The organism is Asaia platycodi JCM 25414, from assembly GCF_000614545.1.
GTDB classification, from domain to species: Bacteria; Pseudomonadota; Alphaproteobacteria; order Acetobacterales; family Acetobacteraceae; genus Asaia; species Asaia platycodi.
This window is the reverse complement of record NZ_BAKW01000007.1, coordinates 57,672-115,342: the sequence shown is the minus strand read 5'-3', so window position 1 is coordinate 115,342 and position 57,671 is coordinate 57,672. Positions and strand designations below refer to the sequence as shown.

The 57,671-nt window shown below is 60.2% G+C and carries 43 protein-coding genes, 1 tRNA gene and 15 pseudogenes (2 of these 59 cut by a window edge); 19 read left to right on the top strand and 40 right to left on the bottom strand.

Annotated features, from left to right (window positions below; genetic code table 11):
• The 3 genes and pseudogenes from JCM25414_RS18305 to JCM25414_RS18300 all read right to left on the bottom strand — a co-directional run.
• Positions 1 to 305, bottom strand: a pseudogene (locus JCM25414_RS18305) (ABC1 kinase family protein) (it extends 1,062 nt beyond the left edge of the window).
• A gap of 3 nt (positions 306 to 308) precedes the next feature.
• Positions 309 to 2,120: a M3 family oligoendopeptidase gene (locus JCM25414_RS07800; protein WP_025841268.1), complete on the bottom strand. Its 1,812-nt coding sequence runs from the start codon at positions 2,118 to 2,120 to the stop codon at positions 309 to 311.
• A 108-nt stretch (positions 2,121 to 2,228) separates the two neighbouring features.
• Positions 2,229 to 3,671: pseudogene (locus tag JCM25414_RS18300) on the bottom strand (AMP nucleosidase).
• Between the two features lie 93 nt (positions 3,672 to 3,764).
• On the opposite strand from JCM25414_RS18300, the gene JCM25414_RS07790 reads away from it, so the two are divergent.
• The 5 genes from JCM25414_RS07790 (at position 3,765) to JCM25414_RS07765 (ending at position 8,446) form a co-directional block, all read left to right on the top strand.
• Complete coding sequence (locus JCM25414_RS07790; protein WP_051535756.1) at positions 3,765 to 4,127, top strand: DUF6525 family protein; 363 nt, start codon at positions 3,765 to 3,767, stop codon at positions 4,125 to 4,127.
• 272 nt (positions 4,128 to 4,399) lie between these two features.
• Positions 4,400 to 4,582 (top strand): hypothetical protein, encoded by a 183-nt coding sequence (locus JCM25414_RS22950; RefSeq protein WP_148300994.1) that lies wholly within the window; start codon positions 4,400 to 4,402, stop codon positions 4,580 to 4,582.
• A 26-nt stretch (positions 4,583 to 4,608) separates the two neighbouring features.
• Positions 4,609 to 5,802 (top strand): MFS transporter, encoded by a 1,194-nt coding sequence (locus tag JCM25414_RS18295; RefSeq protein ID WP_148300993.1) that lies wholly within the window; start codon positions 4,609 to 4,611, stop codon positions 5,800 to 5,802.
• An 85-nt stretch (positions 5,803 to 5,887) separates the two neighbouring features.
• Entirely contained in the window at positions 5,888 to 7,018 is a 1,131-nt protein-coding gene (locus tag JCM25414_RS18290; RefSeq protein ID WP_051535755.1) for an HlyD family secretion protein, read from the top strand.
• 27 nt (positions 7,019 to 7,045) lie between these two features.
• Positions 7,046 to 8,446 (top strand): efflux transporter outer membrane subunit, encoded by a 1,401-nt coding sequence (locus JCM25414_RS07765; RefSeq protein WP_025841265.1) that lies wholly within the window; start codon positions 7,046 to 7,048, stop codon positions 8,444 to 8,446.
• A gap of 593 nt (positions 8,447 to 9,039) precedes the next feature.
• On the opposite strand, the gene JCM25414_RS21610 is transcribed toward JCM25414_RS07765, so the two are convergent.
• Positions 9,040 to 9,552 (bottom strand): penicillin-binding transpeptidase domain-containing protein, encoded by a 513-nt coding sequence (locus tag JCM25414_RS21610; RefSeq protein ID WP_159101726.1) that lies wholly within the window; start codon positions 9,550 to 9,552, stop codon positions 9,040 to 9,042.
• Positions 9,474 to 10,205, bottom strand: coding sequence for a transglycosylase domain-containing protein (locus JCM25414_RS21605; RefSeq protein WP_081775837.1), 732 nt, complete (start codon positions 10,203 to 10,205; stop codon positions 9,474 to 9,476). Before JCM25414_RS21605 ends, JCM25414_RS21610 begins: the two co-directional genes overlap by 79 nt.
• 11 nt (positions 10,206 to 10,216) lie before the next feature.
• Between JCM25414_RS21605 and JCM25414_RS07745 the strand changes: the two genes are divergently transcribed.
• The gene (locus JCM25414_RS07745; protein ID WP_025841262.1) at positions 10,217 to 10,426 is read left to right on the top strand and encodes a hypothetical protein; all 210 of its coding nucleotides are present in this window, start codon (positions 10,217 to 10,219) and stop codon (positions 10,424 to 10,426) included.
• A 38-nt stretch (positions 10,427 to 10,464) separates the two neighbouring features.
• Here the strand turns inward: JCM25414_RS07745 and JCM25414_RS07740 are convergent, their stop codons facing one another.
• From JCM25414_RS07740 to JCM25414_RS07700, 6 genes and pseudogenes are all read right to left on the bottom strand, one after another.
• On the bottom strand, positions 10,465 to 13,863 hold the full coding sequence (locus JCM25414_RS07740) for an alpha-2-macroglobulin family protein (RefSeq protein WP_148300991.1): 3,399 nt from the start codon (positions 13,861 to 13,863) through the stop codon (positions 10,465 to 10,467).
• On the bottom strand, positions 13,824 to 15,455 hold the full coding sequence (locus JCM25414_RS07735; RefSeq protein ID WP_025841260.1) for an MG2 domain-containing protein: 1,632 nt from the start codon (positions 15,453 to 15,455) through the stop codon (positions 13,824 to 13,826). The genes JCM25414_RS07740 and JCM25414_RS07735 overlap by 40 nt, the downstream gene beginning before the upstream one ends.
• 175 nt (positions 15,456 to 15,630) lie before the next feature.
• Positions 15,631 to 16,548, bottom strand: a complete 918-nt coding sequence (locus tag JCM25414_RS07730; RefSeq protein ID WP_025841259.1) for a Gfo/Idh/MocA family protein — start codon at positions 16,546 to 16,548, stop codon at positions 15,631 to 15,633.
• A gap of 205 nt (positions 16,549 to 16,753) precedes the next feature.
• Positions 16,754 to 21,270, bottom strand: a pseudogene (gltB, locus tag JCM25414_RS18280) (glutamate synthase large subunit).
• Positions 21,271 to 21,275: 5 nt separating this feature from the next.
• A pseudogene (locus JCM25414_RS18275) lies at positions 21,276 to 22,734 on the bottom strand (NAD(P)-dependent oxidoreductase).
• 176 nt (positions 22,735 to 22,910) lie between these two features.
• The gene (locus JCM25414_RS07700; RefSeq protein ID WP_025841254.1) at positions 22,911 to 23,858 is read right to left on the bottom strand and encodes a complex I NDUFA9 subunit family protein; all 948 of its coding nucleotides are present in this window, start codon (positions 23,856 to 23,858) and stop codon (positions 22,911 to 22,913) included.
• Positions 23,859 to 23,970: 112 nt separating this feature from the next.
• On the opposite strand from JCM25414_RS07700, the gene JCM25414_RS07690 reads away from it, so the two are divergent.
• The 8 genes and pseudogenes from JCM25414_RS07690 to JCM25414_RS21595 all read left to right on the top strand — a co-directional run bounded on the left by JCM25414_RS07690 (position 23,971) and on the right by JCM25414_RS21595 (position 29,889).
• A tRNA-Leu gene (locus JCM25414_RS07690) sits at positions 23,971 to 24,057 on the top strand.
• 69 nt (positions 24,058 to 24,126) lie between these two features.
• On the top strand, positions 24,127 to 24,774 hold the full coding sequence (locus tag JCM25414_RS07685; RefSeq protein ID WP_025841253.1) for a ribonuclease D: 648 nt from the start codon (positions 24,127 to 24,129) through the stop codon (positions 24,772 to 24,774).
• A 127-nt stretch (positions 24,775 to 24,901) separates the two neighbouring features.
• Entirely contained in the window at positions 24,902 to 25,936 is a 1,035-nt protein-coding gene (locus JCM25414_RS07680) for a KpsF/GutQ family sugar-phosphate isomerase (protein ID WP_025841252.1), read from the top strand.
• Complete coding sequence (gene lptC / locus JCM25414_RS07675) at positions 25,933 to 26,700, top strand: LPS export ABC transporter periplasmic protein LptC (protein ID WP_025841251.1); 768 nt, start codon at positions 25,933 to 25,935, stop codon at positions 26,698 to 26,700. The genes JCM25414_RS07680 and lptC overlap by 4 nt, the downstream gene beginning before the upstream one ends.
• Positions 26,700 to 27,681, top strand: a pseudogene (locus JCM25414_RS27005) (LptA/OstA family protein). The gene lptC and the pseudogene JCM25414_RS27005 overlap by 1 nt, the downstream one beginning before the upstream one ends.
• Positions 27,678 to 28,453: pseudogene (gene lptB, locus JCM25414_RS18265) on the top strand (LPS export ABC transporter ATP-binding protein). The pseudogenes JCM25414_RS27005 and lptB overlap by 4 nt, the downstream one beginning before the upstream one ends.
• 6 nt (positions 28,454 to 28,459) lie before the next feature.
• Positions 28,460 to 29,293 carry an RNA polymerase factor sigma-54 gene (locus tag JCM25414_RS21600; protein ID WP_051535754.1) on the top strand — a complete coding sequence of 278 codons (834 nt, stop codon included), beginning with the start codon at positions 28,460 to 28,462 and terminating at the stop codon, positions 29,291 to 29,293.
• A complete protein-coding gene (locus tag JCM25414_RS21595; RefSeq protein WP_051535753.1) occupies positions 29,284 to 29,889 on the top strand; it encodes an RNA polymerase factor sigma-54 in 606 nt (201 codons plus the stop codon). The genes JCM25414_RS21600 and JCM25414_RS21595 overlap by 10 nt, the downstream gene beginning before the upstream one ends.
• A 26-nt stretch (positions 29,890 to 29,915) precedes the next feature.
• Here JCM25414_RS21595 and JCM25414_RS07645 read toward each other — a convergent pair whose 3' ends face one another.
• The 3 genes from JCM25414_RS07645 to JCM25414_RS07635 form a co-directional block, all read right to left on the bottom strand.
• Positions 29,916 to 30,278: a RidA family protein gene (locus tag JCM25414_RS07645; protein WP_051535752.1), complete on the bottom strand. Its 363-nt coding sequence runs from the start codon at positions 30,276 to 30,278 to the stop codon at positions 29,916 to 29,918.
• 1 nt (position 30,279) lies between these two features.
• Complete coding sequence (locus JCM25414_RS07640; RefSeq protein WP_025841246.1) at positions 30,280 to 30,534, bottom strand: DUF1150 family protein; 255 nt, start codon at positions 30,532 to 30,534, stop codon at positions 30,280 to 30,282.
• Between the two features lie 97 nt (positions 30,535 to 30,631).
• A complete protein-coding gene (locus tag JCM25414_RS07635) occupies positions 30,632 to 31,129 on the bottom strand; it encodes an Hsp20 family protein (RefSeq protein ID WP_025841245.1) in 498 nt (165 codons plus the stop codon).
• Positions 31,130 to 31,316: 187 nt separating this feature from the next.
• Here JCM25414_RS07635 and def point away from each other — a divergent pair.
• From def to truA, 3 genes and pseudogenes are all read left to right on the top strand, one after another.
• Positions 31,317 to 31,851: pseudogene (gene def, locus JCM25414_RS18255) on the top strand (peptide deformylase); the annotation flags it as partial.
• Positions 31,852 to 31,863: 12 nt separating this feature from the next.
• Positions 31,864 to 32,739 (top strand): annotated as a pseudogene (gene fmt / locus JCM25414_RS18250) (methionyl-tRNA formyltransferase); the annotation flags it as partial.
• A gap of 23 nt (positions 32,740 to 32,762) precedes the next feature.
• On the top strand, positions 32,763 to 33,578 hold the full coding sequence (gene truA, locus JCM25414_RS07620; protein ID WP_025841244.1) for a tRNA pseudouridine(38-40) synthase TruA: 816 nt from the start codon (positions 32,763 to 32,765) through the stop codon (positions 33,576 to 33,578).
• 5 nt (positions 33,579 to 33,583) lie between these two features.
• Here truA and JCM25414_RS07615 read toward each other — a convergent pair whose 3' ends face one another.
• From JCM25414_RS07615 to dapD, 3 genes and pseudogenes are all read right to left on the bottom strand, one after another.
• A complete protein-coding gene (locus JCM25414_RS07615) occupies positions 33,584 to 34,213 on the bottom strand; it encodes a hypothetical protein (protein WP_025841243.1) in 630 nt (209 codons plus the stop codon).
• Positions 34,210 to 35,345 (bottom strand): annotated as a pseudogene (dapE, locus tag JCM25414_RS18245) (succinyl-diaminopimelate desuccinylase). Before dapE ends, JCM25414_RS07615 begins: the two are co-directional and overlap by 4 nt.
• Positions 35,342 to 36,172 carry a 2,3,4,5-tetrahydropyridine-2,6-dicarboxylate N-succinyltransferase gene (gene dapD, locus JCM25414_RS07605; RefSeq protein WP_025841242.1) on the bottom strand — a complete coding sequence of 277 codons (831 nt, stop codon included), beginning with the start codon at positions 36,170 to 36,172 and terminating at the stop codon, positions 35,342 to 35,344. Before dapD ends, dapE begins: the two are co-directional and overlap by 4 nt.
• Before the next feature lie 213 nt (positions 36,173 to 36,385).
• On the opposite strand from dapD, the gene JCM25414_RS21590 reads away from it, so the two are divergent.
• Positions 36,386 to 37,417 (top strand): GGDEF domain-containing protein, encoded by a 1,032-nt coding sequence (locus JCM25414_RS21590; RefSeq protein WP_051535751.1) that lies wholly within the window; start codon positions 36,386 to 36,388, stop codon positions 37,415 to 37,417.
• On the opposite strand, the pseudogene argB reads toward JCM25414_RS21590, so the two are convergent.
• The 6 genes and pseudogenes from argB to rpmH all read right to left on the bottom strand — a co-directional run bounded on the left by argB (position 37,418) and on the right by rpmH (position 41,632).
• Positions 37,418 to 38,274: pseudogene (gene argB / locus JCM25414_RS18235) on the bottom strand (acetylglutamate kinase).
• A 61-nt stretch (positions 38,275 to 38,335) separates the two neighbouring features.
• The gene (gene yihA, locus JCM25414_RS07590; protein WP_025841240.1) at positions 38,336 to 39,013 is read right to left on the bottom strand and encodes a ribosome biogenesis GTP-binding protein YihA/YsxC; all 678 of its coding nucleotides are present in this window, start codon (positions 39,011 to 39,013) and stop codon (positions 38,336 to 38,338) included.
• A pseudogene (gene yidC / locus JCM25414_RS27000) lies at positions 39,010 to 40,778 on the bottom strand (membrane protein insertase YidC). Before yidC ends, yihA begins: the two are co-directional and overlap by 4 nt.
• A gap of 140 nt (positions 40,779 to 40,918) precedes the next feature.
• Positions 40,919 to 41,149 (bottom strand): membrane protein insertion efficiency factor YidD, encoded by a 231-nt coding sequence (yidD, locus tag JCM25414_RS07580; protein WP_035442897.1) that lies wholly within the window; start codon positions 41,147 to 41,149, stop codon positions 40,919 to 40,921.
• On the bottom strand, positions 41,149 to 41,490 hold the full coding sequence (gene rnpA / locus JCM25414_RS07575; RefSeq protein WP_025841238.1) for a ribonuclease P protein component: 342 nt from the start codon (positions 41,488 to 41,490) through the stop codon (positions 41,149 to 41,151). The genes yidD and rnpA overlap by 1 nt, the downstream gene beginning before the upstream one ends.
• A 7-nt stretch (positions 41,491 to 41,497) precedes the next feature.
• Complete coding sequence (rpmH, locus tag JCM25414_RS07570; protein WP_023978518.1) at positions 41,498 to 41,632, bottom strand: 50S ribosomal protein L34; 135 nt, start codon at positions 41,630 to 41,632, stop codon at positions 41,498 to 41,500.
• Positions 41,633 to 41,781: 149 nt separating this feature from the next.
• Between rpmH and JCM25414_RS07565 the strand changes: the two genes are divergently transcribed.
• Entirely contained in the window at positions 41,782 to 41,994 is a 213-nt protein-coding gene (locus tag JCM25414_RS07565) for a hypothetical protein (protein ID WP_025841237.1), read from the top strand.
• A 47-nt stretch (positions 41,995 to 42,041) separates the two neighbouring features.
• On the opposite strand, the pseudogene gloA reads toward JCM25414_RS07565, so the two are convergent.
• The 17 genes and pseudogenes from gloA to acpS form a co-directional block, all read right to left on the bottom strand.
• Positions 42,042 to 42,436: pseudogene (gene gloA, locus JCM25414_RS18225) on the bottom strand (lactoylglutathione lyase).
• A gap of 24 nt (positions 42,437 to 42,460) precedes the next feature.
• Positions 42,461 to 43,303, bottom strand: a complete 843-nt coding sequence (locus tag JCM25414_RS07555; RefSeq protein ID WP_025841236.1) for an LpxI family protein — start codon at positions 43,301 to 43,303, stop codon at positions 42,461 to 42,463.
• Positions 43,300 to 44,151 (bottom strand): acyl-ACP--UDP-N-acetylglucosamine O-acyltransferase, encoded by an 852-nt coding sequence (gene lpxA / locus JCM25414_RS07550; protein ID WP_035442911.1) that lies wholly within the window; start codon positions 44,149 to 44,151, stop codon positions 43,300 to 43,302. Before lpxA ends, JCM25414_RS07555 begins: the two co-directional genes overlap by 4 nt.
• Positions 44,152 to 44,173: 22 nt before the next feature.
• Positions 44,174 to 44,593 carry a 3-hydroxyacyl-ACP dehydratase FabZ gene (fabZ, locus tag JCM25414_RS07545; RefSeq protein ID WP_025841234.1) on the bottom strand — a complete coding sequence of 140 codons (420 nt, stop codon included), beginning with the start codon at positions 44,591 to 44,593 and terminating at the stop codon, positions 44,174 to 44,176.
• Positions 44,594 to 44,809: 216 nt separating this feature from the next.
• Positions 44,810 to 45,869 (bottom strand): annotated as a pseudogene (gene lpxD / locus JCM25414_RS18220) (UDP-3-O-(3-hydroxymyristoyl)glucosamine N-acyltransferase).
• Between the two features lie 6 nt (positions 45,870 to 45,875).
• A pseudogene (locus JCM25414_RS18215) lies at positions 45,876 to 46,789 on the bottom strand (OmpH family outer membrane protein).
• Positions 46,790 to 46,860: 71 nt separating this feature from the next.
• The gene (gene bamA / locus JCM25414_RS18210; RefSeq protein WP_199897605.1) at positions 46,861 to 49,161 is read right to left on the bottom strand and encodes an outer membrane protein assembly factor BamA; all 2,301 of its coding nucleotides are present in this window, start codon (positions 49,159 to 49,161) and stop codon (positions 46,861 to 46,863) included.
• 325 nt (positions 49,162 to 49,486) lie between these two features.
• Complete coding sequence (rseP, locus tag JCM25414_RS07520; protein ID WP_025841233.1) at positions 49,487 to 50,572, bottom strand: RIP metalloprotease RseP; 1,086 nt, start codon at positions 50,570 to 50,572, stop codon at positions 49,487 to 49,489.
• A complete protein-coding gene (dxr, locus tag JCM25414_RS07515; protein WP_025841232.1) occupies positions 50,565 to 51,767 on the bottom strand; it encodes a 1-deoxy-D-xylulose-5-phosphate reductoisomerase in 1,203 nt (400 codons plus the stop codon). The genes rseP and dxr overlap by 8 nt, the downstream gene beginning before the upstream one ends.
• A gap of 19 nt (positions 51,768 to 51,786) precedes the next feature.
• Positions 51,787 to 52,662, bottom strand: coding sequence for a phosphatidate cytidylyltransferase (locus tag JCM25414_RS07510; protein ID WP_408734880.1), 876 nt, complete (start codon positions 52,660 to 52,662; stop codon positions 51,787 to 51,789).
• Positions 52,656 to 53,344: pseudogene (gene uppS, locus JCM25414_RS18205) on the bottom strand (polyprenyl diphosphate synthase). The gene JCM25414_RS07510 and the pseudogene uppS overlap by 7 nt, the downstream one beginning before the upstream one ends.
• 87 nt (positions 53,345 to 53,431) lie before the next feature.
• On the bottom strand, positions 53,432 to 53,998 hold the full coding sequence (gene frr / locus JCM25414_RS07500; protein WP_025841230.1) for a ribosome recycling factor: 567 nt from the start codon (positions 53,996 to 53,998) through the stop codon (positions 53,432 to 53,434).
• Between the two features lie 50 nt (positions 53,999 to 54,048).
• Positions 54,049 to 54,777, bottom strand: coding sequence for a UMP kinase (gene pyrH, locus JCM25414_RS07495; RefSeq protein WP_025841229.1), 729 nt, complete (start codon positions 54,775 to 54,777; stop codon positions 54,049 to 54,051).
• Positions 54,778 to 54,864: 87 nt separating this feature from the next.
• On the bottom strand, positions 54,865 to 55,755 hold the full coding sequence (gene era, locus JCM25414_RS07490) for a GTPase Era (RefSeq protein WP_025841228.1): 891 nt from the start codon (positions 55,753 to 55,755) through the stop codon (positions 54,865 to 54,867).
• Positions 55,752 to 56,501 carry a ribonuclease III gene (gene rnc / locus JCM25414_RS07485; protein ID WP_025841227.1) on the bottom strand — a complete coding sequence of 250 codons (750 nt, stop codon included), beginning with the start codon at positions 56,499 to 56,501 and terminating at the stop codon, positions 55,752 to 55,754. Before rnc ends, era begins: the two co-directional genes overlap by 4 nt.
• Positions 56,502 to 56,510: 9 nt before the next feature.
• Positions 56,511 to 57,305: a signal peptidase I gene (gene lepB / locus JCM25414_RS07480; RefSeq protein ID WP_025841226.1), complete on the bottom strand. Its 795-nt coding sequence runs from the start codon at positions 57,303 to 57,305 to the stop codon at positions 56,511 to 56,513.
• Between the two features lie 43 nt (positions 57,306 to 57,348).
• Positions 57,349 to 57,671: the 3' portion of a holo-ACP synthase gene (gene acpS, locus JCM25414_RS07475; protein ID WP_025841225.1), read on the bottom strand. The gene runs 88 nt beyond the window's last position; only the last 323 of its 411 coding nucleotides appear in the window; its start codon lies beyond the right edge, outside the window — the gene reads right to left on this strand; the stop codon is at positions 57,349 to 57,351.

Below are 57,671 nucleotides of genomic sequence, written 5' to 3'. Positions count from 1 at the left end.
CGACGACGCACAAAGCTCCACGCCATGGGCGGCGCATTAGCCTGCAACTCGGCAAGCTGGTTCGCATATTCCTCTGGCAGGGCGCCGGGAATGGTCGAGAGAATCTGAGCGCCCTTCATGAGCGGGCCTTTCAGCCCGCCGAGCGCTGCGCGCAGATCATTGGCATGGATCGCCTGATTGGACTTCAAGCCGAGCTTGTTCCCAATCACGCGTGTCGCGATGCCGCCAACCGTGCTCGACGCCCGCGCCATGCGCTTGAACTCGCCAAAAATTCCCGTCTGGTCCAGATCTTTGGGGTTACTCATCGCTTATGCGCTCTTGTCCTGTTTTTCCTGAGCTTCGAGCTCATCGATGAAGCCTGAAATCACATCCAGTCCCTTGCGCCAGAAGCCCGGATCGGTGGCATCCAGCCCGAAAGGCGCCAGAAGCTCGGCATGGCGTTTGGTGCCGCCTGCTTCCAACATCGCCACATAACGATCCTGAAACGCAGCTGTTCCACCCTGCCCGTTCGTCTCGCCCTGATAGACGCCATAAAGGGCGTTCACCAGACAATCGCCGAAAGCATAGGCATAGACATAAAACGGCGAGTGCACGAAATGCGGCACATACGACCAGTAGGTATCGTAGTCAGGGCTGAACTCGAACGCCGGGCCGAGGCTGCGCGTCTGCACTTCACGCCAGATTTCACCCAAGCGCTCGGGGGACAGCTCACCCTTGCGCCGCTCGTCATGCAGCTTGACCTCAAACTGGTAGAACGCAATCTGGCGCACCACCGTGTTGAGCATATCTTCCACCTTGCCGGCCAGCATGCGGCGGCGGCGAGCCGGATCGGTCTCAGCATCGAGCAAAGCTTGGAATGTCAGCATCTCCCCGAAGACGGAAGCCGTCTCTGCAAGGGTCAGCGGCGTGGAAGACTGAAGATAGCCCTGGCGCGCTGCCAGAAGCTGATGGGCGCCATGACCCAGCTCATGCGCCAGCGTCATGACATCACGGCTGCGGCCATGATAATTGAGCAGAACATAAGGATGGGTATCGGGTGTTACCGGATGCGCGAACGCACCTGAGGATTTGCCCGGCACCGGTGCCACATCGATCCAGTCATTATCCATGAACTGACTGACCAAAGCGCCAAGGCGCGGGTCAAAGCGCGTATAGGCGTCTCGCACGATCGATTTCGCGTCTTCCCACGGGATCAGCCGATCCTCATCGCCAGGAAGCGGCGCATTGCGGTCCCAATGCTGCAACTTGTCGAGACCAAGCCAACCGGCCTTGAGGCTGTAATAACGATGGGCGAGACGCGCATAATCGGCATCGACTGCTGAGACCAGCGCCTCGACAACCTCATCCTCGACCATATTCGCGCGGTTGCGGCTGGAAGACGGACGAGCGAAACCACGCAGCCCGTCCTCAATCGCCTTATCCTTGGCGAGCGTATTCGTGATTAGCACGAGAAGACGCTGATTGGCGCCGAGCGCGCTGCTCACTTCCACTGCGGCCAGACGGCGCTTTTCGCGATCGGGGCTGGAAAGCTGGTTGAGCGCAGCTCCCACTGGGCGGGTCTCACCGTCAAGAGTAACGGTCAGCGAAGCCATGGTCTCGTCAAACAGACGGTTCCAAGAGGCGCGTCCTGTAACCGACTTCTCGACCAGCACCTGCTCGAGCTCATCGGAAAGCTGATAGGGGCGCCACACGCGCAAATCGCGTAGGAACGGCGCCCAACGGGCCAACTCAGGCGTGGTCAGACGCTGCGCCAGATCGTCTTCCTCAATGCGGTTCAGCTCGAGCGTGAAAAACAGCATATGCGACGAAATAGCTGTCAGATGCTCGGTCATACCCTGCGAAAAGCGCCCGGTCTCGGGGTCGCTCGTATGGGCGGCGAAGCTGAGTTGGGCGAAAGCCCCAAGACGCCCCATGCGCTGATCGATGCGCTCATATTCGGCAATCGCTTCTGCGAGTGCTGCGCCCGTCGCCGTGGCCAGCTTGCCTTTCCAGCGCTCAGCAAAAAGACGCGCCGCCTCATCGCAGGAAGCGAGATCCCGCTCGATGGCCGGATCGGTCAGCCCAACATAAAGATCCGAGAGATCCCAGCGAGGCAGTGAGGCGCTGTCGGCTTGAGCCATAAAACAATGTCCTTGTCTTCTTATTGGGCAAAGACTCTCTTGCGCCGGGATATTTCACCCCCGGCAGCAGGAGAGCAGCGCCCCTCTCTGGTAAGGGGCTGTGTTGGTTCAGCGGAAAGCAGGCTCGTCAAAGCCGCGCAGTTTGCGTGAATGCAGACTATCGACACCGCGCTCACGCAGCAGACGCATAGTCTCGATACCGACCATCAGATGCTGGCTGACGCGCTCGCGATAAAAGGCATTCGCCATGCCCCGCAATTTGAGTTCACCGTGAAGCGGCTTGTCGGAGACACATAGCAGCGTGCCGTAGGGCACGCGGAAGCGAAAGCCATTCGCTGCGATGGTCGCCGACTCCATATCGACAGCGATCGAGCGGCTCATGTTGATCTGGGTGAAAAGCGCCCGAAGACGCAGTTCCCAGTTGCGGTTGTCGGTCGTCAGCACGGTGCCGGTACGCAAGCGGGTCTTGATATCACGGTCTTCAAGACCCGTGACGCGCTGCATGGCCTCCTGCAAGGCCACCTGCACTTCGGCGATAGGCGGCACGGAACCCAGGTCGCAGATCGTCATCCAGAACATGATCGTCGCGCACATAGCCATGGGCCAGCACGTATCGCCAAGCAATTGCGTGCGACGCAGACCCGCGCAATGGCCGACCATCAGCAGCAATGTGGGCGCAGTACAGCCAGATGATCGGTAATGGTTTTGGCATTGGAGGCCCGACACCGATATTGATCAGCGTGATGCCGTCACCATCTTCGCGACACAGGTGATAGGCAGGCATTTGCGGCAATGAGTCGGCAGGCTGCCCCTCCTGCCCTGCCCGCGTATAAACGCCATCACCCGGCTCGACAAAGGCGTGGTATTCGCCCCCGGCGTCGATCTGTGTGCGCGCAAAATCGCGAAACCCGTCGACGTAACGCTGATAATTGGTCAGCAGAATGAAGCGCTGAAAGTGACGCGGCGCCGTACCGGTGTAATGGTGAAGTCTCGCAAGCGAATAATCGGTGCGCTCGGCTGTAAACAGAGCCAGTGCCGGGGTGCGGCGGGATCGGGTATGATCTCGCAATTGGCAATAGTGTCATCCGTCGCGTGCAGATCAGGCAGGGCATAATTATCCTGCAACAATTTGAGATCAGCCTCGGTCAGCCCGGTTACGGCGTCTTCCATCACATAGGGCAGAGGCATGGGTCGCCTGGACAGACCCACATGCACCGGCTGTCGATAACACTCGATCAGGTTTTCGATCTGTGCGCGCCAGTAGCTGCGAAACAGAGAGGGACGAGTGAGCGTCGTCCCATAAAAACCGGGCTCCAGCAGCACCCCGAAGCGGGGCTTGACGTCATGAGGGATCGACCCGCGCTGAAGCGGAAAAGCGAGATAGGGATAAAACGATTCAGCAGGCTGACGGGACGCAAAGGCATCGCGCAGACGTTTTACTCCTTCTTCGTAAAGTGCCTCGATACGGTCGAGCGCAGCTTCGGCGTCGTGAAACGGCATGAAGCCCGATCCGACCTGATCAAATAGCCTGTCCTGTTCTGCTGCGCTCATCCTGCACCTCCGGGCGTCACCGTTCGGCGACAGGCTAGCCTGTTGCGCAGACCAGTGATAGACGTCGATATAGTTATGTTATAACATAACTATATGATGTATCTTTCGTCGCGAAACACCCCCGCAGCCGCAACCAATGACGGCACCTGCCGCAAGGCACTCTGGCGCCGCTATGAGGGCGACCCCTGGGCCGCCTTCGACGCCCTGCCTGCCTCGATCCGCCATCGTCTGGCCGAACATGTCTACGATGCCTGGTCGGTAAATGCCCTCATCCTCTGGCGGCATTACAAGAGAGTGCATGGGGCGACGCCGCGGGCCGAACGCGCCATGATACGCTATCTCGATTACTGCGAGCGCCTCGAGCAGGAAGCCTTTACCGAACGCCATGGCGCCCTCGCCCATTTTGATGCAGGGGCCACGACCTTACGATACGGTGCACTACCCGTTACTGCGTAACGGACGGCACGCGAGGCTCATCACTCATTTGTCACACCCTGTTTCCGGGGCTCTCTGCCATACTGCGCAGAAGCCATGCATTACATACTTGTAAATATTTCTTTCTTCGACAGAGTTCATGTCAGAATCACTCCGGCATCGAAGCATAGGCTTTCTGGCAATACTGCAAGAGGGCCTGATGATTTCGGTACAGTCTTCTGACCACTGTTAGTTCAACTGCTGGCATGGAGCGACCACCGCTCCTCGGCGCTCCTTACATTGCTCATCACCCCATGTGGCGACGGGGTCTCTATGCCCTAATGGGTATCTTCATGCCCATTACCGCCTCGACGCAGAACTCTCTCTTCTCAGGCAATCTGGGCACCGCAGCAGGTGAAGCCGGGCTCAGCACGGCCGAGGCTACCTGGCTGGTCGCAGGTTCATCGCTGCAGCCGCTTTCGCCAATCTCGTGGTGATCAAGGGGCGTCAGCAGTACGGGATCATGTTTTTTCTCACCACCTTGCTCGGCGCAAACATCGCGACCGGGCTACTGCTTATTTTCCTCCCCAATTTTACCACGCTGATGATTAACCGTGTCAGCAACGGCTTGATGGTGTCCACCAATGTGGCAGCAGGCGTGTACTATCTCATTCAGGCCCTGCCCAAATCGCATCGTGTCGCGGCCATTGCCATCGCGATCGCCAGTCTGCAGCTCGCCAATCCCATAGCTGCGCTCATTCCAGTTGAAACCCTGACCCAATCCGGCAATTTCGGCTTTGCCTGCCTCGCAACGGGACTTTGCGCGCTACAGCTAGCGCTGGTTCTGCTCCTGCCTCTTCCGACGACGAATACCGGCCGGGTTTTCGAGCCTATGGACGCTGTTTCGGCCATCCTGATGCTAGGTGTATCAGTCTGTCTCGCCTCTGTTCTCGCTCTGGGTCGCACGATGTGGTGGACAGACACGCCCTGGATCGGCTGGCTGTTGGTTGGGCTTGTCGCTTTCGGAGCTGCGGCGCTGAGTGTGGAATTCTGCCGCAAGCGCCCGCTGCTTCAGGTCAACTGGCTCAGTACAGGCACGATCCTGCGCTTCGCCATGGTCGCCATCATGGAGCGTCTTCTGCTTTCTGAACAAAGTTCGGGGGTAATCGGCCTGTTCTCTCACGCCGGGCTGATCAACGACCAGTATCACACGCTTTACCTGTTTGTCATTCTGGGCATGGTTTCAGGCATCACTGTCATGGGCTGCACGCTCTCGCCGCGGCTCATTCCTATACAATGCATTGTAGCTCTTCTCGCCATAGCACTTGCGGCATGGCTTGATTCAGGGAGCAACGGCCTGACACGCCCGAGCGACGTTTACCTCTCCCAGACATTGCTCGGCTTCGGCACGACGCTCTTCGTCGGTCCGGCCCTGCTCTACGGAATCATTCTCGTTCTGCGGTCGGATACCAGTCATTTCATTTCGACCATCTACGTCTTCGCTATCACTCAAAGCATTGGCAGCGCTACAGGCGCCGCTCTTCTTGGCAGCATGCAATATTATTATCAGAACTACGCCATGGTCGGCTTTGCATCGCAAATGGCGAACACGGCCTCATTGTCTCTTGCTGCTGCGCATCAGGCATTTCCTCGATCTCAACGACCCTCTCCGACCAGTCGGCAATCATGGGCTATCTCAATGTCTTTGGCTTCGTAAGCATTCTTGCGCTCTGTGCCGTCGCATTGATCGCGCTCATGCTGCTCTGCAAACATCTCCTCGAATTTTCGGCAAAACACCTCTCATGACCCAGACACCCAATCCGCCTCCTGCCGACACGCATGGTGCCGAAGGCGCGGCTCCTGCCTCACCTGCCCCGGTCTGGCACCCTCCCAGACGCAATCTGCTCGTTGTTATCATCGTGTCGTTACTCGCCGTCATCGTCATCGCCTGCATTCTGGCGGCGTTCGACCTTGCCCCTCTTGGAGAGCGGGGCGTGCGCACAGATGATGCCTATATGCAGGGCCATGTGATGATCGTGGCCCCCGAAGTGCCCGGTTATATCGAGGGGGTATTCGTCACCGATTACGCCAAAGTGCAAAAGGGCCAGCTTCTGGTTCAGATCGATGAGAGCACCTACAAGGCACGCGTGGCGCAGGCGCAGGCAGATCTGGGGAGCAAGCAGGCCGCGCTGAGTAACAACAGACAGAATCAAGCCTCTGCCCGTGCCCGCCTCGACCAGCGTCAGGCGGCTCTCATGACCGCACAGGCCCATCTGACGCGCAGCAGCGCCGATCATCGCCGTCAGGCAGCTCTCGTTAGTGACCAGAGCGTCTCACGCAAGGAGTACGACGCCGGGCTCGATAGCTGGCATTCCGACGAAGCCTCGCTCCGTCAGGCGCTTGCCGATGTCCGTGCCGCTGAGGCCGATGTAAAATCTGCCGATGTTCAGGAGCAGGTCCTGAGCGCTGATGTGCGCCAGGCGGAAGCCGGTTTGCTCTCGGCACAGATCGATCTTAACCGCACCCATATCCATGCAGAGAGCGACGGGGTGATCGGTCGCACAGGAGGCACCCATATCGGTGCCTATGTCGGAGCAGGCACGGCGCTCTTCTCGCTGGTTCCGAACGAACGCTGGGTGGTGGCCGAATACAAGGAGGCCCAGACGGGCAATATCCGTGTCGGTCAGACAGCGTCCTTCACGGTCGACGGCCTCAATGGCCAGAAATTCACTGGTCGCGTTTTTCGCATTGCGCCTGCGACTGGCTCCGAATTCGCTGTGGTGAAGCCTGACAATGCGACCGGCAACTTCGTCAAGATCCCCCAGCGTATCGGCATCTATATCGCCATAGATCCCAATCAGCAATGCCGAGCGCCTCGCGCCGGGCATGTCGGTAGAGAGCTATGTTGCGACGCCTGGCGGAGGAAGCCATGATCAGGCGCAGCCTGGGGAAGCAACGCCGTGAGCGCCCGTAAACGCGCCTCTCTCATGGCGGGGCTGGCGGCCCTGCCTTTCGTTTTGAGCGCCTGCCAGACGGGCGATTTCATCATGCCCAAAGGCTCTTCCGTGACAGCGCCCCCGATATGGCGAGATGGCGATGCCGCGCAGGCCATGACGACGCTTGACCCGCAATGGTGGAGCCAGTTCGGTGACCCTGCCCTGGTGACACTTGTCACCCATGCGCTTGCCAACAACCCTGACCTCGCCGCTGCTGCCGAGCGTGTGTTGCAGGCACGCGGACAGATGCGTCTCGCCCTCAGCGCCCAGCTGCCGCATGTCGACGGTCAGGGGCTTGGCATTGGCAACGGTCATCTGATTGGACAAAATTTCAGCCAGTATATTCTGGGTGGCGGACTCACTTTCGATTTCGATCTGTTCGGCAAGTTGCGCGAGCAGACACGGTCGGCACGGGTGCAAACGCTGTCGAGCGAGGCCGACCGGGAAACGGTCAGACTTGCTCTCATCAGCGACACGGTGCGGGCCTATGTCTCTCTTCAGGCGTCACGCAGCGCACTCGCCATTCTCCAGCGCAATCTGACCGTGAGACAGGCGGAACAGGCCCGCGTGAGCCACCAGCTCAAGGCGGGTTATGAAAAGATCAGCTCGCTCGATCAGGCTGATGCGCTGGTGAGCGATGGGGAGGCGCAAATTGCCTCGACACGCCTGCAAATCGCCCAGCAGGAAGACGCGCTGGGCGTACTGCTCGGCGATCTGCCGGGCGATCAGATTGCGACCCTGACGGCGGGGCTTCCTCTCGAGGCCCTGCGGATGCCGCCTGTCATCGCCCCGGTCCCCGTCCGGCTGTTATCAAACAGACCTGATCTCGTTTCTGCCGCCAACCAGATCATCGCAGCAGATCACAGCCTCAAATCGGCAAGGGCGGCCTTCCTGCCCGATATCGTGATCAACCCGGGTGTCGGCACAGCCGGTGGGTCGGGGCCTCTGACGGGTACGGTCTGGGCGCTGGGCGGCAGTCTACTCGCGCCAATCTTCGAAGGCGGCGCCCTGCGTGCGAAAGAGAGCATTGCCGTCTCGCAGCGCAATCAGGCTGCATGGTCCTATCGCAAGACCGCCGTACAGGCCTTTCGAGAAGTGCAGGATGCACTGTCTGGTACCACCCATCTGGCGGATCAGGAGGCGAGCCTCAGACGCAGCCTGATCAGCAAACAGCATACGCTCGCCGATACGCGAAAGGAGCTTAACACTGGCTACGTCAATTATTTCGACGTCGCCAACGCCGAAAGTGTCGCGCTTTCTGCTGAGCTGCAGACCGTTCAGATCAGGGCCGCTCGTCTGGCCGAACTCGCGACACTCTATCAGGCCGTCGGGGGCGGCTATACGCCCCCTGCTGACGAGAGATAGGCAGTTACTGCACGCGTATATCGACGGCACTCCCGGCCCCGGTCGCATCGATAAGAGCGATATGGGCAAAACCGGGGCGTCTGGCGTCCATGAAGGCGTGATGCCGATGGGTGTGTCCAACGGCACGCCATTGATCAGCCAGCGATAGGGTTCGGTACCGCCACTCGCAACCAGACCAAGCGGCGTCACACGCCCGTCTTCAGCAAAGCACTCCACTCTGCCACCATTGACCGGTTGCACAATCTGGGGGCCGCGTTTTTCATCGAGCTTTTGCAGAGCGGGAGAGAGTGTCGCCTGTACCGGCATCATGTCGGCAGGCAATACGCCACTCTCGGGTAGAATATCGAAAACATGCATCAGCACGGGCGCGCTCGTACCGAGACCGGTAATGCCGGGTATTGCCGTACCATCCGGTCGTCCGCCCCAGACCACAACGGCCCAATCTCCCCGCAGACCCGCCGCCCAGGCGTCGCGTTGACCGTAGGAAGTGCCGGTCTTGAATGCCACTCTGCCCTCGCCAGTTTCGACACGCCCTTTAGGCAAGGGCGTACCACCCAGAATTGACAGGATCTGTCGGCTTGCCCGTGCTCCGATCAAACGCGTGCCCGGCGCCGTCTCGACCGGCCAGCCGAGACTGAGCGGGCGCGAGACCCCCTGATTGGCAAGAGCAACATAGAGCCTGCCGAGATCGAGCGGTGTAATACCGACGCCGCCCAGTGCAAGCGCGAGGCTCGGCGACGTATTGGGCGCAATCTCAGCCCGATACCAGCGGCCTCGAGCGTGCCTGCAAAATAGCCCGCTCCGATCATGTCCAGCGCCCTTACGGCTGGCAGATTATAGGAGCGCTGCAACGCCGTGCGCACTGTTGTCGTGCCATGGAAGATACGGTCATAGTTGCGTGGCGCGTACCCACCGAAATGGCTGGCCCGGTCCTGAATGATCGTATCCGGCGCCAGAAGACCAAGCTGGAAGGCAATGCCATAAATAGCGGGCTTCAACGCCGAACCGGGCGAACGCCACGCAGTGATCATATCGCCCGCACAACCGGAACAGCCATTACCCGCATTGCCTTGCCAGGCGGCAATACTCCCGTCACGGCGAGCCACAAGAACGGCCCAGGTTCCCCCCGGAGGCGGAGGGTTTCGCGAAGGATACCGGCAAGACTGACCTGAAGACGCCGGTCTATCGAAGACTGGAACACGCCGCGCACGCCCTTCCGCCACTGCCAGTTCAATGGTCCCGGTGCCTCATGCACCAGATGACCGATATGCAGCGCATAGGGCATCGCACCCCGACGCACCCAGCCTTCGGCGGGCTGCCTGGCCAGAAGCCGCGCCACCTGCGCGCGGGCGGCGAACGGGTGCCTGTCAGGACGCAGGCTTTCAGGGTGGCGCGCCATTACGATCAGAAGCGCGGACTCCTCGGCGCTCAGATGCAGGGGTTCGTGGCCGAACCAGAGAAGAGCCGCTGCTCTGATCCCCTCGATATTGCGGCTTTCCGGCGCAAGGGTGAGGTAAAGATCGAGCACCCCCTGTCGACCGTAACGCCATTCGAGTTGAAGCCCGCGCAGCATGTCGACAATCTTGCCTCGCATCGTGTGCCGATGCGGGGTGAGCAGACGCGCGGTCTGCATGGCCAGCGTCGAGCCGCCCGAAACGATATGACCCCGGGACGCGAGCTGAAATCCGGCACGCAGAAGAGAGAGCGGATCGACCCCCGGATGGATCCAGAAGCGCCGATCTTCCACCTGCAACAACAAGGCGAGATAGCGTGGATCGACCGCTTCGCGCTGCGTTGCAAAACGCCATGCGCCATCCGGCTTACGCGCCCGTCGAGCAGCTCGCCCCGCATATCCTGCATGAGCAGCGCCTGCTGCTCTGCACGCCGCATATCGGGCGGGAAAAGCCGGTCAGCGGCGCAGAGGCCGCCCGAGAGACAGAGCGCCGCGACGGAAACCCCACCCAGCGCGCGCCGCCATGACCGTCTGCGGCGCGAGTGCATTGGCTGGTTCGGCGCGCTCATCGTGGCGCGATGACGATCCGCCCAGCGGCGTTGCGGCCCATGAGAGCCGGGCTGAAACGATCGCGCACGACTGTTTCCGGCATCAGGAACTGACCCGGCGTGACAGCACGCACGATATAGGCGAGCCTGAATGCATTGCTTCCCAGGATACGCGGCGAAGCCGGACGATAGGTGCCCCCCCTCAGATCGAAGGCCGCGAAGAAACGATCGTCCTTGAGGGCGACAGCGCTGGTCTGGCTCGTCTCACCAAGGAAAGAAGGGCCAGCCTGGGGGTCCGGCGCATCTGAATCGTTTTCTTCCTCCCGACCGCGCACAACGCTTTCGATCTCCCAACCCGCAGGCAGCAACTGGGTCAGGACGCAATGATGCAGGTTACGGTCCTGAGACTCCCCTTCGATCACCACCATAAAGCGATCATTCTGCCTGCCCGTGGCAGGGTCGTAGGGCGTGCCGTCGAGCGTTACGGTCGAGACCCTGACCGCAAACCCGTCTGTAATCGGCTCAGGTGCTTCTTTCGGCGTGCCCGTAATTGTCACGGTCATCCAGAGCGGCACCGTGCCGGTATTGGTGAGTTTGGTACCGTCAAGCTTGGCAGCATCCGGATTGACAGCAAAAGGCAGCCCGATCGGGCGTGGCTGGTCAACACCGTTAACCGCGATACCGCGCGCCGGATCAGGTTTGTTCATGGCTGCCCCGGCCTCAAGCAGAGAGGTCGTTGTCGCATTGCTGATCCACGATACGGGAACATCCAGCAGACCGAAGCGATCGGTAAGTTTCTGCGCAAGCCCGTTATTGCCACTCTCTGCTGCCAGCGAAACCAGTCCGCCGAGATCGCGCAGATAGACCCAGTAGAAAGGGTCCATAAGCGTCGGTCGGCCGGAGCGCGTTGGGCCAAGCGCGTCAACGGCCAGACCGAAAAGCGTGTTGCTCATCGGGCGTTCATTGCCCAGAGCCAGACCGCCCGCCAGGTGACCGAGCGCCAGAGAGTCAGCAAAAACGGCCTCGCTGGCGTTGCTTCCCCAGACGATACGCTGTGTCCCACCGACAGCGCGAGACGTGGCGCTATCGCCCAGAGCGCGCAGGGCTGACGTGTCGAGACGGCCCGCACGCGCCAGAACATAAAGTGCGTAAGCCCTGGTCTCGGGCGTGACGGCATTTTCGGAGCGGTCATCATGACGGTCCTCGATGCCGGGGCTCTGCACCTGAGAGGTCACTAGCCAGTCGAGCGCGTGATCGAGCGGGTCTTGAGGAACGGCGTATCCCGCCTCTTTCGCGTGAGCCAGAAAATCGACGACATAGATCTGCTCCCAAGGGAGAAGCCGCCCATCGTTCAGCCGCCAGGAACCGAAGCGCCCTCCGGCGTCCTCGCGGTCAACGAGCATGGAAATGGCCGTATCGATCCTCTTCTGGGCGCCTTCAGGCACGGTGAGACGCGCCAGCGCATCATGCCCCTTGAACGCCAGTAGCCCACGTGCCGAGGCGGCAAGACTTGTCGTGTCATTGCCATAACCCGCTTCGAGGTTCTGGAGCAGGGCAATGGTGTTGAGCCCATGCACGCCGGAATAGCCCAGCGTGACCGCTGAACTTCCCGCTTCGAAAGGCGCAAGCAGCGAGGCCGAGGCCTGATAGCTCTGGCCCGGATCCTGCTTCTGCTCGCTCGATTGCGTGATCGGAAGATGGCCGGGGCGAACCTGCAGATCCCAGCTACGCGTCAGCATCACGCGACCCTGCTTGTCGGCAAGCCTTGCGGTCAGATGGGCAATACCCGACTCACCGGCCTGCATCGTGGTGGGGAAAGACTGGCGAGCGCCCTTTTGCAGATCGGCATCGAATGTCGCCGGTCCGGTGAGATGGATCGGCCCATTACCACTCAGTGTCACCGCATAATGGCCCGCTGCCCCTTCGGTATTGACCAGCGACACGAGACTGGTCGCGACATCGCCCGGCGCGAGGAAGCGCGGCAAGGTCACATCGGCAAAAACAGGATCGCGAACGAGCAGATCGGATTCTGCCGAGCCGAGCGCATCGTCCGACCATGCCGTCACCATCAAATGCAGGGTGCCCTCGAAATCGGGCACATCGAGCGGGATACTGGCATGGCCGCTGTCGTCGGGCGTGATGATCCCTGAAAAGAGCGAGACGATACGCGTCGAGGTAACAGACAGCCCGCCACCATCGCCCCCCTCGTCACCGCCTTCGCGCAGCAGACCCGCCTGACCGACCGGCGTCATCAGATGAGCGTAGCTGTCTTTCACATCGAGAGCGAAAGCGCGACGCCCGTAAACCAGATCGAACACATCGGGCAGCTTCCATTGCGTCAGGGCAAGAATGCCCTGATCGACAGCGGATACGACGAGATGCACATGCTTGCCACCCTGAACCGTCAGAGGCAGCGTGGTTCGCATCTGAGGGCGAATGACCGGTGGCGTTTCGATTGCCAGTTTCAGACGATGCGCCGATTGATCGAGACCGATATAGGCAAGTCCCACGGCACGCGAAGGCTCATGAGCCCGAGCCGGGGTATCGAGCGGACGAAACGCCGTAACGAGCACATAAGCGCCGCCCGGCCAGTCAGCTTGTGCCTTGACCGGGATGTCGAGCCCATTTCTGGGCAGGATCACCGTCTTTGCGCTTTGTACCTTGTCGGTCGCAATCACTATCTGTGCTTCACCGGCAAAGGGTGCCTGCACATGCACGATTGTCTGCCCACCGACCGGCAGAACCTTGTCACGCACGGACAGGCTCAAGCGATCCGGTGCATTTGGCTTCTCGCTGCTATCGGACCACCAGCCAGAGGTGAAACGCTGCGAACTCGCCGCATTCGTTTCTGGGTCTGTCAGGATCATACGATAACGGCCGCTATCGATCTCGGGGGCAAAATGCGCTCTGCCCTGCGCATCGGTCTGCACCGTGCCATGCTGGAGGGGTTCATCGATAACATGACGAACGAAATGCCAGCCGCGTGATTCCGAAATCCAGTCATAGGTTTCATTTTCGCGCACGAGCGTCCAGGTCAGGGCACGTGAGGCAATGGGTTTGTTATCGGGGTTGAGGGCAATGACGTCGACCGGCACTGGCTGGGTGGCATTCTCGCTCCCCATAGGTGGAGAGACGACACGCACCCCGATCATGGGCCGATGGCGCTGGATCGGCAGGGTGAGCGTTTTACTGACGCTGCGACCGGAGGGATCGAAAAGGCTCAGCCTGATTTCGGCCTTCAACGGCAGTGTCAGCCCCTCAGGCAGATCGGGCGAGATCTCAATCTTCGAGAGCCCGGCGTCATCCGTGTCAGGCACGGTGACGGATTGCTGATCCGGGCTGAAATTCTGGGTCGCGAGACCGAACACAAAGTCTTTCAGGCCCGGCACTGGCTCTTCATCTCGAAGGATGCGCACCAGCCTTCACCATGCAGATGTGCGGCAGGCGCGCCGTAGAGATACCTTCCCTCAAGCGCGACGGAGAGTTTCTCTCCCTCGATCAACACGTTTTTGCCCGGCTTCGCGTCAACGGCGATAGTCTGCGGCACGAAATCCTGCACAAGGACGGAAGCCCGTCCGACGGGGGGGGAGGTCGGGTCGACATAGGCCTCGAGTGACCAGCTTCCCGCTGACGCACTGGGGGAAAGGGTAAAGCTGTTGAGGAATCCCCCGTCTTCCTGCGGCTTGAGCACGAGCGTCTGCGCCTTGACGCCATCGGGACGACGCAGGATGACTGTTAGCGGCAGTGTGCTGAGCGCCTTGCCCTGCGGATCGCGCAGCAGGATGGTCGTGTTCACGCTCTCACCGGGACGATAGATTCCGCGATCGGTCACGATCGCGGCCTGCTGGGCGTCCGGTGCCTCATGACCTTCCGCCCCGCGGTCTGAAAAATCAAACCAGGCCTGTGTCAGCGAAACGGTGGTAAAATCGCCGTTCGGGCTGGTCGCGAGAAGCGAAACGGGCTGATCGGCGCCCTTCCCCCGGATCAGTCCAGCGGCAAAAACAACTTGACCCTCGCCATCGCTTACCGCCTTGCCGAGATCGTCTCCGCCCTGCGACACAAGACGCATCGTCACGCCCTTGAGCGGAAGGGCCGTCGATAACGCCCGCGCATAGACATGGAGCCCGTCCTTGCCACGCATTGTGGTAAGGGCCGTATCGCTCACATTCACCCAATGTGCAGCAATCGGCAGACCGTAATCGTCATTATCGTCTGAACCACTCGACACTTTCGGCAACGGCGCGGCAATGCGGCTGTCGCCTCTGGGCGTATGGGCGTTCTCTGCGGTTACGAGATAAAGGCCCGGCTTTTGACCCTCGATCAATTTCGCAATCGGAAAGGCCGTCACAACGCCCGCATTACGCGCGCCCTGCGTCTCGAGCGTGCCCGACCAGACCTGGCTGAGGCGAGTGCTGCGCAGCCGCTCGAATTCGTAAGTTTCGAGCGAGGTTTGGGTCGTGTCCACCCGTGGATACGAATCCTGAATGCTCATGCTCTGAGTCGCATTGGGCGACAGGCGCCAGACACTCAGGCGCACGCTTTCCATATTCACGGTCTGGACATCGAGCCCCGCAGCGCTCTTGCGCGGTAGAATGAACCCCTCACCGGCAAGGCTCAGGCTCGGCGTGCGATCACCGGTGGCCATACTCACAGAGACGGGATCGGCCAGCACACGGCCCTGCGCGTCATGAATACCGCTGCTGAGCGTGACCTTGTAGCGCGTGCTCCAGGCCAGACCGCCAAGACAGAGATCGTGATCGCTGACCTTGATATCGGGACGCAGACTGGGCGTTATCTGCACATGATCGGCATAATGCGGCCCGGCCTGACTATCGAGGGCCGTTGCGAAACGCAGACAGAATTCCGGGGTTTTACCGCCTGTGTTGAGCAGGGTGCGCCGAAACTGCATCGGCTCTGCCAGAGAGGCGGTGCTGCAAAGCAGCGTAGCCGCAAGAGGCAGGGCGACAGCGACTGCGCCTAAAGATCGTTTCTGCGCCGATTTTTTCATCAATTTTATCCAGGACCGCGAAATACCGTCCTGCCTTGATGACAATCATTCAGAAAACCGACAAGTCTCCTATGCCGTGTTTTCCGGCATTATACCCATGGATGTGATCGTCATTTGATATTTTGAAATAATAACGAAGAATAATTCTACTTTAGTTTCATATTCTATGTAATCATTAGGAGGCATTTTTCCTGTGCCCGAACGCTAGTGCATCGGTCACCAGATCGAGCGCACGCAGATCGAGAGACGACTGCCCCGCTCGAATCAGAGAGGCGAAGTGACGATAAACCTTAACATATTCGCGTGTATGCGGCAGCGCGATCTCGCTGGAACCGACACGAAGCCGCGCTCCTCCTTCTGACAGGGTAACGTTTTCTCCTTTTTCGGCATGCCACACGATTTCCCATATCTCGCTCGCCGCTTCATGCCGCCAGTCAAACTCTGCTGTCACAGGCAGGCCGGTCACGCTGCCGCGCATCGCCAGCGTAACTTGAGACGGTGCCTGCTGATCGCCGTAAAAAGACAAGAGGGCGGTCTCGTAGAGAAGTGTTTCGGGCGACACTGCACAGAGGATGGAGAGCGCATTGATCCCCGCATCGAAAACGCCCAGCGCCCCGGCACGCCATAACCAGTCGGCACCGGGATGCCATTTATCAGCATTTTCCTTCCAGACCACCGTCACGCGCTCGATGGCCAGCGCAGGCAGTATTTCCCTGAGTGCCGGAATCGAGGCCGCATAGACCGAGTGCCAAGCAGCAAAAAGGGTCAGCCCGCGCTGCTCGGCCAGACGGGACAATGATTCAGCCTGAGAGCGGGTGACGGTAGGCGGCTTTTCGAGAAGCACATGCCACCCCGCAGACAAGGCCTCATGGGCCAGCGCATAACGCAGGTCAGGCGGTGTGCAGAGCGCCACGGCATCGAGCGCCAGATGGCTCTGCCTGAGTTCGGCAAGAGACGCAAAAACCGGTACGTCCAGCGTGACTGGTGCAGGCGACACAGCAGCCACGATCTTAAAATCGGGGTCGTCTTCGAGAGCGGGAAGATGCTGCTGGCGGGCAATCTGCCCGATCCCGATAACGGCTATACGGATCATCCGCGCTTCAGTCCCCAATCGCCTCCGCCATGACCATCACCGGAGCGAGACCGTGACCCTAACCCAAGAAGGAAAGAGAGAATAATAAGGAAACAAACCCAATTCATGGGCAAATGGTTATCGATCCGTCGCAGTCGCGCATAACCCATAAAAAACGCCGGTATCGCACGATACCGGCCTTTTGCTGCATTCATGATGCTGAAGATCAGGCTGAAAGTGCCTGCGCCTCCTGCGGTACTTCATAACCGATGATGCGGGCGTAATCGCGCGGCACAACCTGCCAGAAATGCGGCAGGACACGGTCCCAGCGATGAAGCAACTCGGCGGCATAGGCGCTCCCTGTCTCATCGGCATGACGCTGCACGAGGGAGCGCAGGGTCTCTTCCCATGCGCTACCGGCCTCGACGCGGCCCCAAAGCAGGGTTTCCGGATTCACGCGCGCTTCGAAAGCCTCGTTCTTGTCGAGTACGAACGCCATACCCCCGGTAAAACCTGCCCCGAAATTATCGCCGATCTGACCGAGGATCACGATGGTACCGCCGGTCATGTATTCGCAGCCATTGGAGCCGCAGCCTTCGACCACTGCCGTGGCGCCGGAGTTACGCACGGCGAAACGCTCACCGGCCTGACCCGCCGCAAACAGCGTACCCGCCGTCGCACCGTAAAGCACCGTGTTACCGATGATGGCATTCTCTTCCGAGCGCCAGGGCGCGTCGGAGACGGACGCACCACGATGGTGCCGCCAGACAATCCCTTGCCGACATAGTCATTGGCGTCACCCACCACGTCGAGCTTGAGCCCCTGCACGGCAAAGGCACCGAGAGACTGACCGGCAGAACCGCGCAGACGCAGGGTAAGATGGCCTTCCGGCAGGGTCTTCATGCCGAATTTGCGTGTGATCAGCGAGGACACACGCGTGCCGATGGCACGATGGGTGTTCTGCACCGTGTAGTGCAGATGCAGCTTCTCGCGATGATCGAAAAGTGGCGTTGCATCGGCGATGACCTGCGCATCGAGCGTCTCAGGCACCTCATTGCGTCCCTCACGGGTGCAATAACGCGCATCTGGTCCTGGGTCGGCCTGAACCAGCAGCGAATTCAGATCCAGATCGTCAAGATAATCGGCGCCACGCGAAACCTGACGCAGCAGATCGGTGCGCCCGATGATCTCTTCCATGCTCTTGAAGCCAAGCTCGGCCAGGATGTTACGCACGTCTTCTGCGATGAAGGAGAAGAGATTGATGACCTTCTCCGGCGTACCCTCGAACTTGGCGCGCAGGGCTTCGTCCTGCACGCACACGCCCACCGGGCAGGTATTCGAATGGCACTGACGCACCATGATGCAGCCCATGGCCACGAGCGCAGCCGTGCCAATACCGAACTCCTCGGCGCCCAGCATCGCAGCCATCACCACGTCACGCCCGGTCTTGAGACCGCCATCGGTACGCAGCGTCACGCGATGGCGCAGACGGTTGAGCGTCAGCACCTGATTGGCCTCGGTCAGCCCCATTTCCCACGGCAGACCGGCATATTTGATCGAGGATTGCGGGCTGGCACCCGTGCCGCCGCAATGGCCCGAAATCATGATAGCGTCGGCCTTGGCCTTGGCCACACCGGCGGCAATGGTGCCGATGCCGGTACGGGCGACCAGCTTGACCGTTACGGTTGCTTCCGGGTTGATCTGCTTCAGATCGTAGATGAGCTGCGCCAGATCCTCGATCGAATAGATGTCATGATGCGGCGGTGGCGAAATCAGCGTTACACCCGGCGTGGCGTGGCGCAGCTTGCCGATGAGTTCCGTCACCTTGAAGCCAGGCAACTGCCCGCCTTCACCGGGCTTTGCGCCCTGTGCGACCTTGATCTCGATCTCGCTGCAATTATTCAGATACTCGGCGGTCACACCGAAACGACCCGAAGCGACCTGCTTGATCTTGGAGCTGGCATTGTCGCCATTCGCACGCGGCGTGAAGCGCGACGCATCTTCGCCACCCTCACCCGAATCCGACTTGGCACCGATGCGGTTCATGGCAATGGCGAGCGTCTCATGCGCTTCTGGCTGAGCGCCCCCAGCGAGATGCCCGGCGCCACGAGACGACGACGGATTGCGGTGATGCTCTCGACATCCTCGACCGGGATCGACTCACGAACCCGGCGGAAATCGAGCAGATCGCGCAATGCGGTTGGCGGCTGGCGACGCACGGCATCGGCATAGCGCTTGAACAGCGAGAAGCTGTCAGTAGAAACGGCAGTCTGGAGCATGTGGATCAGCTGACCACCAAAGGCGTGAACCTCGCCCTTGCGACGCAGCTTGTAGAGGCCGCCGATCGGCAACGCATCGACACCACCGGCATAGGCGGTTTCATGGGCCTTGAGCGCATTGCGCGCCAGACCCGGCAGGCCGATGCCGGAAATGCGCGAGGGCATACCGGGGAAGAACTCTGCCACCAGCGCACGGGACAGACCGATGGCTTCGAAATTATAGCCGCCACGATAGGCCGAGACGATCGAGATGCCGGATTTCGACATGATCTTGAGCAGCCCCTTGTCGAGCGCCTTGCGATAACGCTCGACCGCCTCACGCAGTGAGAGATCACCGAACAGCCCGCGCTGCAGACGATCAGCTATGCATTCCTGCGCCAGATAGGGGTTTACGGTCGTGGCGCCCACGCCCACTGTTACCGCCATGCCATGCACGTCCATCACGTCGGAGGACCGCACATTGAGCGAGGTGAAAGTGCGCAGCGACTGACGCACGAGATGGATATGGACGGCAGCAGTCGCGAGGATCATCGGGATCGCAACGCGTTCTTCATTCTGCCCCTCATCGGAGAGGAAGAGATGGGTACAGCCACCACGCACGTAATCTTCGGCTTCATGGCGGATACGGGCGATGGCATCGCGCAGTCCGGCTTCGCCATCGGCCGCACGGAAGGTACAATCGACCGTCGCGCCATCCTTGCCGCAGAAATTACGCAGCGCCTCGAATTCGCCTGTGGTCAGCACCGGGCTCGGGAGCTGAAGCAGATCGCATTGCTCAGGCGACTGGTCGAGGATGTTTCCCAGATTGCCCAGACGCGTAACGAGACTCATCACGTTCATTTCGCGCAATGAATCGATCGGCGGGTTCGTGACCTGGCTGAAGCCCTGACGGAAATAATGAGCCAGCCCGCGATAGGTGCTCGACAGCACCTGAAGCGGCGTGTCGTCACCCATCGACGATGGCCTCTGCCGAGGTCTCGACCATGGGGTGGAGAATGGTCTCCAGTTCCTCATGGGTGAGGCTCATGGCCAGCTGACGACGCCGCAGCTGATCGGGAGTGAAAAGTACCGGCTCGGCGACGTCACCACGCACCACAGAGCTGATATTGCGGATATTCTTGGTCCAGGACGTAAAATCCTGACGCTCAGCCAGAAGATCGAGCAGTTCCTGCGGCGCATAAAGCTTGGCTTCCTGCAGATCGAGACCGAGCGTTTCCCCCGGCCCGAGACGCCCCTTCATGCGGGTATTATCGTCCTTCACCCGCACCATGCCCGCTTCGGACCCGACGATCAGCAGATCGTCCTGGGTAATGGTGTAACGCAGCGGGCGCAGTCCGGCGCGGTCGAGACCTGCCACGATCCAGCGACCATCGGTCGCGCAGATGGCGGCCGGACCGTCCCAGGGCTCCATCACGGCATTGCAATAGGAGAACAGCGCACGATGCTTGTCTGTCATGGACGCACTGCCACCGGCGCTGGCCGGTACCATAAGCGTCTTGGCCATGGGGGCGTCACGACCGGCATGGGTGAGCAGCTCAAACACATTGTCGAACATCGCCGTATCCGAGCCCGCAGCCTGAACGACAGGCTTGAGGTCGTTCATATACGGGTCGAGCTCGGCATTCGCGAGACGGGTCTCATGGCTGCGCATCCAGTTCACGTTGCCCGAAAGCGTATTGATCTCGCCGTTATGCGCCAGACGACGGAAAGGCTGGGCCAGCTTCCAGGTCGGGAAGGTGTTGGTCGAATAGCGCTGGTGGTAGATCGCAAAGCGCGAGACAAAACGCTCGTCGAGAAGATCGGGGTAGAAATCCGTCAGATTCTCGGCAAGGAACATGCCCTTGTAGATAAGCGAGCGGCAGGAGAGCGAACACACATAGAGATCGACATGCGCTTTCTCGGCAGCCTTCTCGATGCGCCGACGGATCACGTAGAGATCGCGCTCGAACTCGGCCTCGGAGCGGTTGAGGCGATTACGCACCATGATCTGCTCGATCTCGGGTCGGGTCGCATTGGCCTTCTCGCCGATGCAGGCCGTATCGATCGGCACTTGGCGCCAGCCATAAATGCCATAACCGAAATCGAGAATTTCGCTCTCGATGATCGCGCGACCTTCTTCCTGCGACGCCAGATCGGTCTTGGGCAGAAAGATCATGCCAACGGCGATGCGACCCTCGATATGATCGTCACCTGCACTGTGAATGGCCTCTGCGAAGAAATCCTGCGGGATCTCGACATGGATGCCCGCGCCGTCGCCGGTCTTGCCATCGGCATCGACCGCGCCGCGATGCCACAGCGCCTTCAGTGCGGCGATACCGGCCAGAACCACATCACGACGGCGCTTGCCATCGAGAGCGGCCACGAGGCCTACGCCGCAGGCATCGCGCTCCATGGTCGGATCGTAAAGGCCTTCGAGGGCACGAACATTGTCCTGATAGGACTCGATATAGCTCTTCTCGGTCATGGCTCTTACTCCGCCGCTACCAGTCGTGCGGCCTGATCTGCTGTCGCGTTCTCTTTTGCAGAGAGGAATTGGTGCATTTCTGCTGCGGCTTCACGTCCGTCACGAATGGCCCAGACCACCAGAGAGGCGCCGCGCACGATATCGCCGCCTGCAAACACGCCCGGCACGCTGGTCTCGAAGCGACCCGGCGTGACTTTCAGCGTGCCCCATTTGGTGACGGCCAGTTCCGGCGCGTTCACTCGCCCGGCAGGTCTTCGGGATCAAAACCGAGCGCCTTGATGACGAGATCGGCCTGAATGACGAAGCTGCTATCGGGCATCGCCTCGACGGACTGACGACCCGACGCATCGGGCAGCTCAGGCGCATTTTATGAGCGCGTACGCCATTGACCGTGCCATCGCCCAGAAAAGCCTCAGGCGCGGCGAGCCAGGCGAAATTGACACCTTCTTCCTCGGCGTTTTTCACTTCCTGAACCGAGCCTGGCATGTTGGCGCGATCGCGGCGATAGAGGCAGGTCACCTTCTCGGCGCCCTGACGGATGGAGGTGCGCACGCAATCCATGGCCGTATCGCCACCGCCTATGACGACCACATGCTTGCCTCGGGCGTGCAGAACGGCGTCGTCACCGGGCGTTTCGTCGTAACCGCGACGGTTAGACGCCGTGAGGAAGTCGAGCGCCTGCACCACGCCGCCCAGACCGCTGCCCGGCACGGCAACCTCGCGCGAACGATAGACGCCCGTGCCGAGGAAAACCGCGTCATGCTTTTCGCGCAGGCTCTCGAACGATGTTTCACCCGCACCGCCGCCAATCGGCGTGGAGAGATGGAACTCGATACCCTGCGCCTCGAGCAACTCATGGCGGCGCGCAATGACGTGCTTTTCGAGCTTGAAGCTCGGGATGCCGTAGACCATCAATCCGCCGATGCGGTCGTGTCGGTCATAAACATGAACCTGATAGCCCAGAGCGCGCAGCCATTCCGCCGCTGCCAGACCAGCAGGGCCAGCGCCAACGATACCGACGCTCTGGGGGCGCTCCTGTGACGGCTGGCGCGGCTTTACCCAACCCTTGTCAAACGCCGTCTCGGTGATGAATTTCTCGACCGCACCGATGGTGACGCTTTCGAAATCCTTCTCGATGACGCAATTGCCTTCGCAGAGACGATCCTGCGGGCAGATGCGACCGCAGATCTCGGGAAAGGTATTGGTTGCCGAAGAGAGACGATACGCCTCTTCCAGACGGTTCTCGGCGGTGAGCTTCAGCCAGTCGGGGATATTGTTACCGAGGGGGCAGTGCACCGAGCAGAAGGGCACGCCGCATTGCGAACAGCGGCTCGCCTGCTGCTCGGCACGCTCGACCGCAAAGCCGCGATAAATTTCACCGAAATCCTCACGTCGTTCGGCGGCCGCACGCTTCTCAGGCATCTCCTGCGGCAATGAGACAAACTGCAGCATCCGTTCGGCCACGTCACGTTCTCCCTATGGGCGAGCAGGCGCAACAAGCGCCTCTCGAAAACATGACGCAGAGGTAAGACAAGGCGAAACGGGCGATAAGTCATCAATGCTGACTTATCGCCCGGCTTAATGACGTTTTCACGCGAAAAACATCGGACACCCCAGAAAAAAGGACCGATACGGACCATTTAGTTGAGAAGCGTTCTCAACACGCTGATTTGGCTCAGATATTCCGGCGCCCGATCATAAACGCTCTGCGGCACGACTCCCAGCGTTTGCAGCGTAGCAGCACCGGATGTCACGATATTATCTTGCCCGAGCATGGCGAGCTGGTCTCGCGTCAGCAACTTGCCCGGCAGATTTTCGAAGATCCGCGCCTGCGCCATCGCCACCCCGTTCAGTATCGCCAGCAGGCGCGGCTTACGTCCCACCGAGCGCGCAACAAAGGCCATGATCTCTTCCATGCTCATCTGATCGGGGCCACCCAGTTCGAACACCCTCGCGCCAGCGTCTGACGCACTGCCCTCGCCCGTCAGACACAGCCGCGCGGCCGTGGCGACGTCTTCGACGTAAACGGGCTGCAGACGGGTCTTGGGATAATAGACAGGGAGAACAGGCAAAAGCTTGGCCATCACCCCGAACATGTTCAGAAACCGGTCCTGAGGGCCGAACACCACGCTCGGGCGCAGAATCGTCGCCTCCGGAAAAGCGTCCCTCACCCGCTTTTCGCCTTCGGCCTTGCTCTTTCCGTAAAGTGACGGCGCATCCGGCGCAGCACCGATGGCTGAAACCTGAACAAAACGCGTCACCCCGGCACGGCGCGCGAGCTGGGCGACCCTGCCGGGAGCTTCGGCATTGATTGACTTGAAACGCGCCTTGCCGCTCTCAGTCAGGATGGACACGAGGTTGATAGCTGCGGTCGCACCGTTCAGCGCCGCCTCGACCGAGCTGGGATCGGTTACACTGGCATAAACGGGCAGGATCCCGCCTGATGGCCCCTGCGCCACCAGCGAGGCGGCCTTATCTGGAGCGCGCGACGCCACGCGCACCAGATGCCCTTCTGAAGCAAGCTGGCGCACAAGCTCACGACCTATAAAGCCATTCCCACCGAAAACGGTGACGACAGAGCGTTGCATGAAATTTTTCCTCTTTTTTTTAGAGGGGGTGTTGACGCCCCCGACACACACCGGTAAACGCCTCTTCACCGAACGGGATGCCGAAAAAAGCGGCGCCCCGGACAGCCTCTGAGCCCAGATGGCGGAATTGGTAGACGCGCAGGTTTCAGGTACCTGTGTCCGCAAGGACGTGGAAGTTCGAGTCTTCTTCTGGGCACCATACGAAAAACGGAAAAGCCGACGAGAAATCGTCGGCTTCCGTTTTTTCTAGCCCCAGGGTTCCCAAAACATGGCCGCACCAAGTGCTTCGATCCACCTATATGATGGTGATCTCCCCGATGATTTCGATCTGGGTCCGGTTGTCGCCGTCGATACCGAAGCCATGGGCCTCAACCCACATCGCGACCGCCTTTGCCTCGTGCAGCTCTCCGCCGGTGATGGCGAGGCGCATCTCGTGCAGATTCGCCCAAAATCGCTGGGTGGCCGCTACGAAGACTGCCCTAACCTCAAGGCCCTGATGTCGGACGAGAGCGTCACCAAGCTGATGCATTTCGCCCGCTTCGACGTGGCACTGCTTCAGCACGCACTCGGTATTACCGTCGCCCCCGTGATCTGCACCAAGATCGCTGCGCGTCTGGTGCGCACTTTCACTGATCGTCATGGCCTCGCGCATCTCTGCCGTGAACTTCTGGGGGTCGATCTGGCCAAGCAGCAGCAGACGTCAGACTGGGGTTCCGAAGTGCTCACCCCCGAGCAGCTCAGCTATGCCGCTTCTGACGTGCTGCATTTGCATGCGCTCTGGGCAAAGCTCGAGGCCCTGCTGATCCGTGAGGGCCGCCGCGAACTGGCACAGTCATGCTACGACTTCATGCCGGCTCGGGGGCATCTCGATATTCTCGGTTATGAAGAGCCCGATATCTTCTCTCACCGCGCCTGATTATTTGCCCGGGCCGACGCCAGAACCCGCATGGCTTCCCTCTCCATCCGCGCAGTGCCACAGAAAGGCCTTGCCCGGATGGAACTTCGGTGATTGACCTCAGGCCAGCAAAGCGGGAAGAGAACGCATGACCGAGCTTCCCCTATCCGGCTCCCGTCTCGTGACCGCCCCGGAAAATGGCCCCAGTTCTGCGCTGGAAAGCGCCTGCGCTACGCTCTCTGCGGAAATAGCGGGGCTTACCGCCCTGCAATCGGCGCTCATGGCGCCGGACACCCTGAGTCGTGCCTTTGCTGACGCCATCGCCCTGATCGCAGGCACCAGAGGCCGCGTTGTCGTCTCCGGCATCGGCAAATCGGGCCATATCGCCAAGAAAATCCAGGCGACCTTCGCCTCTACCGGCACGCCCGCTTTCTTCGTGCATCCTGCCGAAGCCGCTCATGGCGATCTCGGGATGATCGATACGCAGGACGTGCTGCTTCTGTTGTCGCAATCGGGCGAAACCAGCGAGCTGGCCGTCCTGCTCGAATATGCCGCACGCCATGCTTTGCCCGTCATCGGCTTGACCTCTTCACCCGACTCAACGCTCGCCCGTGCCAGCACGATCGTTCTGCACCTCCCTCGTGCGCGTGAAGCCTGCCCCATGGGGCTTGCGCCAACGACAAGCACGATCATGCAGCTGGCCCTGGGCGACGCCATGGCGATCGCCCTGCTTGAGCGACGCGGGTTTACCGCGACCGACTTCAGCGCCTTTCATCCGGGAGGCAAGCTTGGAGCCTTGCTCAAGCCTGTCAGACGGCTGATGCATGAAGGGGACGCGATGCCGCTGGGCAGGTCGGACATGACCTTGTCGAATGTCATCATGGAAATGACGCGCAAGGCGTTCGGCTGTATCGGCATCATTGATGACGACGGCGTCCTCATCGGGCTGGTGAGCGACGGCGATCTGCGCCCCGCCCTGACGCGTCATCTCGACGAGGCGACCGCAGGTGAGATCATGAACCGCGACCCGATCACCACAAAAGGAGACGTCCTCGCTCAGGAGGTCATCCATCTGATGACGGCGCGGCGGAAGGCGATCAACAGTCTTTTCATCCTCGATGAAGCTGGTCGCCCGGTCGGCATCGTGCGCCTTCACGACCTGCTGCGAACGGGGATCGCATGACACAGACCTCTCCCCCAGACGAGCGCAAAAAACCGCAACGCGAAGATTTCGCCCGTGACGCCGCCAAGCTGGCTGCCCTGCGCGACGCCATGCGCGAGCAGGGACAGGCGAGACAGCGCGCCATTCCTACCTCATCCGATCTCGCGTCCCGTCGTCGCCTGCTCGATACCGCGAAATGGGCTCTGCCTTTACTCGCCGCCCTGCTTCTGGGCTCGATTGCCGTCTGGCCCGAAATCGCACGCTGGCTCAGCGCCAATCGCGCTGTGATGCAGGAAATGGCCCAGATGCGCGTCGAAAGTGGCAATCTGGAAGGCGCGATCTATCGCGGCCTTGATGCCCATGATCGCCCCTATATGGTAACGGCTCGTATCGCCCATCAGAACGGCCCCGACCGTATCGATCTGGTCGATCCGGTTGCCGACACCCATATGGCGGGAGGCGGCTGGGCCGAGATCAAGGCGGATAAGGGCGTGTACATGCAGCATCAGCAGACACTCAACCTTACCGATCACGTCGTGCTCTATCGCGACGACGGCACACTGCTCAACGGGCTCACTGCCGATATCGACCTGCATCGCAGCGTCATTTCCTCGAATGACTGGGTGCATGCCGAAGGGCCATTTGGCATCCTCGACGCACAAGGCTATTTTATCGACCAGCACGATAATCTGCTGCAATTTGTCGGACCGCAACGCGTCATCCGCAATGATGACCGTCAGGATGCCATGCCTGCTCTTACTTCACCCGCACACAAGGCCCCATGATGCGTCGCCTCATCCCTGCCCTGACACTGACTTCGCTTCTGGTGGGTCTGCCGCTTCCCGGTGCCTCGCTTTTCGGCTTTTCCAGTTCGCAGGCACTGGCTCAGGCCATCGACATGTCTCATGGCGAGCAGGTTCAGATCAGCTCGGCTGGCCCCCAGACCTATGATCACGATGCCCAGACGGTCACTTTCGTCGATCAGGCGCGCGCCATACGCGGCGATGTGACCATCGACGCCGACCAGCTTATCGGCTTCCTGCGCAAGAAGGCTCCGGATCCGAACGCTCCGCCGCCGAACGATACCAAGACGGATGGTCAGAAGAGCGACGGCGATGGCGCCATGGGGGGCTCGATGGAGCTGTACCGCATGGAGCGATCGGGCATGTGCATATCTACACAACCACCGATCAGGCCTGGGGCGACAAAGCCCTTTACGACATCGATCAGGCCGTTCTGGTCATGACCGGCAAAGCGCTCAAACTGACTACCCCTCAGGATGTCATGACGGCGCGCGACGTGATGGAATATCATGCCAATACACGCATGTCGGTCGGGCGTGGCGATGCCACCGTCACCACCAATGACGGCAAACGCATCAAGGCAGATGTTCTGGTGGCTTTCAGCAAGCCTGACAGCGCGGCGCCTGCCCCTGCGAGGGATGCTGCCAGCCCCAACGGTGTTCCGGCACGGCGCAACGTTCGTCCAAGCTCGACCGCGCCTATGCCTGGGGGCATGTCATGCTGCGCACACCCAACGAGACCGCGACTGGCGACCGTGGTGTCTATGTGTTCGACACGCAGATGGCGCGCCTGATCGGCCATGTGCATGTAACCAGCGGCCAGAACCAGAATAACGGCGCCTCGGCCATCGTGAATATGAAAACGGGCGTTGCGATCATGAATCCGGCACCGGGCCAGCGCGTCGAGGGTATGGTCATTCCCAATGAAGCCTCGAGCAGCAAGCCCGGAGACACACATCCATGAGCGATAACGAGACCGTTCTCCTGCACGAAATCATGGACGACCCACAGGTGCAGACGGGGCTGATCGCACACGGCATCGGCAAGAGCTATAAAAAGCGCCAGGTCGTTCGCAATGTGTCGATCCAGGTGCAGCGTGGCGAGGCTGTCGGCCTCCTGGGGCCGAACGGCGCAGGCAAGACGACGAGCTTTTACATGATCGTCGGGCTTGTCCAGCCGATACCGGCACGATCACGCTGGATGGCGCCGATATCACGCAACTGCCGATGTATCGCCGTGCGCGTCTGGGTATCGGTTATCTGCCGCAGGAGGCCAGCATCTTCCGCGGGCTGAATGTCGAGCAGAATATTCTCGCCGCTCTCGAAGTGGTCGAGCCCGATTACGACCATCGCCAGACCATGCTCGACGGGCTGCTGGCCGAGTTCGGTATTTCGCATCTGCGTCATTCACCGTCTCTCGCTCTTTCTGGTGGTGAACGGCGTCGTCTGGAAATTGCGCGCGCGCTGGCCAGCCAGCCCAATTACATCCTGCTCGACGAGCCGCTTGCCGGTATCGATCCAATCGCCGTCGGTGAAATTCGCGATCTGGTGTCTCATCTCAAGGATCGCGGCATCGGCGTGCTGATTACCGATCATAACGTTCGCGAAACCCTTGAGGTCATCGACCGGGCCTATATCATGCATTCGGGCCAGGTGCTGATGGAAGGCATCCCCGAGGAGATTGTCGCGAATGAAGACGTACGCCGCGTCTATCTGGGAGAAAACTTCTCCCTCTGATTTCTGATGGCGCGCCTCTCCCTTCAGGCGCGCCAGACCACCGGTCTCGTCATGACCGGTGCGCTACAACAGGCCATAGGGTTGCTGCAGCTTTCGAATCAGGAGCTGCTTTCCGAGCTGACGCTGCTCGCCGAGTCCAATCCGCTCCTGATCGTCTCGCTTCCCGAAAACGATACACTGCCTGCTGCGGAGATCTCGCGTAACCTGCGCGACGACGACCTGCCACACGATCTCGAGCCAGAAGCACCCGAGATGAGTGACGGGTCGTGGGAGGACGACCCTCTTCTGCGTCATGGCGCCTATGACAGCGAAGAGGCTTCCTGCCGCGAGCCGGCGGCGCCCTTGCCCACGCGGCTTGATCAGTTTCTCGGCCAGATCAGACTTCGTTTTGAGACATTACAAGAGCAGGCCATCGCCCTCGCCCTCGTAGAGGCACTCGACGACTCAGGACGGCTCGAGACGCCCATCGCACAGCTCGCGACCTCACTCGGCGCCTCGCCATCCCTGATCGAATCCGTGCGCAAGGTCATGCTGCTCTTCGAACCCGTGGGCTGTTTCGCGCTGTCGCTGACCGAGTGCCTTGCCACTCAGTTTCGAGCCCGCAATCGCTATGATCCTTCCGTTGCGACCCTGCTCGATCATCTGGACTGGCTGGCGCGCGGTGAGCATGACAGAGTGAGAAAGGCCTGCGGCCTGGATGCAGAGGATTATGCGGAGCTGCTGCAGGAACTCAGGGCTTGCGAGCCACGCCCCGGCGGCGCTTCATCAGCGGGTCGGAACCGGAAACCGAGCCCGATCTCTTCATTACCCTGTCTCCGGGCGGCCCTCTCGTGTCGCTGAACCCGGCAACCTGGCCACGACTTGCGATCGACGAGGCGCTTTATCGGCGCCTACTCTCCGATCGGGAAGATACCCGTCGTTACGCGCAGGAGAAACAGGGGGAGGCTACCGCGCTGCTGCGCGCCGTCGAACAGCGCGCCCGGTCGCTCATGCTCATCTGTCTGGAAATTGCGCGTGTGCAGACCGGCTATCTGAGCGAAGGTGTTACCGCCCTGAAACCGCTCACCCTGTCGCAGATTGCCGAGAAGACCGGAATGCACGAGAGCACAGTGAGTCGCGTGACGGCTTCACGTCTGGTCGGTACGCCAAGAGGCGTCATGCCGCTGCGCAGCTTTTTCTCAACCGGGTTGGGTGAGGAAGGCGAGCAGGCCAGCGCGGACGCGATCAAGGCCCGCATAAAGCAGATCATTGGGGAAGAAAAACCCGACTCAATCCTCTCGGACGATGCGGTCACGCAGAGACTGCAGGAGGTCGGACTTTCCATTCAGAGGCGCACAGTTGCCAAATATCGAGAGGCTTTAGGCATCGCCGGGTCAGCGCAACGTCGGCGGGACCGCAAACTCAAGGCGCATCTCGCCGGGGCTGCGACGGCTTAGAAAGACCTTGACCGCAGCGCCGAAAGTCAGAGTGCCGCGACAGCCGTAATCTCTACCGTCCAATCCGCATTGACCAGTCGCGCCTCAACTGTGGCACGTGCTGGTTTATGCTCGTGATCGAGCCAGGCATCCCAAGCGCGATTCATCGAATCGATCTCTGAAATATCGGTCATGAAGATCTGGACGGAAAGCAGGCGCGTCTTGTTCGTACCCGCTTCCGCCAGAAGCGCATCAATCTGACGCAGGATATCTGCCGTCTGCCCCTCGGTATCGAGAGACGGGTCATCGGCAACCTGTCCCGCCAGATAGAGCGTATTGCCGTGACGGACGGCCCCGCTTAGGCGATGCTCTTCTGCAAAACGCAGGATATCAGGATTGGTCTGGCTCATTTCAGTGCACCCACGCTGGGACCATCTCGTGATCGACGATGGCCTCGAACGCACTCGACCGATCTTCGGCCAGCGCCATTGGTGTGCCATCGGCGGCGTGAATGGCAAAGGCAGCCTCACCCTCATAGACGACAGGTTTGACATAGGCGACCCGGCTCATGCCGAACTCCTTGAGGTCCTGATGCGTCATGCGACGCAGATCCGATACCGGTGCCTGAACCTTACCCGCTTCTTCGTCGTGGACGGTTTTGCTCATGATAACTTCTTTCTTTCGGTTCGACCCGGAAAACACGGACCGACTGGGCCTGTAGCCCGCTCTCTTCAGCTGCGCCTGCACACGCTTTGCGACGGATCTACTCGTCGTCGAGATCGCGTATGGCGCGGCTGCGGCGCGGCTTGGGCATCTCGATATGGGTTGCCCGCGACACGGGGTGGTCGCGACGCCCCACACTGATCTCTATGCGCTTGACCCGCACTTCCGGCTGGGGACGCAGCAGATCGATATGCAGCAATCCGTTATCGAGCCAGGCCTCGCCGATCTCTATATTCTCCGCCAGCACGAAGGCTTTCTGGAACTGGCGCGCCGCGATACCGCGATGCAGAAACACCCTGCCTTGACTGTCATCGGTCTGACGGCCACGGATCACCAGCTGATTATCTTCCTGGGTGATATGCAGATCATCCATCACGAAGCCGGCGACGGCCAGAGTGATGCGCAACGTGGTCTGGTTCAACTGCTCGATATTGTAGGGCGGGTAACCGTCAGACGCCGTTTTCGACGCCCTCTCGAGCATCTGCTCCAGATGATCGAACCCCAGAAACATGGGTGATGTAAACAGACGGCCTGACATGCAGCCTCCTCCATGAGCGAGACGGTAGCGCGATCGAGCCCGTAAGCGGCGCCGGATCACTTTCCCGATATGGTCATGTTTCGCCCCCTGTGCAAGCCGCCGCCATACTTCTCCGGCCTTGAAGGCGATAACGTCTGCGGGTTTTGAACTGGTTTTCTGCCCTGCGAGTCGTTACATCCCCAGCATCATGACAGCGCTCTCTTTCCTGACGGACATCGAGTCCATCGCCCCTACTCCGATTCTGGTCGCCCCCCAGCCCGTTCTGCGCGCCGTAGCGCGCGAAGTGACGGCAGACGATATGGCGCTGGTCAAATCGCACCTGCCGGCATGTTCTCGGCCATGTACAAGGCCCCCGGAATCGGTCTCGCCGCACCGCAGATCGGCCTCGGCATGCGCTTTGCTCTCGTCGACGTGGCCGATGAGGGTGAACGCAATCCTCTGGTGCTGATCAACCCCGAGATCATCGAAGAATCCGAGCAGCTTGCCGCACGCGAAGAGGGGTGCCTCTCGCTGCCCAATCAATATGCCGAGGTGGTCCGTCCGCTCAGTGTTCGCCTGCGTTATCGCACGCTCGACGGTGCCATTGAGGAAATGGAGGCAGACGATCTGCTGGCGACCTGCATCCAGCATGAGATCGACCATCTCACGGCATCCTATTTGTCGATCACCTCTCCAAGCTCAAGCGCAACATGATCATGCGCCGCCTCGCCAAGGAACAGAAAGGCGCTGACACCATGCGTCTGGTTTTCATGGGCACGCCGGATTTCGCAGTGCCGGTATTCGAGTCCCTTCGGGCCGCCGGGCATGAGATCGTTCATGTCTATACCCAGCCTCCGCGCCCCGCAGCGCGGCAAGGCGTTGCGTCCCTCCCCGGTGCAGAATGCCGCCGAACGGGCTGGCGTTGCGGTACGTAGCCTGTCAAAATAAGGAACAATGAGGAGGAGCAGGCGTTTTTCGAGTCCCTCGACGTCGATCTGGGTATCGTGGTCGCCTATGGGTTGATCCTGCCTCAGCGGATGCTCGATGCCCCCGGACGGGGCTGCCTCAACGTCCATGCCAGTCTGTTGCCCCGTTGGCGCGGCGCCTCACCTATCCAGTCTGCGCTGCTCGCTGGCGATGCCCGTAGCGGCATTTCCATCATGCAGATGGATGCCGGGCTCGATACGGGCGACGTTCTGGCCGAGGCGGCCCTCGATCTTGCCCCGGACGAGACGGCCTCTACCCTGCATGACCGCCTGTCCTTTCTCGGTGCCGAATTGCTGATCGAAACGCTACGGCGCCCCTTTGCTCCGGTGCCGCAGCCCGAGCAGGGCGTGACCTATGCCGAACGTCTGACCCGTGAAACGGGCCGTATCGACTGGCGCAACCCTGCCGAAATTCTCGACCGGCAGATCAGAGGGCTGACGCCCTGGCCCGGGGCTTTCACCACACAGGACGGTATCGTCCTCAAGATCGGGCAGGCCCGTATCGTGGAAGGCTCGCATGCGGCAACGCCGGGCGCCGCACTGGACGATTCGCTGACCATCGCCTGCGGTAGACACGCGCTCCGGATCCTGACGTTGCAGCGTCCCGGCAAGGCCATGATGGCGGCGTCCGACTTCCTGAGAGGAACGCAAGTGCAAGGGGACGATCCTTGGGGAGTGACAGCGCCAGCGAGGGCGCACGAGAGGGTCTCGCGCATGGCTACAAACGCTGGGCGCTCAAGATCGAATATGACGGGACCGGGCTGGTCGGATGGCAGAAACAGAATAACGGCCTGTCCGTGCAGGAACTACTCGAAAATGCTGCTTCCCGCCTCGTAGGCGACGCCCCCGTCATGAGCGCCACGGCAGGCCGCACCGATGCTGGGGTCCATGCCTCTGCAATGGTCGTCCAGCTCGATCTGCCCGTCCAGGAACGTCTCGATGCGCGGCAGATACGCGACGGGATCAGTTTTCATCTCAAGCCCCATCGCGTCGCGGTTCTCGATGCGGCAGAGGCCGCCGACGGCTGGCATGCCCGTTTTTCTGCCCTTTCGCGCAGCTACCGCTATAGCATTCTCAACCGACCGAGCCGGGCTGTCCTGGATGCCGATCACGTCTGGCATGTGAAGCGCCCCCTTGATGCCAGCGCGATGCACGAAGCAGCACAGACGCTGCTGGGGCGTCATGATTTCTCGTCGTTCCGCGCTGCTGCCTGTCAGGCCAACAGTCCTATCCGCACGCTCGATCGCCTCGATGTCATACGCGTTGGGCTGCATATCCATATCGACGTCGAGGCGCGCTCTTTCCTGCATCATCAGGTGCGCAATCTGGCAGGCTCGCTGCAGCTTGTCGGTAGCGGGCAGTGGCCTGTATCGAAGCTGCGCGAGGTGCTGGAGGCGTGCGACCGCCGCAAGGCTGGTCCCACAGCCCCGGCTGAAGGGCTGTGTCTTGTCGGAGTAGGCTACGCTCACGACCCGTTCGGCTGAACGGATCAGGATTTCGGCAGCGGCGCCATGATTTCGTGCAGCGCATTGTAATGGGGCGGCAAAATCGCTGCGAGAATATAAAGCGCAGCAACCGAGACATTCATCAACACGACCAGACCCGCGGCCCTGCCACCGCTGATCTCCAACCCCTTGCAAGCAATGAACCAGCCGAGCCAGAGCTCGTAGAGCTCGACACCCAGCATCACGACGCCAAGGGCCGCGGGTGTCGAACCGATGCCGGGCAGCGCAACTTCGATGATGCTGAGCGCAAACAGAGACACGACAACAGGTAGCCAGCCGCACCAGAGCAGCGCCGTAGCGTAGCGTGACCAGCCTGCCTCACGCCCCCAGAATGACGCTGCAAGCTGGGAGACCACAAGGCGGGTCAACAGGGCCGCGACCAGAATCAGGACCTTGGTGACCTGCATCGCATCGAAACGATGTGTAAGCTGAGAGAGGCCCATCACCATAAAAAGCGCAATACTCGGCGCCAAGGCCGAAAGAAGCGCCTCGGGCGTATTGCGAAAGGCCTGGATACCCTGCGCGTCGCCGCGGGCAAGCTGCAGAACACCGCGCATGATGCGCGCAGCTGCCCCTGCCGGGGTATCGCCTGGGGTGGGAGAGCCGCTTTTCACAATCCGAATGCCTCAAGAAAATCACGATAGATCAGGACCAGTGTCCGCAAATCGGCAATGGCGACGCATTCATCTGCCTTGTGCATTGTCGCGCCCACAAGGCCGAACTCAGCAACAGCGCAATACTGGGCGATGAAACGCGCATCCGAGGTACCACCGCCGGTATCCAGCTTCGGAGCGCGCCCGGTATGACGGGACACGACTTCGGAGAGAGCCGCGACGGCCGCCCCCGGCTCGGTGAAGAACGCTTCACCGCTGATACTTGCTTCGACCAGCGCGCCGGGCGCGTGAAGCGAGACGGTGTCGCGAATCCACTGTACCAGATCGTCGCCGCGATGCTCGGTATTGAACCGGATATTGAGCAGGGCCGTTGCCTTACCCGGAATGACATTGGTGGCCGCGTTGCCCACATCGACACTCACGACCTGGAGGGATGACGGGGCAAAATGGGCGTTGCCCTCATCGAGCACGCGCGACGTCAGCGAGGTGAGGATCGGCAGCAGACGATGGATCGGATTATCGGCCAGATGCGGATAGGCTACATGCCCCTGCACACCGTTGATCGTGATCCAGACATTGAGGCTGCCGCGACGACCAATCTTGATGACCTCACCGAGCTGGTCGGGATTGGTCGGTTCGCCAAGCAGGCAGAAATCGGGACAATGCCCGTTTTCCATCATCCAGGCAGAACCTCTTTCGTTCCGTACAGGGCGGGACCTTCCTCATCGCCCGTGATCAGAAGACTCACGGAGCCCTTGAGAGGCCGCTCCGTCTGCAGGGAAGCCACCGCAGCGACAAAGGCAGCAATGCCGCCCTTCATATCCGCGATGCCGCGTCCGTAGAGATTGCCATCGATACAATGGGCACCGAAAGGATCATGCGCCCAGCCTTCACCGGGCGGCACGACATCGGTATGCCCTGCAAAGCAGAGATGGGGCCCCTTGTCGCCTTTGCGTGCGAAAAGATTAGGGGTCCGGTTGCCCTCGGGACCGCAATCGACGCGCTGGGCACTGAAGCCCAGATCCGACAGGGTGCCTGCAAGGAGCGCCATTGCTCCGTCATCGGCCGGCGTGACGGAACGACAGCCGATCAGTTGACCGGCAAGGGCGACGACATCGAGAGACACGATCAGTCGCGCAGCAATTCGTTGATCGACGTCTTGGAGCGCGTGCGCTCATCGACGCGCTTGACGATCACAGCGCAGGCAAGATGCGGCGCGTCCGGCGTCCGTCCAGGGAGCGTGCCGGGCACGACCACGGAATAAGCAGGAACGCGGCCCATGAAGATCTCACCCGTTGCACGGTCGACGATCTTGGTGGAAGCGCCGATGAACACACCCATGGAAAGAACCGAGCCACGCTCGACCACGACGCCCTCGGCCACTTCGGAACGCGCACCGATGAAGCAATCATCTTCGATGATGACGGGTGCGGCCTGCAAAGGCTCAAGCACGCCGCCGATACCGGCGCCACCACTGATATGTACGTTCTTGCCGATCTGCGCACAGGAACCAACTGTGGCCCAAGTATCGACCATGGTGCCGCTATCGACGCGCGCGCCGACATTGACGAAGCTCGGCATCAGCACCACGCCCGGCGCGATATAGGCGGAGCGACGCACGATGGCACCGGGAACGGCACGAAAACCGGCTTCGGCAAAACGGAACTGGTCCCAGCCATCGAATTTCAGCGGCACTTTGTCGAAACCGGGAACGCCACTGCAAGCGCGCTCGGCGACGCGGCTGTCGGTGATGCGGAAAGAAAGCAGAACAGCCTTTTTGAGCCACTCATGCACGACCCAGCCACTTTCGCCGGGCTCGGCCACCCGCAGCCTGCCTTCATCAAGAGCCGTCAGAGCGTGCTCGATCGCTTCACGTGCCTCGCCTTCCGTATGGGCGTTAAGCGTATCGCGACGCTCCCACAAGGAGTCGATCACTGTGCGCAGGTCGGATACGGGCATCTTCAGGCGTCCTTCGGCGGGGTTGTTCAAGTGAGCGGACCATGCTCAGGACGCATCAGGAAGTCAACGAATCTTGCGCAGAACAGTCGTTAAGGATGAATTAAATACCAACCGCTATATTAGGCCGCGAGCCAGGAAACGGGACTTTGCCCAGGAACCTCTGTTAACGAGAGCGTCGCAAATCTTGCCTCTCTGCCCCCGGGAACACGCCAGATGAACGCATTCCTGTTGAACACCATGCGTTCGACGCTCTCCACTTTTATCTTCGGGAGTGGTGGAGCCTCCTCGCAGACGGGACCACGGGACTGGAAGCAGCGCGAACTCGAGTTCCAGGCCGCGCTTCTCGACACCTTGCGCGCTGCTATTTCGGTGTCTGAAGGGCTGAGGCAGGCTTTCGAGCAATTCTGCGCCCAGACAAAACCTCAGCGCGGTGTTCTCATGAGCGCGGGCGCGCTCGTCATACCGCCGCCTTCCGAGCCGCAACTGCATGTTCTTCACTCATGGCCGAAGCAGGACGGGACATCGCGTGAGGAGTTCGGCGGCCAGCGGAGCAGCACCAATCTCTGCCTGCGGGCGATCACGGAAGTACGGCATCAGGGCGAGATCGGCATCTTCGTCTATTTTCCCCATCGCTTTCCGGCTCGCGCTGCGGAGGCCTTCAGACGCGTGCTCGACACGCTGATCCATACGGCAGCTGCGATGATCGAGGTCGACCATCGCTATCGCGTGCTGATGCGTGCCCTGCCCTACGACCCTCTGACCCATCTGCCGATCTGGTCTCTGTTCCGCGAAAAAGTCGAGCGGCGCTTTCCGCGGCTCGATCGGGAGCATCTCCCCGCCACACTGATGCTCGTCAGCTTCTCCGGGTTGCTGAACACGCCACAAGGCCTGATCAACGCGGACGATGCGATCGAGCAGATCGCGCATGTTCGCGATGCCATCGCCTTTCTGCAACGAGCCATCCGTCCGACCGATCTGATCGGACAGCTGGACCGCGAAAGTTTCGTGCTCTGGCTTGATGGAGGGGACCGTTTTGCGTCGGTGGAGCGCGCCGATCAGATCTGTAAAAGGCGCTATCTCTGCTCTGCGGGCGCCAACCCCCTCGTCTCGGTCAAAATCGGCCTCGTGACACGCGAACCGCATTCAACCGACACGCTTGACGTCTTTTTCGAAAGGGCGCGCCTCGCTCTCTCGATCGCCCATGAGGAGAGCGTGGACTGGTATTTCGCCCACGAAAACGCCTGATCAGGCAGCGCGAATGAGCGTGCCTGATCCTTTATGGGTGAAAAGCTCAAGCAGGCACGCGTGAGGCACACGACCGTCGAGAATCACGGCCGCGCTGGCCCCAGCCTTTACCGCTGCGAGGCAGGTCTCGACCTTCGGGATCATACCGCCTGAAATCGACCCGTCGGCAATGCGACGCTGGGCCTCTTCAGCCGTCAGTTCAGGGATAAGCCTGCCGTTTTCGTCAAGCACACCGGCCACATCCGTCAGCATCAACAGACGCGAGGCATTGACGCTGCCTGCAATCGCCCCGGCGGCAGTGTCTGCATTGATGTTATAGGTCTCGCCCTTTTCGCCCACCCCTACTGGCGCAATCACGGGGATAAGGCCTGAACCGAGCAGAGAGTACAGCACGCGCGGATCGATCTTTGTCGCTCGCCGACGAAGCCGAGATCCTGCACTTCCTCCAGTCCCGAACGCGCATTACGGCTGCGATGCATCAGCTTGCGCGCCTGCAACAGCCCGCCATCCTTGCCCGAAATACCCACAGCCAGAGCGCCGGCGCGGTTGATGAGATCGGCTACCTGCTTGTTGACGCTGCCGGAAAGCACCATCTCGATGACGTCGATTGCCGCCTGATCAGTGACACGAAGCCCATCGACGAAGCGGGACTCGATTTCAAGACGCTTGAGCATGGCGCTGATCTGCGGACCGCCACCATGCACCACGATAGGGTTGATGCCGACCAGTTTCAGCAGGGCGATGTCGCGACCGAAGGCGCTCGACAGATGATCCTTGCTCATGGCGTTCCCGCCATATTTCACGACAATCGTGTCACCGGCATAACGACGCAGAAAAGGCAGAGCGCTGGCGAGCAGGGCGGCCTGCTGCTGGCTTCATCATTCATGTCAGGGAGCGTGAGCTCCGCTGCGTCCTTCTTCATCCCTGCTCCCCTTCGGCTCCCTTGCCCGCACATGAGCGGGCGATCTCGGCACGCAAAATCTCGATGCCCAATCCGGTTTCGCTGCTGGTTATCACGATATGCGGAAAGGCCGCCGCATGCTTGGCCAGCACGGTCTCGACCTCGGCGATCTTGGCTTTAAGCTTGTTAGGGCCCATGCCATCGGCCTTGGTCAGCACGACCTGAAACAGCACAGCAGCGCGATCAAGCATCTCCATGACGTCGCGATCGGCCTGCTTCAACTCGATGCGTGCATCAAGCAGCAGGAAGACACGGGTCAGGGTCGGGCGACCGCGCAGATAGGCAAACATCATCGTCTGCCATTCTTCCTTCACCGACTTGGCCGCTTTCGCAAAACCGTAGCCCGGCATGTCAACCAGAGCCAGCCTGCCACCGAGATTGAAGAAATTGAGCTGCTTGGTGCGACCCGGCTCGGAAGAGGCACGGGCCAGCCTGCTACGCCCGGTAAGAGCATTGATCAGGCTGGACTTGCCGACATTGGAGCGCCCCGCAAAAGCCACTTCCGGCCCGGCGAGCGGCGGAAGCTGGTCGAGCTTCTGTGCACCAAAAAAGAATTCGCACTCCGCAGCGAAAAGCAGACGACCGTTTTCGATCTGCTCTTCGGTGAAAACGGTCGGATCTTCTTTCTGGGTCACGACTTGCTGACGGCCTTACCGCCCTTCTTTACCTTGCGATCGATCTGCACCTGAATGAGCTTCTGCTGGGCGTAGCTGAGGATGTTGTTCCAGGTGTAGTAGATGACGATACCTGCCGAGAGACGCCCTAGGAAAATCGTGTAAATGACCGGCATGAACTGCATGATCTTCTGCTGCGCAGGGTCCATGCTGACCATGCTCTGACGCTGCATCAGCCAGATGGTGATGCCGAACAGGATAGGCCAGATTCCGACATGCAGCATTTCGGGCATGAAGCTCGGATTGAACGGCAGAAGACCGAAGAGATTGAAGATAGTGGTCGGATCGGGAGCCGAGAGATCGCGGATCCAGCCATAGAACGGCGCGTGACGCATCTCGATGGTGATGTTCAGCACCTTGTAGAGGCAGAAGGCAACCGGAGCCTGAACCAGAAGCGGCAGACAGCCACCAGCCGGGTTAACACCCTCTTCCTTGTAGAGCGCCATGATCTGCTGGTTTTGGGCCAGCTGGTCACCCTTGTTATGCTCGCGGATGGCCTGGATGCGCGGCGACAGCGTGCGCATGCGCGCCATGGAGGCGAAAGACTTGGTGGCGAGCGGATACAGAATCAGCTTGATGATCAGTGTCATGATCAGCAGCGCGATGCCGAAATTACCGACCTTGTCATACAGCCAGTGCAGCACATGAACATCGGACGCGTCAGGAACGCGAACCAGCCGAAATCCACCGCCTTGTAGAAATACGGAATGTGCAGGTCATTGGTATACTGATCGAGGAGATTGACCTCCTTCGCACCGGCAAAAACCATGCTGGTCGTCTGGACCGTCGAGCCCGGCGCGATCTGGATCGGCTGACTGGACTGGCTATCGACGATATACGACCCTTCCTTGGCGTTGGGCACAAAGCGGTAATGCACCGAAACAGCGGCCTTCTGGTCGGGGATAACCGCCGTGAGCCAGTATTTGTCGGTGATACCTGCCCAACCACCCACGCCATCGGCAGACCAGGCCGAGTTATCGGGCTTGGTCGCGCCCTTGCGCATGGTTTTGTAGGATTCCTCGTCCAGTCGGTCATTTATGACCGAAAGCGGGCCTTCCTGTACGATCATCCCACCGGTTTCGAGCGGCTTGTAATCACGCTCGACACGCTGGAACGGCGTGAGCGAAACCGGCGCGCCCGCCTGGTTCTGAACGCTCTGGGTAATGGCGAACAGATAACGGCGATCCAGCTTGATCTCGATTTTGAAAATCAGCCCCTGCCCGTTATCCCACTGCATGGTGACAGGGTGATCGGGGGAAAGCGTCTTATCGTCGCTCGCCCAGTCGGTCGTCGCGTCCGGCAAATGCAGGGTCGAGCCCGCTGGCGCCTGCCAGCCCAGCTCGACAAAGCTCGGCTGCGGGCCTTCACCATTTTCAAGCAGGCGCACAAGCGGCGAGTTCTTGTCCAGCGTCTCGCGGTAATGCGTGAGCACCAGATTATCGAAACGGGCACCACGCAGGCTGAAAGAGCCCGTGGCGTCCGGCCCTTCAATCGCGATGCGACCGGCAGGGCCTGCGGCCGCAGCCGGGCCATTGGCCGGGGCGCCACCGGGCACCGCCACGGGAAGAGCGGAGACCTTGCCGCCCGCTTCGGGCGCCTTGCCCTGAGCCTGCTGATTTGTCTGGGTCTCGACGTCTTTCTTCGCGTGCTGCGGCACGAAATAATCGAAGCCGACCACAATCGCGGCCGAGAGACTGGTTGCCACGATGATGCGCTTGATATCCATCAGCCGAATACCGGTCTTTCCAATGAGAATGAAACGAATAACGAAAGCCGCAGGCCAAAGGCCGCGTCCTTAGCGGTTCAAGTGGCCGAATTCCGGTCACAAAACAATAGGCGCACGTGGAATTCGGTATTTTGTGCCTGTCAGGGCACAGGATCGACGCCCCCGCTGCAATAGGGATGGCACCGAGCAAGCCGCCTTATTGTCAACCAGAGGCCGCGCACTATGCCATGACGGGTCAGGGCTTCCTGAGCATAAGCACTGCATGACGGATGGAAACGGCAGTTCGTACCGAGCTGCGGGCTGATATAGCGGCGATAGACATGCAAAAGGGCCAGAAGGCAGGAAAGAACCAGCTTGCTACCCGATTCCATCACAGAGCCTGACCCTTTTTCAGGGCATGTTCCAGATCGGCAATGAGCTTGCCGAATGGGCGGCCTCTTGTCGAATCGCGTCCGATAAGAACGAGATCGACCGCAGAGAGATCGCTCTCAGAGGCCACATGACGCAACGCCGCCCTAAGGCGGCGACGCGTACGGTTACGCACGACGGCGTTCCCGACTTTTTTAGTCACCGTAAATCCGACGCGGGCCGGGGCTTCTTCGTCTGTTTTCAGAACCTGAAGCACGAGTCCCGATGTGGCGACCTTGCGCCCCCGGCTGGCGACCCGAAGGAATTCGGGTCTTTTCCGAAGCTTCTGGGGCTGGCCTGCCAAGTCGAAATCAGGCCGAAAGCTTCTTGCGGCCCTTGGCGCGACGGTTGTTGATGACGCGACGGCCACCGACGGTTTCCATACGGGCGCGGAAGCCGTGGCGGCGCTTGCGGACGAGCTTGGACGGTTGATAGGTACGCTTCATGGCGTCATTCCTCAAGGCAATGATTGACGGCGAGGCCGATGAAGGCCCACCCTGACAAGAAGACGACACAAGGCTGACGCCATCTTCCTCTGTGCGCGGGCTTTTACGAGCCCAGAACTGCCCTGTCAATCAAATCAAGGAGTCTGGCCATGACGCAGACACGGGATTCATCACCGGATGATGCGGAAAAGCGTCTTTCGACGCTACGGCACGATCTGCGCAACGATCTTGCAACCGCGCTGCTTGCCGCAGACCTTCTCACGAACAATGCCGATGAGACTGTCAAACGTCACGCTACGAGCATCGTGACCGCATTGGAGAAAGCAACCGAGCGCCTGAAACGCTCGAAAAAGCCCGCCTGAAAAGCGCGCGATCTGCCCGGCCAGACCTTGCCGGGCAGTATGAGCGATCAGAAACTGTCCTTCTGAATAATCTCGATCTTGTAACCATCGGGATCTTCGACAAAGGCGATGATTGTCGTGCCGAACTTCACCGGCCCCGCCTCACGCGTCACCTTGCCGCCGCCCGCGCGGATCTTTTCGACCGTTGCCGCTGCATCGGGAACGCCGATCGCGAAGTGACCGAACCCATTCCCCAATTCGTAGGGCGTTGCCTGATCCAGTTATGGGTCAGTTCGACTTCCGCCTCACCATGAGCATTGTCGTTGAAACCGAGATAGACCAGCGTATAGCGTCCGTCCGGCACTTCCCGACGACGGATCTCACGCATGCCCAGCAGCTTGTAATAGGCTACGCTTTTGTCGAGATCGTACACGCGGATCATCGTATGCAAATAGGTGGCCATGGTTTTACTCCCGAAAAATAAGGCTCAGCCAGCACCCTGAATTTCGGCGCGGCTCAAGCCGTAGAGAAACAGTCCCAACCGGTCGGCGGTTGCCTCACATTCAGCAGGATCGGTCAACAGGGTGCAGCCCGTTTCGAAGGCGATGCCACGCAAGCCCGCTGCTTGCGCATTGACGACAGTATTGGGGCCGATCGTCGGCATATCCGCTCGGGCTTCCTGACCCGGCTTGAGCATCTTGACCAGAACGCCGCCTAGCCCTGGCTGCATCAGCCGGGCGGCCCGCTCGAGCATCTGGTCCGTGCCTTCTATCGCCTCGACGGCGAGAACGAGCCCGTCCTGTACGATGCAGCCCTGACCGATATCGAGTGCGCCCAGACCGCGCACGACTGCAACCCCTCGCGTAATATCGCTCATTGCCTGCGCGTCAGGCCGCACACGTCCCAAAGCCCCTGCCCGGCCGAGAGACTGCGTCAGGAATTCATGGGCGCCGCGCACGCGGAACCCTTCCTCACCGAAGATACGCACAAGCGCCCCGAGCAGGCCGTCATCTCCCGAGAAAAGGGCGCGCCCGACACGCGCAAGCAGCCTGGCCCCTTCGGCATCGGGGCGCAGATCACGCAGCGCAGGACGGCGCACCGGGCCGATAAGCACGATATCGCCACAACCAGCCTGCCGCAATGAAGAGAGAATTTCGCCAGCCGCAGCCAGACGGATGATGCGATGAGGCCAGGAACGGATCTGGTCAAGATCGACGAAATCCTGAAACCCTACGATGAAGACTTCACGGCCCTGACGACGCACGCATTCAGCAACCTGGAAAGGAAGCGGCCCGCCACCCGCCAAAATGCCGACCGTGTTGCCCGTCACGCGCCCTCGGTTTCTGCCGAAAGCTGTGAAGGGCTCGCCGCACGCACCAGACCGCGCCGGCTCTGCACTTCCATGAACGCGATGATTTCCTGCACACGCGCGCTTTCCGAAAAGTCATGCTTGACCGCAGCGAGACGGGCCTCGAGCACGGCTTCGTTGCGTCCCGTACGCGGATAAAGGATGCGGAATGCCCGGCGCATCTGCTGGATTTCTTCAGCACTGACACCCTGACGACGCAGCCAGATCCAGTGCAGACCGACCAGACGTGCACGGTTGCCGAGCACACTGCCATAAGGAATGACATCGGCCTCGACACCGCAGACACCACCGACCAGCGCGCCGCGACCGATACGCACGAACTGATGCAACGCTGCTGCGCCCATGATGCGCGCACCATCACCAATTTCGACATGCCCACCCATGACGACATTGTTGACGATGATCACACCGTCACCGATGTCGCAATCATGCGCCACATGCGCGTTCGCCATGATCAGGCAATGCGCGCCAACACGCGTAAGGGCAGTCCCCTGCACCGTACCGCGATGAATGGTGACGTTCTCGCGAATAACCGTGTGGGCGCCGATAGTGCAGCGCGTCGGCTCTCCACAATATTTGAGATCCTGCGGTGCAAGACCGACCGTCACGAAGGGGAAGATCTCAACCTGGGCGCCGATATCGGTCACACCATCGATGATGACGCTGGCATGCAGCCTGACGCCCTCACCGAGCGAAACATCGGGACCTACCGAGCACCAGGGCCCGATAGTGACATTCTCGCCAAGAACCGCCTCAGGGGCGACAAGGGCGCTCGGATGAATGCTGACAGAGCTGGGCCATTTTGACACGGAACGATCCACGAAGCTGTTTTCAACCCATAATCATGGCGCTGAAGGTTGCCTCGGCAACCGATACGCCATCGACGCGTGCGACGCCCTTGAAACGCCAGACATTGGCGCGAGCGCGCTCCTTGACGACCGTGATATGCAACTGATCGCCGGGACCCACGGGACGACGGAACTTGGCGCCCTCTATCGTCATGAAATAGACGAGCTTGCCCTCAAAAGCGTCACCGAGCGTCAGCACGACAAGCGTGGCTGCCGTCTGGGCCATCGCCTCGACGATCAGCACACCAGGCATGACCGGCTGCGCGGGGAAATGCCCCGTAAAGAACGGCTCGTTGATGGTGACATTCTTGATGCCGGTTGCCGATTCACCCAGCTTGATATCGACCATCTTGTCGATCATCAGGAAAGGATAACGGTGCGGAATGGCCGACATGATGCGCATGATATCGATCGCCTCGATATCGACTGCTGCCGTTACGGCCGTCACTTCCTTTTTCTTCTCTTCCGCAGAGGCGTCCAATGTTCTGCTCACTTCTTGTTCCTGAACGCGATGCGAATGCCGCCGCGTTCAGCCGTCACAAAAATGACGGCAGGTTTAACGTGTCAGCCCGCTTCTAGCAAAACTCTGTAGTCGTGGCCACAGGCAGGCTGACGAGGCTCAGGCCTCGCTCTTGCCGTCTTTCTTGGCCAGGCGTCGAAGGAATGCCACGTTACGGAAGAATTCTCTGAACGGCATGGCTGGGGAGCCAATCACATCGGCACCCGCCTCGACATCGGACATCACGCCGCATTGCGCGCCGACCCGCGCCTTGTCACCGATCTTGATATGGCCGATCAGCTGCCTGAGCCGCGATGGTCACAAAATCGCCGAGCTCGGTCGAACCCGAAATCCCTGCCTGCGACACGACGATACAGCAACGTCCAAGCTGAGCATTATGACCGATCTGCACCAGATTATCGATGCGCGTACCCGCCCCGATGATGGTGTCGCGCATGGAGCCACGGTCGATCGTCGAGTTGGCACCAATCTCGACATCATGACCCAGCACGACGCGACCAAGCTGCGGGACCGTCTCAAAACCGGCGGGCCCCACCGCAAAACCAAATCCGTCCTGACCAACACGAACGCCGGGATAAAGCGTCACGCGCTCGCCAAGTATGGCATGAGACAGCGAGACATGCGCGCCGATACGGCTATGCGTACCAATCACGACACCATCGCCGATTGCGGCATGGGCCGAGATCACACTGCCAGCACCGATTTCCGCATGGGCACCGATCGTGACGAAGGGGCCGATTTCGACCCCCTCACCCAGTAGCGCCGTCTCATCGACCAGCGCAGTGGGATGCACACCGGGGCGCGACGACGCAACGGGATGGAACCGCGCGGCAATGCGCGCCCAAGCGAGATAAGGTGTCTTGCTGACGAGGCCGATCACACCCTCTGGCAGCTTATCTGTGAAAGCCGGTCCAAGTATAACGGCACCAGCCTTGGTCTCTGCCAGGAGAGGCAGATAACGTCTGTTGTCGAGAAAGCTGATTTCGTGGCTGGTGGCTGCCTGAAGAGGCGCCACACCGCGCAGGCTCACGCCGCCTGCCCCCACGTGACCGACAATCTCTGCTCCCGCGCTGGCGGCAAGCTCGTCGATGGAAAACGGTCCCTGACGATCGAAAAAACGGGGATCGCCAGGAAGAGCGTCAGGCAGGGACAAGGTCATGACAGATCAGTGCTTCCGAAGGATCGAAGCAGGCGCGGCAGGCGCCTGTGCGGCGGCTGGCTCGCCGGTCGGGCCGGGGCCAACCTGCGAAGCAGTCTCTTCATCGGCGGTCGTCGGCATCTTGCCGGACTTTGCCAGAACCTCGGGGTCGACATCCTCAGCGGGAATGAAGACATGCGGCAGGATCCTGTTCAGGACCTTTGCCGTTTCTTCCGTGATGTCCTGACCATCTACATGAAGCGCAACCTGCTCGCTGTGCAGAACCAGATTCATGTTATGCGAGGCAGCGACCTGGCGGACGATACGCACCAGTTCACGCTCGATCTGGTTAAGCGATACATTGGCCGCTTCCTGGATGATACGGGCGCGGTTTGCAAAGTCACGCTGTGCTTTCGCACGGCGCTCCTGCAGGTGACGCTCCCGAAGCTGGATCTGCTCCGAGGTCAGGGTACGGGCGCTTTCCTGCAGCTTCTGCTGCTCGACACGCCAGCCTGCCTGTTCCTTCTGGCTGCGGCTGCCAGCTTGTCACGGCGCTCGCCCAGAACACGCTGAGCCTCGGCTGCAGCGCTGGAAAGACGCATAACGGTCGGGATGCTGATAACGCCAACCAGCGCTGCCGGTGGCGGGGCGCCCTTTGGCAAATCGGGCGAATCAGGAATCGGCGGCTGCGGCAGAACCGGCGGTGCTTCAGGCTGCGGCATGGGCTCATCGCCATCCTGCTGCGGCATGGGCTGGGCAACGGGAACACGCCGCACCGCATGAGGTGCCTGCGCTGGCGCAGGCTGCGCCGTCTTGGGCACAAACCAGCCGCCATTACCGGAAGAGGACTGCGCGGCCTGGGCCTGAGCAAGGCTCGGAAGGCTGACAGAAGCGAGCAGTGCCGAAGCAGCCATGAAACGGGCTGCTGAAAAAAGGGACATAGGAACCTCTGTTCAAAACCGTCGGGTCACGAAGCCTTCGAAAGCTTATGACCGATCGGGTTAGGCTGTGTTCAGAATTGCTGTCCGAAACCGAAGCGGAGCGGGTAGAGACGGTCGTTACGCGATTTGTGAATCGGCACTGCGCCATCGATATTCACAAGACCAAACGGGCTCTTCCAAGAGATACCGATACCCGTTGTAACACGGGGGGTGAGCGTGTTGCCCGTGACCGGCGTATAATGCTCTTGGCTGGGGTTGGTGTAGAGATTCTTCACCCGGAGACCGTAAAGGCTACCGGCATCCACGAAATAACGACCGGTAATACCGACGTCCTCACCCATGGGCAGCGGGAAGTTGAGCTGCGCGGAGGCCGTGTAGATGAAGCGACCGCCGATCAGGTCTTCCTGACCGGGAAGCGGGGTACCCTTGTCAATGTGCCCAGAACGCGGGCCAGCACCCCCCTGCAGGAAGCCGCGCAGGTTTTCGCCACCGAGATAGAAATTGTCGATGATGCTGACATTGCTGCTCTTGGACCAATCGCCCATATAGCCGGCGCCGCCCTTGAACTGCAGACCCCAGTCATGATTCCCGGTGATCGAGTCCAGCGGCACATAATACTGTGCGTCGACCTTGGCGCGCAGATATTTCACATTCCCGCCAAGGCCAGCGAAATCACCGCTGACATTGATGACGAAACCCTTGCGCGGACGCATGCGGTTGTCGCGACGATCATAGGTCAGGGTCGTGCTCAGCTGCGAGAGCAGCGACCAGCCAGCCGAGTCCTGAACGTAATAGGACGGCGCATATTCATAGCCGTAAGTCGAAACTTCGCTCTGGCTGAAAATATTGCCGACGTGACGATCGATCAGCGAATAGCTCCAAGATTGCGACAGGTAGTTGTTGTACGAATAGCCCATACGCAGCGTGGCGCCATACCGACCTTCCTTATAGGACTGGTAGGTCTGGTAATTGTTTTCGATACCAAAGATATCGATACCGGCAACGATATTGCGGTTCAGGAAGTAGGGATCTGTCAGCGAGAGATCGACCTGCTTCTGGTAATACGCAACCGTTCCGGAGATACCGGCGTCCATGCCCGTGCCGAGCAGGTTATGTTGCTTGACCGAACCATTACCGAGAATACCGACGTCAGTCGAATAACCACCGCCGAGCGAGAATTCGCCCGTCGGCTTTTCAACTACATTGGCCGCGACGTTGACCTTGTCAGGCGCAGAGCCCTGGGTCTGGTCGACGGAAACCGTGCTGAAATAGCCGAGGTCCTGAAGGGCCGCCTTGGAATATTTACGATCGAACGGGGTGTATGGGTCGCCCTCTGCCATCGGCAGCGCACGACGGATGACCTTGTCCTTGGTCACCGTATTGCCGTTGATGTCGATGCGCTCGACATAGACATGCGGCCCTTCATTCACATCGAACAGCAGGTCGACGATGTGCTTCTCGGGGTTACGTGCAATTTCCGAACGCACCATGGCGAAGGGATGACCCGTTGCCTGCAGACGCTCCTGCATACCGGTCACATTGTTCTGAATCGCCGTCCCGTCGTACCATTGGTGCGGGAACAGATCGATATACTTCTTCAGATCCTTCGCCTCGACATGACGTAGGCTCGAACGCACATCCATCTTGCCGATGCGATAGCGCGGTCCTTCGTCGAGCGTGAAGGTAATGATGAAGTTCTTGCGGTCAGGCGACAATTCACCTGTCGCATTGATCATGTGGAAATCCACATATCCATTATGCAGGTAAAAACGACGCAACAATTCGGCATCGTATTTGATGCGCTCAGGATTATATTCGTCGGAAGACGAGAAGAAGCGATACCACTCGGTCTCCTTCGACGAAACGACCGACGCGAGGCGGGCTTCGCTGAAGGCTGAATTACCGACAAAAACGACCTTGTTGATAAGGGTCTGACGCGCTTCGTTGATCTTGAAAATGACGTCGACACGGTTATGCGACAGCTTGATGATCTGGGGCGTCACCGTGGCGCCAAATCGTGCCTTCGACGCGTAGAGATCGAGCAGCTTCTGGCGGTCAGCAGCAGCAGCCTGAGACGAGAACACGGCGCGCGGACGCATGCTGATCTCCTTGCGGAGATCCTCGTCCTTGACCGCATGATTGCCTTCGAAGGCGATGCGGTTGACGATCGGGTTTTCAACCAGATCGACAATCAGCGTGCCGCCCGAGCGACGCATCGTGACGTCCTTGAACAGGCCAGTCGCATAAAGGGTTTTCAACGAACGATCGAGATCGTCCTGATTGAAGCGATTGCCGGGCTGCACCACCATATAGGAGAGGACGGTGCTGGTTTCGATGCGTGTATTGCCCTTCACATCGATCGTTTCGATCACCTGCCCATCGGCGGCACGCTGATGGGTAGCATGATGGGGGGGGACACGACGGGTCTTCTGAGCCTCGGCCGTGCCTGCATACGGGGAGCATGCAGACCGAAGCAAGGAGAACGAGACGTTTACCTGACAACACGGACGTTCCTTAACTTCATCAACCCAGCGTGAAGGTTTATTTCAGACAATTTAACTTTACGCAACGAAGCCGGAGCCGCCGACCGCGTTTATCCAAATCGGACGTATCCGACTTCTACCCTGCGAGGCAAGCACCCCGCGACATGAACTGTCGTAACACTCTGTGTCAGTTCACGGGGCAGAGCGTTTTCTATTAGTGGAAGAGACCCAGATTCGACAGATCGTTAAAGGTCGAAAACAAAAACAGCGCCGCAATAATCGCGAAACCCGCCTGATAGCTGACCTCCTGCACCCGCCTGGAGACCGGTTTTCCGCGCACGGCTTCAGCCGCATAGAAAACCAGCCTGCCGCCATCGAGCAGCGGAATCGGGAAGAGATTGATCAGACCGAGATTGATCGAGAGCAGCGCCATGAATGAAAGGATGCTGGCCACGCCATAATGCGCCACCTGGCCCGACAACTGCGCGATACGGATCGTCCCGCCGAGTTCCTTGGCACTACGATGGCCCGAAAGGATCTGCCAAACGCCCTGCAATGTCTGCACCGAAACATGCCATGTCTCCTGCAGTCCCGCGCCTATAGCCTGACCGAACGGCATTGGCTTGCCGGGCACAAGCTCGGCCATGACACCGATGCTACCCGTGTCGGCAGCGCCCTTTTTGCCCGGCACCCGGTCGAGCGTGATGGGCAGGCTGAGCGTCTGGTCACCACGCCTGATCCCCAGAGTGGTCTGTGCGCCCGGCATGGCGACGGCGTGCGCCTGAATATCGGCAAAATTGAACACGTCGAGCGCGCCGAGACGCGTGATGATATCGCCCTTTTGCAAGCCCGCGCGTTCGGCAGCACTATGCGGCGTTACCTGCGCGATCTCATTCTTGAGTTCCGGCTTGCCGACTGAAACATAAAGCACGGTAAAAAGCAGGATCGCAAAAATGAAATTGAAGACCGGTCCCATCACGATAACCAGCATGCGCGAACCGACCGGCTTATCATGGAAGGTCTGGCCGGGCACCCATGCAGCCTTCTGTTCCGGCGTGGCGTCTTCAGGGTCTTCAAAACCATGCGGCTTGACGAATCCTCCCAGCGGAATGGCAGAAATACGCCATTCGGTACCCGTACGGTCGCGCCAGCGGTAGAGCGCCGGACCGAAGCCGATCGAGAACGTGTCCACCTTTACGCCGCGCCAGCGTGCCGCGAGGTAGTGACCCATCTCATGCACAAAAACGAGCACACCCAGAATCAGAGCAAAAGCCAGAATCGTGACGGCAAATTCATGCATGGAGAGACTCCGCACTTTTCAGTGAATTACTGCGCTCACGGGATACAAAAATTTCAGCCACCCGACGCGCCTCGGCGTCCCAGTGCAGCACATCGTCAAGCGTATCGAGCTTGGGCGCGCCAAGCTGCTCCATGGCATAAGCAATCGTATCGCCAATACCTAGAAAACCGATACGGCGATCAAGGAACGCTTCGACAGCGATCTCATTGGCTGCCGAAAAAACCGTTGGCGAGGCTGCACCCGCAATGAGCGCCTCACGCGCCAGACGCAGCGCGGGGAAGCGCACCTCATCAGGCGCCTCGAAATCCAGGCGCGCGAGCGAAGCAAGGTCAAGGCGTGGTGCATTGGTCTGCATACGGTCCGGCCAAGCCAGCGTATTTGCGATCGGCACGCGCATATCGGGCGCACCGAGCTGGGCAATCAGACTGCCATCACGAAACTGCACCAGACCGTGCACGGCAGATTGCGGATGAACCAGCACATCGATCTGCTCGTTGCTCAGACCGAAAATGCGCGCTGCTTCAATTACCTCAAGACCCTTATTGGCCATCGATGCCGAGTCGATCGTGATCTTCGCGCCCATGGTCCATGTCGGGTGCTTAAGGGCATGTTCGGGAGTCGCCTCACGCATGGTCTCGATCGACGCACAGCGGAAGGGACCGCCAGACGCGGTAAGAATGATCTTCTCCACGCTCTCGATCGGGCTGCCCGTCAGGCTCTGGAAAATAGCGTTATGTTCGGAATCGACAGGTAGCAATGTCGCCTTGGCAGCGGCGACTTCACGCAGCATGACATCGCCTGCGCTGACCAGCGCTTCCTTGTTCGCAAGCGCAATAGCACGACCATTGCGGGTTGCTGCCAGCGTAGGCTCCAGCCCCGCGGCGCCAGTAATGGCGGCCATCGTCCAGTCAGCTTCCATGGCAGCGGCTTCGATCACCGCCCGGCGTCCGGCAGCCACTTTCACACCACTGCCCTGCAATCTTGACCGTAGACCGTCGAGCAGGGTTTCGTCGTTGATCACGGCGACCTCTGCACGCAGAGCTCGCGCCTGCTCGGCAAGCAGCGCCACATTACGCCCTCCCACGAGCGCACGAACCTGAAAGCGCTCCGGCTCGGCCAGCAGAAGATCGATTGTGGAGCAGCCGATGCTGCCAGTGCTGCCCAGAACGGTGATGCTGCGCGGTGAGGAGGTCATGATCTCAGGATACTCCAGATCAATGCGAGAAAGCAGAGAAAGACGGAAAGAGAGGATGCAGAAGGGCGACGAGAATATCGTGGGGAAGCGCGGCCCAGAAAACCTGCCCCGGCACGGCAAGAGAGACCAGAGCCGCCAGCGGCGCCGCAGCCAGGAGCCCGTCAAACCGATCCAGAAGCCCCCCATGGCCGGGAATGAGCCAGCCGGAGTCCTTTATACCCACACGACGTTTGGCGGCGCTCTCGGCGAGGTCGCCGCATTGCGCGGCGCAACCGAGGATCATCCCCCAGATCGCGCCTCCGGGAAGCCCGCCCTGACCTGAAAGACCGGCAACTGCCATCCCGGCCAATCCTGCGGCCAAAAGCCCGCCAGCCGCCCCGGACCGGGTCTTGCCAGGTGAGATGCTGGGCGCGAGCTTCGGGCCACCGATAATGCGTCCGGCCAGATAGGCCCCGCTATCGCTGGCAATCACGACGAATATGATGAACAGCACAGGCAAAGCACCCGTGCCGGGCTGCTCTCGTAGCCACAGAAGAGACAGCCCGCCGAAACTCGCAACAGCCACACAGACCCACTGAGCGAAGCCGAAAATCGCAGCTGAAAGCGCGAGACCGAAAGCAGCTCGCCACTCGCCTTTCATGGCGACAATGAGCCCGATGATCGGCCAGAACAGCAGCAGACCGCCGCGCCAGCTGCGCTTCCCTTTTTTCCAGCTTAGCCCTGCCATGGCTGCGCCTTCATAGACGAGCCCCAGACTGACGAGCAGGATCATGATACGGTACGCCACACCACCGGACAGGATGCCTAGAAGCGCTATGGGAACGATTACGGCCGCGGAGATCAGGCGCAGGCGCAGATCGGACCAGCGCGGATTGGCGCTGCTTCCTGTCACAATGCGGAATCCGTCTCGAGACGCTTGCCGAAACGACGCTCACGCCCGGCAAAATCCGCCATTAGCGTGGCGAAATGGGTCTCGTTGAAGTCTGGCCACATCACGTCGAGAAAAGACAATTCAGCATAGGCCGATTCCCAGAGCAGAAAATTCGACAGACGCCGCTCGCCACTCGTACGCACGATGAGATCCGGATCGGGGAAAGGCGAAGTCTGCAGATAATCTCCAAAATCCTGCTCACTGAGCGAAGTCGGGTCGATCTCCCCCCGCGCTGCAGCATCGGCAAGGCGCCGCGCCGCAGCAAGCATATCCTGCGAGCTCCATAGGAGAGAGCCAGAATGAGGGTCAGACGCCCGTTGCGCGCAGTAAGAGTCTTGGCGCGTTCGATTTCAGCCCGCAATCCGGCATCGAACCGGGTCAGATCGCCGATGAATTCCAGACGCACGTTCTGTTCGTGCAGTTCGGCAACCTTGTGCCGCAGATAGAACCGAAGCAACGAAGTGAGATCGGACACTTCTTCGGTCGTCCGCTGCCAGTTCTCGGAAGAAAAAGCATAAAGCGTCAGGTAGCGCACCCCCGAGAGGATGGCCGCCTTGACGCAGCGCCTGACGGCCTCGGCCCCGGCGCGATGCCCCGCCATGACGGCCTTGCCACGCGCACGCGCCCAGCGCCCGTTGCCATCCATGATGACGGCAACATGACGCGGCACGCTGGCAGGGGCCAGCTCTGCGGTTGCGACCGGGAGAATGCGTGAAGACGACACGGTGCCTGATCAGACCTGCTTGATCTCGCGTTCCTTGTCGGCAAGCATGTCATCGACCTTTTTGACGTATTGATCCGTCAGCTTCTGCACGCCGTCGGACCAGACTTTCATATCGTCCTGGCTGATCTCGCTCTTTTTTTCATGAGTCTTGACCTGATCCATGCCATCGCGCCGCACATTGCGCACGGCAATCTTGCCATTTTCGGCATAGCGACCGGCAGCGCGGGCCAGTTCATTACGACGCTCTTCGGTCAGCTGAGGAATCGGCACGCGCACCGTCTGCCCATCAGCCGCAGGGTTGAGCCCCAGACCGGAATCACGAATAGCGCGTTCAACGGCACCCACGAGCCCGCGATCCCAGACCGATACGGTCAGCATACGCGCCTCGGGGACTGCAATCGACCCGACCTGAGACAGAGGCACGTCGCTGCCATAGGCCTCGACGCGCACCGGCTCGAGCAGGTTGGGGCTGGCACGGCCCGAACGTAGGCCGGATAAATCGCGACGGAGGCTCTCCATGGCGCCGTCCATGCGGCGGGTCAGATCTTCGAGCAGGTCATTCAGCTCAGCAGGCATTGTTCTCTCCTTTATGGACACTCAAAGGGGGACGTCTGGAGGCGTCCAGTTCAAGCCGTTTCGATAATCCGGGTGAAGCGCCCTTCGCCTCGCATCACGCTGGCAAAAGCTCCCGGTGCATGAATATTGAAAACGATGATCGGCAAACGATTTTCACGCGCGAGCGAAATAGCGGTCGCATCCATCACGTTCAGATCGCGGGAGAGCACATCCATATAGGACAGCTCGTCGTAACGCTCGGCGTCAGGCACGCGACGCGGATCCGCAGAGTAAACACCATCGACCTGCGTACCCTTGAGCAGCACATCGCATTCCATCTCATTCGCACGCAGAGCAGCAGCTGTATCGGTCGTGAAGAAGGGGTTACCCGTTCCGGCTGCGAAGATGACAACGCGCCCCTTCTCCATATGACGCACGGCGCGACGGCGGATATAGGGTTCGGCGATCGAGGACATCTGGATGGCCGACATGACGCGCGTATCGATTCCCGCTTTTTCAAGCGCGTTCTGCATCATCAGCGCGTTGATGACCGTCGCCAGCATACCGGCGTAATCGCCCTGGGCACGATCCATGCCCTTAGCGGCAGCCGCCACGCCACGGAAGATGTTGCCACCGCCAATCACGAGGCAGACCTGCACGCCGCTGCGTGAGACCAGAGCAACATCGTTTGCAATTTCTTCAACGATCTGCGGCTCGATGCCGAAAGAGCCCTTGCCCATGAGGGCCTCGCCCGAAACCTTGAGAAGAACGCGCTTGTAGCGTGCAGAAGTTTCGGTCATCGCATCCTCTTTCGTTGCAGTCTCTTGACGGCCATTTCACAACCCGCGCCCCTCTTATAGGGCGCGGCCTGTCCTCACAAGAACTTCTCAGGCGTCATCCAGACCGATCGCCCGCAGTCTGGCCTTTTCCTCATCCCAACCGGCACGCTCGCGCACGTTGAGAAAAAGATGGCAAGGCCGCTCGAGCAGACGCCCCAGATCGAGACGTGCCCGCTCGCCGATGCTGCGAATCTTGCGACCGCCCTCGCCGATCAGGATGGCCTTGTGACCGGGTCGGGAAACATAAATCGTCGCATCGATACGCACCGAACCGTCGGGACGCTCCTTGAAGCTCTCGGTCTCGACAGTGGCCTGATATGGAATTTCCTCATGCGTCTGCATGAAGATCTGTTCACGTACCAGCTCAGCCGCCAGCAGACGGTCAGGCAGATCGGTCAGATCGTCTTCAGGATAAAGATAAGGCCCCTCGGGGAGTTCCGCAGCAAGGTTATCGAGCAGATCGTCCACACCATCGCCAGAGCGGGCGCTCAGCATGAAGACATGCTCGACGGCCAGTTGCTCGGTGATCGCCTTGGTCAGGGGCAGAAGCTGCTGGGCACCGATCAGGTCGGTCTTGTTCAGTACGAGCCACACGCGGCGCTTCTGCTTGGCAAGCGTTTCAATGACGGCCTGCGATTCCTCACGAATACCAGCCTTGGCGTCGATCAGCAGAAGCGAGATATCGGCATCCTGAGATCCGGTCCAGGCGGCCGCCACCATTGCACGATCAAGCTTGCGTCTCGGCTTGAAAATGCCCGGCGTATCGACAAGCAGAATCTGCGTGGTCTGACGCATCAGGATGCCAAGCACCCTGAAACGCGTCGTCTGCGCCTTGGGGCTCACGATCGACAATTTGGTGCCGGTCATGCGGTTGATCAGAGTAGATTTTCCGGCATTCGGCGCCCCGACAAGGGCGACGAAACCACAACGTGTCGTCATCTTCTATCCTTCGTGCCTTTACGGCTACGGTTCAATCGCCGGAGGAGGGCGGTCGCCGCCTCGCTCTCGGCCTGGCGCTTGCTTCCTGCCACGCCCTCACCTGCCTCACCCATAGCAGAAACCGCAACCGTAAAGCGCGGAGCATGCGAAGGGCCTTCCATCAACAGGGTCTCGTATTCCGGCAAGGCAGAGCCGCGTGCAAGCACAAATTCCTGCAAGGCCGTCTTCGGGTCTTTGGGCGGGGTTATCTGCGAGAGAAGCAGATCATTCCATTTTTCGCGTACGAGGCGGCGCGCTGGCTCCAGCCCGCCATCGAGATAGATCGCGCCCAGCAGCGCTTCCATCGCATCGGCCTGCACATTGGCGAGGCCGCGAATATTGGCCTGCTCCTCATGCTCGGCAATACGCAGTGCCCCGGCCACGCCGACACTTTCGGCAATGGGCGCCAGCGCGTTGCGTGACACAAGGGACGCGTGACGCGGCCCGAGCGCACCCTCAGGCTCATTTGGAAACTGCTCGAGTAGCCATTCCGCCATAAGCAGCCCGAGGACACGGTCGCCGATGAATTCAAGGCGCTCATTCGAGACTGTATCGACCGACTTCACGCCACCACGCGGCGCGCGGCGCCCTTGCCGTGACGACACTGCGGAGCGATGGGTCAGGGCCTGACGCAGCAGCCCCTGATCCGCAAAGCGGTGCCCGAGAGCCTTTTGAAGCGCATCGAGATTGTCGTCATGACCACTCATGACAGAGCCTCAGTGCATCGTCGCAAAAAGATGGCTCCACCGTATCTCGAACGGCCACTGCCAGAACTGCCAGAGAGGGTGAACGGCCTCGTAGGAGAAGAACACAAAGCGTGCCTTGCCAACCAGATTGACCATGGGGACGTAACCGAGATCGACACCGTTATCGCGCTGGAACCGGCTGTCGCCGCTATTATCCCGATTATCTCCCATCGCGAAAAAATAGCCTTCCGGCACAATATATTCGCGCGTGTCGTTCTGCTCGCCCTCATCAGTCTGCTTCAGGATCTGATGCGTGACGGGGCCTGCACCCGCGCTTCCGGGAAGAGTCTCGAGATACCGTATGCCTGTCTGGGGCAAACGATTTTCGTCCATCACTGAATAGGCGCCGAGCGACTGGCGCGGCACCAGGGTCCCATTCAGATAAAGCTCGCCCGCACGCATCTGGATATGATCGCCAGGCAGACCGATGATACGCTTGATGTAATCGATCGAGTTATTCTGGGTATAACGGAACACAGCCACATCGCCGCGATGCGGTGTCGTCTCCCAGATACGACCGTCAAAAAGATGAGGCGAGAACGGCATCGAAAATCGTGACCAGCCATAATCGAACTTGGTGACGACGATGTAGTCGCCGACCTGAAGGGTCGGAATCATCGACGCGCTCGGAATATTGAACGGTTCGACAAAAACCGTTCGTATCGCCAGCAACACGATGATCCAGATCGCAACGAAGCGAACGATCTCCAGAGGGGTGTCTTCTTTTCGCTTGGAGGGCGAAGCCTCCGGATTCATTTCGGTCATTTCCGGTTCTTAGCGCAGATAGTGGGGATTTGGCGACAGCCTATCACGCTTGCTGTGAGATCGACTGCACGATCACATAGGCAATCGCATACGGAGTCTCGTCACTGAGACTCACCTGGATATCGGCGCGCTCTCCCGGCAGAGCCAGGGCGCTGAGATATTCGGCAGCCTTCCCGCTCAGATGCAGCACCGGCTTGCCGAGCGCGTCATGGCGCACTTCGATATCTGTCAGTTCAACGCCATTGCGAAAGCCGGTCCCGAGCGCCTTTGCACAGGCCTCCTTGGCCGCCCAGCGTTTGGCCAGAATGCCGAGACGCCCATCGCCCTTGCGCGTATTGGCGTAAGCTATTTCAGCGGGGGTGAAGC

Excerpts from the sequence above, each read along its gene's own strand:
- JCM25414_RS07800 (WP_025841268.1), bottom strand. The coding sequence starts at position 2,120 with ATGGCTCAAGCCGACAGCGCCTCACTGCCTCGCTGGGATCTCTCGGAT.
- JCM25414_RS07790 (WP_051535756.1), top strand. The coding sequence starts at position 3,765 with ATGATGTATCTTTCGTCGCGAAACACCCCCGCAGCCGCAACCAATGAC.
- JCM25414_RS22950 (WP_148300994.1), top strand. The coding sequence starts at position 4,400 with ATGTGGCGACGGGGTCTCTATGCCCTAATGGGTATCTTCATGCCCATT.
- JCM25414_RS18295 (WP_148300993.1), top strand. The coding sequence starts at position 4,609 with ATGTTTTTTCTCACCACCTTGCTCGGCGCAAACATCGCGACCGGGCTA.
- JCM25414_RS18290 (WP_051535755.1), top strand. The coding sequence starts at position 5,888 with ATGACCCAGACACCCAATCCGCCTCCTGCCGACACGCATGGTGCCGAA.
- JCM25414_RS07735 (WP_025841260.1), bottom strand. The coding sequence starts at position 15,455 with ATGAAAAAATCGGCGCAGAAACGATCTTTAGGCGCAGTCGCTGTCGCC.
- JCM25414_RS07730 (WP_025841259.1), bottom strand. The coding sequence starts at position 16,548 with ATGATCCGTATAGCCGTTATCGGGATCGGGCAGATTGCCCGCCAGCAG.
- JCM25414_RS07700 (WP_025841254.1), bottom strand. The coding sequence starts at position 23,858 with ATGCAACGCTCTGTCGTCACCGTTTTCGGTGGGAATGGCTTTATAGGT.
- JCM25414_RS07685 (WP_025841253.1), top strand. The coding sequence starts at position 24,127 with ATGGCCGCACCAAGTGCTTCGATCCACCTATATGATGGTGATCTCCCC.
- JCM25414_RS07680 (WP_025841252.1), top strand. The coding sequence starts at position 24,902 with ATGACCGAGCTTCCCCTATCCGGCTCCCGTCTCGTGACCGCCCCGGAA.
- lptC (WP_025841251.1), top strand. The coding sequence starts at position 25,933 with ATGACACAGACCTCTCCCCCAGACGAGCGCAAAAAACCGCAACGCGAA.
- JCM25414_RS21600 (WP_051535754.1), top strand. The coding sequence starts at position 28,460 with ATGGCGCGCCTCTCCCTTCAGGCGCGCCAGACCACCGGTCTCGTCATG.
- JCM25414_RS07645 (WP_051535752.1), bottom strand. The coding sequence starts at position 30,278 with ATGAGCCAGACCAATCCTGATATCCTGCGTTTTGCAGAAGAGCATCGC.
- JCM25414_RS07640 (WP_025841246.1), bottom strand. The coding sequence starts at position 30,534 with ATGAGCAAAACCGTCCACGACGAAGAAGCGGGTAAGGTTCAGGCACCG.
- JCM25414_RS07635 (WP_025841245.1), bottom strand. The coding sequence starts at position 31,129 with ATGTCAGGCCGTCTGTTTACATCACCCATGTTTCTGGGGTTCGATCAT.
- dapD (WP_025841242.1), bottom strand. The coding sequence starts at position 36,172 with ATGCCCGTATCCGACCTGCGCACAGTGATCGACTCCTTGTGGGAGCGT.
- JCM25414_RS21590 (WP_051535751.1), top strand. The coding sequence starts at position 36,386 with ATGAACGCATTCCTGTTGAACACCATGCGTTCGACGCTCTCCACTTTT.
- yidD (WP_035442897.1), bottom strand. The coding sequence starts at position 41,149 with ATGGAATCGGGTAGCAAGCTGGTTCTTTCCTGCCTTCTGGCCCTTTTG.
- rpmH (WP_023978518.1), bottom strand. The coding sequence starts at position 41,632 with ATGAAGCGTACCTATCAACCGTCCAAGCTCGTCCGCAAGCGCCGCCAC.
- JCM25414_RS07565 (WP_025841237.1), top strand. The coding sequence starts at position 41,782 with ATGACGCAGACACGGGATTCATCACCGGATGATGCGGAAAAGCGTCTT.
- fabZ (WP_025841234.1), bottom strand. The coding sequence starts at position 44,593 with ATGCGCATCATGTCGGCCATTCCGCACCGTTATCCTTTCCTGATGATC.
- rseP (WP_025841233.1), bottom strand. The coding sequence starts at position 50,572 with ATGCATGAATTTGCCGTCACGATTCTGGCTTTTGCTCTGATTCTGGGT.
- dxr (WP_025841232.1), bottom strand. The coding sequence starts at position 51,767 with ATGACCTCCTCACCGCGCAGCATCACCGTTCTGGGCAGCACTGGCAGC.
- frr (WP_025841230.1), bottom strand. The coding sequence starts at position 53,998 with ATGCCTGCTGAGCTGAATGACCTGCTCGAAGATCTGACCCGCCGCATG.
- pyrH (WP_025841229.1), bottom strand. The coding sequence starts at position 54,777 with ATGACCGAAACTTCTGCACGCTACAAGCGCGTTCTTCTCAAGGTTTCG.
- era (WP_025841228.1), bottom strand. The coding sequence starts at position 55,755 with ATGACGACACGTTGTGGTTTCGTCGCCCTTGTCGGGGCGCCGAATGCC.
- rnc (WP_025841227.1), bottom strand. The coding sequence starts at position 56,501 with ATGAGTGGTCATGACGACAATCTCGATGCGCTTCAAAAGGCTCTCGGG.
- lepB (WP_025841226.1), bottom strand. The coding sequence starts at position 57,305 with ATGACCGAAATGAATCCGGAGGCTTCGCCCTCCAAGCGAAAAGAAGAC.